This window comes from Modicisalibacter luteus DSM 23508 (genome assembly GCF_000378505.1).
In the GTDB taxonomy this organism is placed as follows: Bacteria; Pseudomonadota; Gammaproteobacteria; order Pseudomonadales; family Halomonadaceae; genus Modicisalibacter; species Modicisalibacter luteus.
Genome location: NZ_KB899997.1, coordinates 115,344 through 173,014, shown reverse-complemented (window position 1 = coordinate 173,014; position 57,671 = coordinate 115,344). Strand labels below are relative to the sequence as shown.

Below are 57,671 nucleotides of genomic sequence, written 5' to 3'. Positions count from 1 at the left end.
TGATGATCCAGTCCACGCCAGTCTCGTTCGGCGCCGTGGGCACACCGATCGTGGTCGGAGTCAGCGGTGGGCTCGGCAAGGCGGATATCACTGAACGCTTGGCCGCGGGTGGTGCCGACTGGGCGGACTACTTCCAGCTAGTCACATCCGAAGTCGCTATCCTGCACGGCATCGTGGGACTGTTCATGCCATTGATCATGGTCACCATCATGGTGCGTTTCTTCGGGGCCAACCGCTCGTGGCGCGAAGGCCTGGAGATCGCCCCGTTTGCCTTGTTCGCCGGGATCTGTTTCGTGGTGCCCTACATGCTGGCCGGCGTTCTACTCGGGCCGGAGTTCCCGTCGATGATCGGCGCCATGATCGGCCTGGCCATCGTCGTGCCGGCGGCGCGCCGTGGCTTCCTGCTGCCCAAGACGACCTGGGACTTCCCCGAGTCGACCTCCTGGCCGGATGAGTGGATCGGCAAGCTCGACATCAAGCTCGACCAAGTGGCCGGGCGTGCACCGATGTCGGTTTTCATGGGCTGGCTGCCATATGTGCTCCTGGCCGTGTTCCTGGTCATCTCCCGCACCGTCACCCCGGTCAAGGAAGCCCTGACCTCACTGAGCCTGGGCTGGAGCAACATCCTCGGCGAAGCTGGGGTTTCCGGCAGTATCGAACCGCTCTACCTGCCCGGTGGCATCCTGCTCTTGGTCGTGCTGATCACCATCTTCATGCACCGCATGCGCGGTGGCCAAGTTCAGGCAGCGTTTTCCGAGTCAACCCGGACCATCTTTGGCGCTGGCTTCGTGCTGCTGTTTACCATCCCCATGGTGCGTATCCTGATCAACTCCGGTGTCAACCAGGCCGACCTGGTCTCCATGCCGGTGGCCATGGCGCAGTTCGTGGCCGATGGCGTGGGTGACGTCTACCCCTTCTTTGCCCCGTGGGTGGGTGCACTGGGGGCCTTCATTGCCGGCTCCAACACAGTGTCCAACCTGATGCTTGCCGACTTCCAGTTCAACGTGGCTGAAGTGCTCGGTGTCTCAACCACACTGATGGTTGCCCTGCAGGCCGTCGGGGCCGCTGCAGGCAACATGATTGCCATTCACAACGTAGTCGCGGCCTCGGCCACGGTCGGCTTGCTCGGTCGAGAAGGAACGACGCTGCGCAAGACCATCCTGCCGACGCTTTACTACGTGACCTTCACGGGCATCCTGGGTCTGATCGGCTTCTATGTCCTTGGCCTTGGCGACCAATTGCTGGGTAACTAGGACAAGAACACCTGCGTCACATGAAGATACGCTCCGGTTTCCCCGGAGCGTATTTTTTCTCCCCTTATGTTCAGCTCACCTACGGTGCATGGCCCTGCAGTTTTATACTCGCTGCGGCGTAGTGCTGGCCACGTCACGAAAATATCGCTGAATATCGGCCAGCACACGACGAATGTCCGCTTCGGATACGTCACGATGGGTGACGAATCGCGTATGTGGCAGCGGCTCCATCAGGATTTCCCGCTCGTGTAGATACTGGGCTAGCGCTTGACGATGCGCTTCAGGAAAACACGCAAAGACCATGTTGGTATGGCATTCGACATCCTCGACGCCCGGCAAGTCCAAAAGGCCATCGGCCAGTAGCCGAGCATGATGGTGGTCGTCGGCCAGTCCGGCGACGTGATGCTCCAGAGCGTAATGGCACCCCGCTGCCAGCAGCCCTGCCTGACGCATGCCCCCGCCAAGCGTCTTGCGCCAACGACGAGCCCGGGCGATGAAAGAAGCGCTGCCGACCAGCACCGAGCCCACTGGGGCACCTAGCCCCTTGGAAAAGCACAGCGAGACCGAATCGAAACCTCGGCACAACACCTCCAGTGACTGACCGGTGGCGACTGCTGCATTGAACAGCCGCGCGCCATCAAGATGGGTCAGCAGACCATGTTCCTTCGCCAGCGCTGTCACCTGCTCAATGTAGTCCTGTGGCAACACCTTACCCTGAAATGTGTTTTCCAGTGCGACCAGGCGTGTGCGAGCGAAATGGATATCGTCACGCTTAATGGCGTCAGCCACTTTCTCCAGCGGCAACGTCCCGTCCGAGGCATTGTCGATCGGTTGTGGCTGCAGACTGGCCAGCACCGCTGCGCCGCCGCCTTCGTATTTGTAGATATGCGACTGCTGCCCTGCGATGAACTCATCGCCGCGCTCGCAGTGCGCCATCAATGCGGTCAAGTTGCTTTGTGTGCCCGATGGGAAGAGCAGGCCGGCGGCAAACCCGGCACGCTCGGCGACAGCCTTTCGAAGGCCGCCGCACTGGGGTCATCCCCCCAGACATCGTCTCCCACCTCGGCAGAGGCAATCGCTTCACGCATTGCCTGGCTCGGGCGGGTCACGGTATCGCTTCTCAGGTCGATCATCGTTCGTTCATCTCATCATGCCCATTCGAACGCAAGAGGAGGCACGCGCTCTGCGGCCCCTCTTGCGCTGCTGCTTTTTATTTGCGACTCAGGCCAGTGCGAGGTCAAGCACGCGCGCGACGTGTAGAGCGTCACGCTGGGCACCGTCACGGATTTGATGCCGACAACTGGTCCCATCGGCTACTACCAGATCCTGTTCTTCAGCCTGGCGTACCGCAGGGAGTAGCGACAGCTCGGCCATCTGCATCGATGCATCAAAGTGCTCACGCTCGTAACCGAAGCTGCCGGCCATGCCACAGCACGACGACTCGATCGTCTTGACCTCCAGGTCGGGAATCCAACCCAATACGGCCTCCACAGGACGCAGCGCGTCGAATGCCTTCTGGTGACAATGGCCATGCAGCCAGGCGCGAGATGCCTCGAGCGGCTTGAGGTCGAGTGCCAAGCGGCCGGCGGCCTTCTCGCGCACCAGGAACTCCTCGAACAGCATCGCCGCCTCCGCTAGCTGCCTGGCTTCCTCGCCGTAGCCGTACTGCAGGAACTCATCACGAAGGGTCAACAGGCATGAAGGCTCGAGGCCCACGACTGCCGCCCCGCGCTGTACGTAAGGCATCAGATGATCCAATGTACGTCGCGCCTCGGCCTTGGCCTTGTCGACTTGGCCCGAGGCCAGGTAGGTCCGTCCGCAGCACAGCGGCCGCTGGTTAGGCGGATTGTTGAGATGGACGCGATAGCCGGCGGCCGTGAGCACACGATGGGCGGCGGCCGCATTGTCGGCTTCCATATAATTGTTGAAGGTGTCAACAAACAGCACCACCTCCCCCACCGCGTCCGTATCGGCCCGGGGACGCTCGGCCCCGCGCAGATAATCGCCAGTGAACTCCGGTAGCGTGCGTGCCTCGGCCAACCCTAATGATTGCTTGACCCAACGTGACAGGACCGGCAGACGCTCCAACCTGCCCAATAACGGTGCCATCCGGCTGGCATAGGGCGCGTAACGCGGCATATCGGCGATCATGCGGTCGCGCCACGATAATGGATGAGTCTCGGCACGCGCCGCTCGCGCCTCGATCTTGAACTTGGCCATGTCGACCCCGGTCGGACAGTCGCGTTTGCAGCCCTTGCAGGACACACACAGGTCTAGTGCCTCCTTAACCTCGTCGCTGGCGAGCCCTTCGTGCCCTACCTGGCCAGATAGCGCTAGACGCAGGGTATTGGCACGACCACGGGTGAGGTGCTGCTCGTTGCGTGTGACACGGTAACTTGGACACATGGTGCCGGCGTCGAACTTGCGGCAATGGCCATTGTTGTTACACATCTCCACGGCCATGGCTAAGCCATGCGTAGGATCGCCGGCGCTGCCCGGCTCACTCTGCTCACCGGTCAGCGGGTCGCGCTTGACGTTCCAAGGCGCCCAGTCGAGCACAGGTGTAACTGGTATCGTCTGGTAATGCTTGGGAAACCGGAAGTAGCGCTCATCGTCCATACGCGGGGTGTCGACGATCTTGTTGGGGTTGAGCAGATTGGTTGGGTCGAAAAGCTGCTTTATTTCCTTGAAGGCGGCGTTGAGCTCCGACCCGAATTGCCAGGCCACCCACTCGCCCCGACAGATACCATCGCCGTGCTCACCCGAGTATGCGCCCTTGTATTCGCGTACCAATGCCGATGCCTCCTCGGCGATTTCACGCATCTTCTGCGCGCCGTCGCGACGCATGTCGAGGATGGGCCGCACATGCAACGTACCTACGCTGGCATGTGCGTACCAAGTGCCTTCAGTTCCGTGTTTATGGAATACCTGGGTCAGCTTGTCGGTGTACTCGGCCAGGTTCTCCAGCGGCACCGCACAATCTTCGATGAAGGAGACCGGCTTGCCGTCGCCCTTCATGCTCATCATGATGTTGAGGCCGGCCTTGCGCACATTCCAAAGCGCTTTCTGCTCGTCAGCTTCGGGCATGTCGACCACGCAGTCAGGAAGACCCAGATCGGCCATCAGTTCATTCAACTGGTGCAGTCTCTCGAGTAGTGACAGGCGCTCCTGGCCCGAAAACTCCACCAGCAGTATCGCTTCAGGTTTGCCGATCAGGGATTTCTCGATCACCGGCCGGAACGAGGGATTCTCCAGCGACAGCTCAATCATTGTGCGATCGACCAGCTCGACTGCGGACGGCTGTAGTTTGACGATGTGCTGCGTCAGATCCATCGCTTGGTAAAAGGTGGGGAAGTTCACCACCCCGAGTACCTTGTGCTCGGGCAGCGGTTCTAGCTTGAGAGTGAGCCGCTGGGTTAGTCCCAGGGTGCCTTCGGAGCCCACCAGCAGATGCGCCAGGTTGGCCCGGCCCAACACATCGTAGGGGCGCGGGTTCTGGCAGTTGAACAGGTCAAGGTTGTAACCAGCGACCCGGCGCAGCACCTTGGGAAAGTGCTCACGGATATTGGCATCCTCACGCTCGGCGATGTGCCGGACACGCTCGATGATATGGCTTAGCCTCCCCGAATCGGCCATCTCGTCGATGGGCCCAAACATCGCCTGGGTACCGTCGGCCAGCAGGGCTTCGATGCCTAGCACGTTGTGGACCATGTTGCCGTACTTGATCGAGCGCGAGCCGCACGAATTGTTACCGGCCATGCCACCCAAGGTACACTGGGCGCTGGTCGAGACATCGACCGGAAACCACAGCCCATGGGGTTTCAGCCAGGCGTTGAGATGGTCGAGCACGATGCCGGGCTCGACCACCACGGTACGCCCCTCTGCGTCGAACTCGACGACGCTGTTCAGCCAGCGGCTGGTGTCGAGCACCAGAGCCTCGCCCACGGTTTGACCGCATTGGCTGGTTCCAGCCCCTCTGGGCAGCACCGGCATACTCGCATCTCGAGCGATATCCAGGGCCACTTGCAGATCCTGCTGATGTCTCGGCACAACCACGCCAAGAGGCATGATCTGGTAGATCGACGCATCAGTGGAATAGCGCCCTCGCGAGGCCTGGTCGAATAGCACTTCGCCGGCTATTTCCCGCTGTAGGCGGGCTGCGACCTCAGATACCGGCTTGATACGGGCATTGTAAGGCTGAGCATTCTTTGCGGATAACGACGTCATCGTGTCTTCCCCATGCGGCTTGCGACGATTACGCCGTTAACGGTCGGCATCGAGCGGATGGCGGGCAAAATAGTCCAGCGCAGCCAGGACGCCACTGTCCTTGAGCGGGACACCGGCGAGCTTCATGCCGGCTTCGCAGCCACCCAAGGTGGCGATCAGCGTCAGATCGTTGCAGTCGCCCAGATGGCCGATGCGGAACATCCGCCCCTTGGCCTTGCCCAGCCCCATCCCCAAGGATAAATCGAAGCGCTCATAGATCAGCTTGCGAATCGCATCGGCATCGACGTCGTCCGGCATGACGACGCCGGTCAGGACCGGGGAATAAACGGCGGGGTCCTGACATTGAATCTCCAGCCCCCAGGCCTTGACCGCGGCGCGAACGCCAGCGGCCCAGCGCTGATGACGCGCCAGCACATGCTCAAGCCCTTCTTCCAGTAGCATATCGAGGGCTTCATTCAGGCCATACAGCAGATTGGTGTTCGGCGTATAGGGCCAGTAGCCGTTCTTGTTAGCCTCGAGAATTTCATCCCAGGCCCAGAAGCTCTTGGGCAATTGCGCCGACTTGCTGGCATTGATGGCCTTGTCGGACAACGCGTTGAAACTGATCCCCGGCGGTAGCATCAGGCCCTTCTGCGAGCCTGAAATCGTCACATCGACGCCCCACTCATCGTGCCGGTAATCGGCACTGGCCAAGCCGGAAATCGTATCCACCATCAACAGCGCCGGGTGACCGGCAGCGTCGATGGCGCGGCGTACTGCAGCGATATCGCTAGTTACCCCGGTAGAAGTTTCGTTGTGGACAACACATACCGCCTTGATCTCGTGGTTGGGATCTTGCATGAGACGCGCTTCGATCATGTCGGCTTGCACGCCATGCCGCCAGCCTTGATCGCCGGGCAGGCTCAGAAACTCGGGTTCAATCCCCAACCGCCGGGCCATCTTCTGCCACAGGGTGGCAAAGTGCCCCGTCTCGAACATCAGCACCTGGTCGCCTGGTGACAAAGTATTGATAAGCGCAGCTTCCCAGGCCCCCGTGCCGGATGCCGGATAGATAATCACCGGGTTCACAGTCTTGAATATCTGCTTGATCTTGGTCAGCAGTTCCAGTCCCAGCGCACCGAATTCGGGCCCCCGATGATCAATCGTCGGCAGACTCATTGCTCTGAGAATGCGATCCGGCACCGGGGAAGGGCCTGGAATCTGCAGAAAATGGCGGCCGGATGGATGGAAGTCGAGCGTCAGCATGAGCATTCTCCGATTTGCTATTATTTTTGGATAATGAATTCAATATGCGAAAGAAAAAAATCTATTTGATACAGCCCTCAGCCCTCAGTGCCTTGAGCTCCTCCCCCTTGATGCCCAGGGTGGCTAGCACTTCATCGGTATGCTGGGCGAACAGCGGTGCCGGCTGACGGATTTGCGACGGAGTTCGCGAGAATTTGCTAGGAAAGCCTATTGTCTTCATCTTGCCGATCTTCGGATGTTCGACTTCCTGCACCATGCCTCTGGCCAAGTAATGCTCGTCCTGCATTGCCTGGGCAAAGTCATTGATCGGACCCGCCGGCACCCCAGCTTTGTCGCAGCGTTCGAGCCAGTCGTCGACGTTACGATCGGCCATGATCGTCTCGAGCAGTGCCTCGAGCTCCTCGACACGCTGGCCGCGATCATGATTGGTCAAGAAGCGCTCATCGGTCAGAAGATCTTCCCTCTCCAGCACGTCACGAGTGAATCTTTCCCAGGTCCGCTGATTGGCACAGCCAAGCATCAGGTAGCCGTCGCGGGCCTTGACCGCTTGGTAAGGGGCCGAAACACGGTGCCTCCAGCCAGTGGGCTCGGGCACCTTGCCTTCGGCAAAGTAGGCTGCCGCTTCCCAGGTGTACCAGGGCAGGCCACATTCAGTGATGGCTATATCGATATGCTGGCCTTCCCCGCTTTGCATCTTGTGAATATATGCAGCCAAAATCGAATAGACGGCTGTAATACCTGCACCGATATCGTAGACGGCAATGCCGGTCTTTAGCGGGCGACGCCCTGGCTCGCCGGTCATCGACATCAGGCCGGTCATGCCCTGAGCCACCAGATCGAAGCCACCTTTATGCCGGTAGGGGCCGGTTTGGCCGTAGCCGGAAATCGAACAATAGATAATGCCTGGGTTAATGGCTTTTATCGTGTCGTAATCGATTTCGAGCGACTGAGTCACCCCTGGACGATAATTCTCGACGATGACATCAGCATCCTCGGCCAGACGATAGAAGATCGCCCGTGCACGCGTGTTCTTGAGATTCAAGGAAATGCTTTTCTTGTTGCGGTTGATTTGCGAGAAGCAAGTCGATTCATCATTGATGTAGGGGCCCATCTGGCGGCTATCGTCGCCCCCGTTGGACTTTTCGACCTTTATGACCTCGGCACCCAGGTCACCCAGAACCATGGTGCAATACGGGCCTGCCATGATTTGCGACACGTCAAGTACTTTCAAACCATTCAAAGCGAACATCGATCCTCTCCTTGGCGGCAGCCAGAACCGGGTTACTTTCCAGTCCAGGCAAAAGGTGTCTTATTGATGAACTTGTTAACCGCAGCTTTGAAGTCATCGCTCATATAACAAGTGGTAACCCAATCGTCACTTGCCTCGGCGGCCGCTCGCCGCTGTGCCTGCACGCGTCCCACTAGCGCCTTGCTGGCCTGCAGCGTGAGCGGCGCACGCTTGGCGAACTCACCGGCAATCGATGCCACTTCATCAGCGATAGCTTCAGGCGCGAAGACGCCATTGACCAACCCTGCCTGCTGCGCCTCGTCGGCGTTGAACAGCTTAGCCATCATCAGCACTTCCTTGGTGCGAGCGATGCCGACCATATCGATCAGACGCGAAACGTTGGTGATTGATAAGGAATTGCCCAGCGTTCTAGCTATAGGTACGCCGAATTTCAGTGATGGAGTGCTGTAGCGAAAGTCGCAGACCATGGCCAACGCCGCCCCACCGCCAACACAGTAGCCTTCGATCATGGCAATGGTGGGCTTGGGCAAAGCCTCCAGCTTACCCACCACTCGGTCGATGCGGCGCTCGTAACCAATCGCATCTTCCGGCGCGGTAAATGTGGCGAACTGTGTGATGTCTGTACCCGCCACGAAAGCCTCACCGCCGACACCATGCAGCACGACCGCATGCACACTGTCCTCGTCCGCGAGCTGATCGCAGGCCGTCTCCAGCGCATCGTACATCTCCCAGGTCATGGCATTGCGGCTATCAGGACGGTTGAAACCGATCCAGGCCACCCCGTCGCGCATTTCGAAAAGAAGGTTGTCACTATTCATTGAGATTCTCCATTGATCTTGCCCTGGCGGACGCTACCGTGTCGGGCTTCGGCAGTATCATTAGCCTCTTCAGCCATAAACGAAATTGACCAGGGATAGGGCGAAGGCCGGGATATAGGTATTGATCATCAGGATCAGGAACAGCACCCCAATAAACCAAAGGTTGGTGCGGGTGGTGGCCCAGATATCCGACTTCGCTATCGAACATGAGGCAATTAATACACTTGCCACCGGAGGTGTCTGCTGGCCAATAGCCAGGTTCAGCGTTACGATCAGACCGAAGTGCAGCGGATCGATGCCCACTGCCGTCACCAAGGGCAGCACGATCGGCACGACCAGGATAATCGCTGCCGCCGAATGCAGAAAAATCCCCAGGATCAGGAAGATAATGTTGAGCAGTGCCAGGATGATGTACTTGTTATCTGTCAGATCGCTGATGGAATTAGCCATCTGCTGAGGAATCTGGGTCTCGGTCAGATAGAGCCCCACCACAGCGGAACTCGCCACCAGCAGCATCACAACCGCTGTCTGAATGCCGGCGTCAACGCAAGACTTGTAGAATATCTTCAGGCTGAACTCGCGATAGATCACTGCACTTATGAAGATGGCCACCACCACAGCAAGGGCCGCCCCTTCGGTGGCAGTGACGATACCGCCAAAAATCCCGCCGAGAATGATGACCGGGATCAGCAGCGCCCAGATCGCCCCCTTAAAGGCCTCCCAAAGCCGCTTGGCCTGGAACTTTCCCTCAGAAGGAAACCCATGCTTGCGGGCCAGGTAGTAGCACATGCCAGCCAGCCCCATGGCACCCAGCAAACCAGGGAAGATACCGGCGATGAACATCTTGACCACCGACTCGCCGGACATGACTGCATAGAGAATCATGGGAATCGACGGCGGCAGGATGATTGCCAAACTGGCGGCTGAGGAGGAAATCGCAGCCGAGAACTCCTTGGAGTACCCTTTCTTGCGCATTGCCGGTATCAGGATACTGCCGATGGCAGACACACCGGCCACTGCCGAGCCTGAAATCTCGGCGAAGAAGATCGACGCACCTATTGTCACCATGGACAGGCCGCCCTTGATGAACCCGACCATGGCCATGGCCAGGTCTATGAGACGCCGCGAGATGCTAGAAGCGTTCATGATCGCCCCGGCCAGGATGAATAGCGGGATCGCAATCAAGGGAAACTTGGTCGCGCCATCAAACATCACCATGCCGATGTTAGGCAGTGCAAAGATTCCGAAGCTCGCCACGGTGGCCAAGGCCCCCACGAGCCCCAACGCCACGGCAACCGGCACATTGATGAGAATCAGAGATATCAGCCCCATGAACATCGATAATATGATCATTATTACTCTCCGCTGGTTCGCTGATGTCCGTCAGGCTCGATTGGGAGCCCGGCTATCGGTTGGCTCATCCGTGCGAATGCCCTTGCCCGCACCAGCATCGTCGGGATTGATACCTGCCTCTTCCAATTCATGGTCAATGAAACCGGCCCCGCGGGCGCTCTCTATCACCTCAGGCAAGCGAAGCAACTGAGCAATGATGAACAGCGCCGAACCAATGGGAATGACAGATTGCGTGAGCTGCAGCGAGACACTGGTCAGGCTCACCAGAGTCGAGCCCTCCAGGATAACCACCACCTGATAACCCGTGTAACCGAGCAGCACGAAGAAGGCGATAGTGATGGCCTCCGCCAGCAGTGCCACTGGAAGACGAATACGCGGCGATGCCATATTGATGATGCTAGGGCAGGTAATGTGGGCGCCTTTGGCCGCGGCCAGGGCAGCCCCATAATAAGTTAGCCAGGCGAGTCCTACCGAGGCCACCTCGTCATACCAGCTAAAGGGTGAGCCGAGCAGGCGTGACATGAAACCGACAATCACTACCCCCGACAACGCCACGACATTCAGGAACACGATGAATTCCAGCAGCTTTTGATAAGCCGCCTTGAACTGTTTTAAGGACACGTTAGCCATCTCCGGGAAGAAGGAGGAAGGGGACACACCCCGCCGCGACGTCGTCGCTGTGCGTGGCATGCCCGTTATCACCGGCTCGAGAAAATCAGCGAAGCGCGTCGACCTTTGTGATCATCTCCTGGCCACCGTCCACTTCATCGCCGAACTTCTCATAGATAGCAGTAGAACCATCAACGAAGGCTTGGGTATCAACCTTGTTGATCTGCATCCCCTCTTCCTCGAACTTGGCAAGCAGACTATCGTCAAGCTTCGCGCCTTGCTCCAAGGCATATCCCTCGACCTCCTCAGCCGTCTCGACCAGCACCTGGCGGACGTCTTCGGGCAGGCGATTCCAGCTGGCGCCGGCCAGCACGTAGGCTGGGGTATAGACGTGGTTGGAGAGAGACAGGTAATCCTGAACCTCCTGGAAGCGCTGAGAATAGATCTGTACCAAGGGATTTTCCTGGCCATCCATGGCTCCGGTCTGGAGGGCAACGAAGGCCTCCGACAGGGCCATCGGAGCAGGATTAGCGCCGTAGCTCTTAAACATCTCTACACGCCACACTCCGTTGGGGGTTCTTAGCTTGATACCCTCGAGATCTGAAGGCACGTTGATCGGTCGGGTGTTGTTGGTAATTTGGCGGAAGCCGTTCTCCCAGATGCCGATAATCTTGTAGTTCTTGGCCTCAGCCGCGGAATAGAGTTCCTCACGCAGGAAGTCGTCACGAACACGGCGCATGTGATCCCGATCCTCGATGAGATAAGGCATCTCGAAGAGCGAGAATTCGGGAGATACGCTGCTCATGATTGAAGACGGCAGAGCGAGGTCCATAGTGCCCAACTTCAGCTTGTTGAGCATCTGGGAGTCACTGCCTAACTGACTCGAGCCGTAAACGACCACTTCAGCTTTTCCCTCGAGCTTTTCATTGGCGATCTTGGCGAACTCGTTGGCTGAAATCTCGAATAGGGAACCGGGGCCGCCCACGTGTCCAAACTTGATCTCACGCTCCTGGGCGCTGGCTGCCTGCACGCCGAAGGCAAGCGCGGTGGCGAGTAGAGCTGTCTTTATGGCTTTCATGTCGATCTCCGAAGTTTCGTTGTTTTTGTAGGTCCTGGACCGCCATCAGTACGGACCTTGTCAGCCATGGCAGTGGCCTACCGAAGCCCGTCTGTGGAGCTTCTTCCTGGCCGGCTCGGTCGCTCCTTGTTGTGCTGGTGTAATGGCGCGCCGAAACTCGACCGCATTTTGAATATGGATACATAATTCAAAATTCGAAATTATACTTTAGTCCTTCGCAAGTGACTCGTGTGGGCAAAAATATTTCTTTAAAATCAATTAATTATATGCAGAGAAATACGGCACTGGGTACGCCTGACAGCTCAGACTCTCAGTGCCGATCGTGTACAGCGAAGTGAAAAGAGACGATCAGCCGCTCAGATCACGCCTGGAAGTGGCTGCACGAGTAACGGGATCAATCCGGTGCCAGGCCAGCCCGGAACCCTGCCTCATGGATACCTGCCAAGGCCGCTTGCTCATCTTCGTCCGAAGATGCGCCACTAATCCCTACCGCTCCGATCACGCAACTCTTTTCGTTAAGGATCACGAGCCCACCGGGCACAGGAACGAACTGGCCATCCGAGGCTGCAGCCACTGAAGCTAGGAAAGCAGGACGTTGCTCATTGCGTTCGCCCACAATACGGCTGGCCACGCCATTACCGAGGGCGGCATAGGCTTTCCCTCTGGCCACGGGAAAGCGCAGCGGCGCGCAACCGTCCTCACGTTCGGCGGCGATGACATTGCCCCCCATATCGAGCACGACAGCAGTCAACGGCTCCATCCCGGCATTACGAGCTTTACTGAATGCCGTGTCGATGATCTGGCGAGCCTGAAGGCGGGAAATCTGGAAGTGAGAACGAAATACCTTGCCGGCCATGAGCGGCTCCTTGGGTATGAATTGTTGTTGTCTTGATTTTGAATTCATAATACCGTTTCAGGAATCAAGTCAAGGCGACGCAGCGAAACGCTGTGCGTATCGTCACCTGAATTTCTCCGATGCGAGAATCTATAAATGGAAAAGATCCAGCACAGGAACCTTTATCGTGAGGTCGCCGACCGCGTCCGAGAGCTGATCGAACAGGGGGTTTTAACACCGGGAGAGCGCATCTCGGAAAAGAAGCTCTGCGAACAGTTCGGGGTATCGCGTACCCCGCTACGCGAGGCGCTCAAGGTAATGGCCTCGGAAGGCCTCGTAGAGCTACTCCCCAATCGAGGCGCACGGGTCACTCGCCTGACGGTGAAGAAAGTGCGCAATACCTACGATGTAATGGCCGCTTTGGAAGGGCTGTCAGGCGAACTGGCCTGTCGGAATATCAGCGACGAAAAGGTTGCAACTATTCAACGGCTTCACGAGACGATGCTCGACCACTACCGCAAGCGCGACTTACAGCCCTATTTCCGAGTCAACCAACAAATCCACGAGCACATTATCGCAGCGGCCGATAATGATGTGCTCGAAGAGATGTACAACAACCTCAGCCAACGCGTGAAGCGCGTACGCTACTCGAAAAAGATGACAGAGGATTACTGGAAACGTGCCGTCGAGGATCACGAGGCCATGATCGAAGCGCTGCAGAAACGCGACGGCCCAATGCTGGGACGAATTCTTCGCGAACACTTGTGCAACAAGCTCGAAGTCGCCTCTCTGGAAGGCATGATCGAAGAGGAAGAAGACGAACTTCCTTCTCGAGCCGTTTCTTCCTGAGTTTACGCCGTCACCCCCACCCTTCCAGACGCATGGACGAGCGCACCAGGCGCTCGTTTTCTGCTTCGATCTCGCGCAGCCCCCGCTCGATGCTATCCAGATGCTGCAGCGCCACCTGTCGGGCACGCTCGGCATCCTGACTCACTACCGCCTCGAATAGTTGGGCATGCTGCTCGTTGATCCATGTACGCGGCCCAGGCCGGTGATACAGGTTCTTGAGTGAGGCAAAGACCGAGCTGAGCAATAGATCGGTCAGCCCTTGCAAGGTGTGCACAAGTACTGGGTTGTGCGACGCCTCGCAGATCGCCAGGTGAAAGGCGTGGTCCAGCCGGGCCAGCCGCTCGGCATCGATCGGATCGGCCGCTTCGACATAAGCAACCAACTCCTCATAGCGTCGCGTGACCAGCACCCGATCCGCCGGCGTCCCGCGCAGCGCCGCGAGCCGTGCCGACTCGCCCTCCAGCAATGCACGAACCTCGAGCAGGTCATAGAGAGTCCGCGGATGGTCCCTGAACAGGTGCATCAGAGGGCTGTCGTCGCGCTCGGGCAACAGCCTGGCAACGGTCGAGCCCCGCCCTTGGTGGGTCTCGATGATGCCCTTGCTGCGCAGAGCCCTGAGTCCCTCGCGCAGCGAGGCTCGCGAGACGCCCAGCTTGTCGCAAAGGCGTCGCTCGGAAGGCAGTAACTGCCCCGGCTTTAGCACGCCATCGAGGATCAGTTGCTCCAGCCGGGCCACCACGGTATCCGCCGTTCGTGCCATGGGCCGGCTGTCGGGGGCATCGCGCATCGCATTCCTCTGGTCAGACCAGTTGTTTATCGTCAACAGGCCAACATGGGCTTGGCCTTGGCAGACCATTGAAACCCTGGAAAGCGTTTTCAGGAATTAGACTAATGGCTGGTCTGACCAGTGTACCAATGTATAGACACGACCTGCTGGAAGCAGCAAATTGGGTGGCTACCGTGACGTTGATCGGGGATGACCATGAACATTCTCTACGACGAACGCCTCGATGGCGCGTTGTCGAAACAGGACAAGACGAGCGTGTTCGAGCAGCTGCAGAAAGCGCTGCCGGACATGACGCTGCTGCACCGCGAGGAAGACCTTCGCCCCTTCGAATGCGATGGCCTGGCGGCCTATCGCATCCTGCCCATGCTGGTGGCCATGCCGAACACCCTGGAACAGGTCGAGACATTACTGCGCACCTGTTACGAGCTGGGAGTCCCCGTGGTCACCCGCGGTGCCGGCACCGGCCTGTCGGGCGGTGCCCTGCCGTTGGAACAGGGCGTGCTGCTGGTCATGTCGCGCTTCGCCAAGATTCTCGAAGTCGATCCTGACGCGCGTATCGCTCGTGTTCAGCCCGGCGTGCGCAACCTGGCGATTTCCGAGGCCGCCGCGCCCTACGGGCTCTACTACGCGCCAGACCCCTCTTCTCAGATCGCCTGTTCCATCGGCGGTAACGTGGCCGAAAATGCCGGCGGGGTACATTGCCTGAAATACGGCCTGACGGTACACAACGTCATGCGTGTCGAGGTAGTCACCATCGAGGGCGAACGAATGACGCTGGGCTCGGAGGCCTTCGACGCCCCCGGCTTCGACCTGATGGCACTGTTCACCGGTTCCGAAGGCATGCTCGGTGTGGTGACCGAGATCACCGTCAAGCTGCTGCCCAAGCCGGAGAGCGCCAAGGTGCTGATGGCCAGCTTCGACGATGTCGAGAAGGCCGGCAAGGCGGTCGGCGATATCATCGCCGCGGGTATCATCCCGGGCGGCCTGGAAATGATGGACAACCTGGCGATCCGCGCCGCCGAGGACTTTATTCACGCCAACTACCCGGTGGAGGCAGAAGCCATACTGCTCTGCGAGCTGGACGGCGTGGAAGCCGACGTCGACGACGACTGCCAGACCGTGCGTCGGGTGCTCGAAGCAGCGGGCGCTACCGACATCGCCCAGGCTCGCGATGATGCCGAGCGCGCCAAGTTCTGGGCCGGCCGCAAGAACGCCTTCCCGGCAGTGGGCCGCATGTCGCCTGACTATTACTGCATGGACGGCACCATTCCGCGTCGCGAGCTGCCGCGTGTCCTCAAGGGCATCGCCGACCTGTCCGAGCAGTACGGGCTGCGTGTTGCCAACGTATTTCATGCCGGCGACGGCAACATGCACCCATTGATCCTGTTCGATGCCAACCGCGAAGGCGAGCTGGAACTGGCCGAGACGGTGGGTGGCAAGATTCTCGAACTATGCGTCGAGGCCGGCGGCAGCATCACCGGCGAGCACGGCGTAGGCCGCGAAAAAATCAACCAGATGTGCGCCCAGTTCCAGCCCGACGAGCTGACCACGTTCCATGCCGTGAAGGCGGCCTTCGACACCCGACGTTTGCTCAATCCAGGCAAGAACATTCCGACGCTACAGCGCTGCGCCGAATTTGGCGCGATGCATGTGCATAACAATGAGTTGCCGCATCCGGAACTGCCGCGCTTTTGAGGTCTGAAGATGGAACACCACGAACAGGACAACTACTCCGCACACGCCGAGCGCGACTTCGGCGCCCCCACAGGGCGGGACGTGAGCGAGGCGCTATGCGAGCAGGTACGTCAGGCCAATGAGGCCAGGACACCTCTCAGAATCGTGGGTGGTGATACCAAGGCATTCTACGGCCGTTCGGTCGAGGGCGAGGCGCTATCGCTGACCGAGCATCGCGGCATCACTCACTACGACCCGGTTGAGCTGGTGGTCTCGGTGCGCACCGGCACGCCGCTGGCCGAACTCAAAGCCGCGCTGGATGCCGAGGGGCAGCAGCTCGGCTGCGAACCGCCGCACTTTGGCCAGGCAGCCACAGTGGGTGGCATGATCGCCACGGGGCTATCCGGGCCACGTCGGCCTTGGGCCGGCAGCGTGCGTGACTTCGTGCTTGGCTCACGCGTCATCAACCACGAGGGCAAGCACCTGCGCTTTGGCGGTGAGGTAATGAAGAACGTGGCCGGCTACGATCTGTCCCGCCTGATGGCCGGCGCCCAAGGCACGCTCGGCGTAATCACCGAGGTGTCGCTCAAGGTGCTGCCCAAGGCCACCGAGACGCGGAGCCTGCGCCTGGAAATGACGTTGGACGACGCACTTGAACGCCTCGCCCAGTGGGGACGCCAGCCGTTGCCGCTGACCGCGGCTGCCTACCATGACGGCGCGCTCCATCTTCGCCTTGAGGGCGGGCGCAGCTCGGTGGCCGCCACGGCGGAGCGTCTCGGCGGTGAAACCCTGGAGGGCACGTTCTGGACCGAGCTCCGCGAACACCGCCTTGCGTTTTTCGTCAGCAGCGATTCCCGCCCGCTGTGGCGCCTGTCGTTGCCCAATAACACCCCGCCTCTGGCCATAGACGGCGATACCCTTTACGACTGGGCCGGCGCCCAGCGCTGGGTGCGTAGCGACGCTTCGGCCGAGACGCTGCGCGATGCCGCCGCCCGTGCCGGGGGACATGCCACCTGCTTTACGCCAGGCGTTACTGAGCCGTTCGCCCCGCTGGCCCCGGTCGTTGCCAAGTATCATCGCCAGCTCAAGGCCCAGCTCGACCCTAACGGCATCTTCAATCCCGGCCGGCTCTATCCGGAGTTCTGATATGCAGACGCAATTTACCGACGCTGACCTGCAAAAACCGCACATCCGCGAAGCCGACCGTGTACTGCGTACATGCGTGCATTGTGGTTTTTGCAACGCGACCTGTCCCACCTATCAATTGCTCGGTGACGAACGCGACGGGCCACGCGGACGCATTTACCTGATGAAGGAGTTGCTGGAAAGCCGCGACGATGACGACCAGGTCACCCACGAGACACAGTTGCACCTCGACCGCTGCCTGACCTGCCGCAACTGCGAAACCACCTGCCCGTCGGGGGTCGAATATCACAAGTTGCTCGACATCGGCCGCGCCGAGGTCGAACGGCGTGTGGGGCGTAGTCCCAAGGATCGCGCCTTGCGCTATGGCCTGCGCAAGGCGCTGGTCGATCCCAAGCGCTTTGCAGCACTGATGAAGATGGGCCAGACCTTTCGGCCTTTGGTTCCCGGCATGCTGCGTGACAAATTGCCCGCACAACCGGTGGATGCCGGCAAACGCCCCGAAGGGCGTCAGCATGCTCGCCAGATGCTGATTCTCGAGGGCTGTGTGCAACCCGGGCTGTCGCCTAACACCAATGCCGCTACCGCGCGTGTACTCGACCGCCTGGGCATTGGCCTGACACCGGCGCCCCAAGCTGGCTGCTGCGGCGCCATCGACTACCATCTGAATGCACAGAAGGATGGTCGAGCACGCATGCGCGCCAATATCGATGCCTGGTGGCCGGCCATCGAGAACGGCGCCGAGGCCATCGTGCAAACCGCGAGCGGATGCGGCGCCTTCGTCAAGGAATACGGAGAGATGCTTGCTGACGACCCGGCCTACGCCGAGAAGGCCAAACGCATCAGCGAGATGGCCAAGGATCTGGTCGAGATCTTGCGTGACGAAGATCTTGATGCGTTAAACGTCAAGACCTCGCGCCGACTCGCCTTCCATTGTCCGTGCACACTGCAGCATGCGCAGAGGCTCGGCGGTGCCGTCGAGGGCGTACTCACGCGACTCGGCTTCGAGTTGACGCCAGTGCGCGATGCCCACCTCTGTTGCGGTTCAGCGGGTACCTACTCGGTGACCCAACCGGAACTCTCGAGGCAGTTGCGTGACAACAAGGTCGAGACCCTGGAGGCCGGCAATCCTGAGCTGATCGTGACCGCCAATATCGGTTGTCAGACTCACCTCGCCGGGGCGAGCAAGACGCCGGTCAGGCACTGGATCGAGATAGTAGATGAATCTTTGACATCCGCCTCGAACCACACGCACCGTGAGGCGAGCCCCGCCTAACACGTCCCAGATAACCCTACCAAGGAGATCATCATGCAGACCAAATCCGTTCTCACCCTGAACGATGTCAATGCCATTCTCGACGCGGCGCAAAAAGAAGCCGAAGCCAACAGTTGGGCGGTAACCATCGCAGTGGCGGACGATGGCGGCCATCTGCTAGGCCTGCGTCGTATGGACGGCGCTGCGCCTTTCAGTGCCGGTGTTGCTACCGAAAAGGCGCGTAACGCCGCCATCGGTCGCAAGGAAACTCAGGTCTTCGAGGAAATGATCAACAACGGCCGCACGGCTTTCGTCACCGCCCCGATGCAGGCGCTGCTGTCCGGTGGCGTACCGGTCATCGTCGACGGCCAGGTGGCTGGCAGCGTCGGCATTTCCGGTGTCAAACCCGAGCAGGACGTGCAGGTCGCCAAGGCCGGCGTCAAGGCCATCGCTGGCTGACAGAGCCTGAGCCATCCCCGGTCCAGCCGGGGATGGCGACACAAGACCATAACGCAACGCTCTACCCTACAAGCAAGTTACTGCCCATTCCAGGCAAGCCCTTACCCCACCTGCGGTACCCGTCACCCACCTATACCAATAAATATCTGTTTTACAGGATATTTTTAGATCATGGCACGGAATGCGCCCTAGTTGAGCGTCCAAATGCGGACCCATCTCAACTATCGTCAAGGAAGCAAACCATGCCGACACCGTGTTATATCAGCATCGAAGGCCAGACCCAGGGCAACATTACCGCTGGCGCCTTCACCCCGGACTCCGTGGGCAACATCTACGTTGAAGGTCATGAAGACCAGATGCTGGTGCAGGAATTCAAGCACGTCGTCACCGTTCCCACCGACCCGCAGTCCGGCCAGCCGGCCGGCCAGCGCGCCCATAAGCCGTTCATCTTTACCGTCGCCCTGAACAAGGCCGTGCCGTTGATGTACAACGCACTGGCTTCCGGCGAGATGCTGCCCAAGGTCGAGCTCAAGTGGTACCGCACCTCCATCGAGGGTAAGCAGGAGCATTTCTTCACTACCGCGCTGACCGACGCCACCATCGTCGACATCAATTTGCGCATGCCCCACGCCCAGGATTCCACCAAGTCCGAATTCACCCAGCTGATGGACGTTTCCCTGGCCTACCGCAAGATCGACTGGGAACACACCGTCGCCGGCACCTCCGGTTCCGACGACTGGCGCGCCCCCATCGAGGCATGACGCTGGCGTCCTGAGGACGCGCTTCCATGCTCGCGCAGCGGGTGCCCTGGCACCCGTTGTTTGATTGACCTCCCGAGTGCTTGCTTTCATGGATACTTCGATTGGACTACGGTTTTCCCTGCAGCTTGGCGCCAAGCCCGGGCCGAGTATCGACGACAGCATGCCTGAGCCCTTGCCGAGCGCGTCGAGTGGCTTCTCCGTCATCGGCTTTCGTGCCGAAGAAGTGTTCTCGGCACCGTTCCACCTATCTATCGACTTCGCCAGTCACCATCACGATCTGTCACCCATCGACTGGCTCGACCGTGAGGTGAGGCTGAGCGTCTGGCAGGACGGCCAGGTGTTGCGCAGTTTTCACGGCATCGTCAGCGAGTTCGCCCAGAGCGATACGGGCCACCGCCGTACCCGCTACTCGCTCGTGGTGCGTCCGGCGCTGTGGCGGTTGTCGCTACGCCACAACGCGCGCATCTTCCAGCACGTCTCGCCGCTGACCATCATCAACACCCTGCTCGCCGAGCGCGGCATCACCGACGTCGCCTTCGCAGTGACCCGCGAGCCCGCCGAACGCGAATACTGCGTGCAGTACCGCGAGACCGACCTGGCCTTCATCGAGCGCCTGGCCGCCGAGGAAGGGCTGTTCTACTTCCATGAATTCGAGGACACCTCCGGCGGGGCCCACCGCCTGGTGTTCGCCGATGCCCCGCAGGGCCTGACCACGCTGGGCCCACGCACCTATCACAGCCGCGCCGGCGGCACGGCCCCGACCCGGCATGTCCGCCGCCTGCGCCAGACCGCCCGGGTACGCCCGGCCAGCGCGCAGCTCAAGGACTACTCGTTCAAGCAGCCGGCGTATGCGCAGCTGCACGATCACCCGGCGGGCGGCCTGGACACCCATGCCCAGCGCACCGACTACGAACATTACGACTATCCCGGTCGCTACAAGGCCGATGCCAGCGGCCAGGCCTTCACCCGGGTGCGGCTCGAACACCTGCGCCACGATGCACTGACCGCCGAGGCCGAAAGCGACCTGCCCGAACTGCGTCCGGGTACGACCTTCACCCTGACCGATCACGGCAGCGCTGCGCTCAACCGCGACTGGCAGGTGGTCGGCGTGGTCCATGAGGGCCGGCAGCCCAGGCGCTGGAAGAGGATGCCGCGGGGAGCGACGGCCTGACCCGCTACGCCAACGCCCTGACCCTGCTGCCCGGCGACCGCACCTGGCGGCCCACCCCGAACCCCAAGCCGCGTGTCGATGGCCCGCAGATCGCCTTCGTGGTCGGCCCCGCTGGCGAGGAAATCCACTGCGACCCGCACGGCCGGGTCAAGGTGCAGTTCCCCTGGGATCGTTATGCGAGCGGCGACGACAGCAGCAGCGCCTGGCTGCGGGTCAGCCAGGGCTGGGCCGGCGGCGGCTACGGCGCCATGGCGATTCCGCGCATCGGCCATGAGGTGATCGTCTCGTTTCTCGAGGGCGACCCCGACCAGCCGCTGATTACCGGGCGCACCTACCATGCGGTGAATACCCCGCCCTACCCGCTGCCCGAGCACAAGACGCGCACGGTCATCCGCACCCAGACCCACAAGGGCGAAGGCTTCAACGAGCTGCGCTTCGAGGACGAAGCCGAGCAGGAACAGATCTGGGTGCACGCCCAGAAGGACCTGGAACTGCTTACCGAGCACGACCGCACCGAGGAAATCCGCAACGACAGCTTCCTCAGCGTCAAGCGCGACCGCATCGAGGAGATCGACCGCGATACGCACCTCACCGTGCACGGCGAACGTCGCGAGAAAGGCGAGACCTCTCAGAGCCTGACCATCAACGGCAGCCTACATCTCAAGGCCGGCCAGGCCTGGCTCACCGAATCCGGGCGCGAGTTGCACATCAAGGCGGGTCAACAGGTCGTACTCGAAGCCGGCGATGAGCTAACGCTCCACGCCGGAGGGAGCTTTCTCAAGCTCGACAGCGGCGGTATCACCCTGGTTGGGCCCAGCGTGAAGATCAACGCAGGGGGCAACCCAGGCAAAGGTAGCGGTCAACGTGCCCAGCGACCGACGCTGCCCAGTCAGGCGACACTCGAACAACACGAAGCCATCACACCAGTCAGCCATGACCAGCTTCTGCAAGCCGCCTTGCAGGCCGCCTCGGTCGTGGAAGTCTGCCAGATTCGCGACACCGCTCAGGCAGGCAGCCCCGAGAACTGCAACCTAGGAGCGCAATGCCGATGCCAGACATGAACGGCATGGTCCAGACATACTATCTGCTCGATCTCGCCTGGTACCGGGATGGCCTGCGTCATTTGTTCGAGATCGAGCCAGATCCTCGCTACACCTTGCTCTACCTGCAGACCGAGCAGGCCAGCGCCGCGGAGCAAGGCCCCCTACTGATCGCCCCGCAGGCTGCCGAAGCTCAAGAGTTGCTGCGACAACGTGTCGATGCAGGTATCGTCATCGAACTCCAATCGGCAACGGCACAAGAGACTGTCGTGAGGCATTTGCGCTCTCTGACCCAGGCCCAGCGCGACAATGGCGCCTCAGTCCTCTTAAGGTATGCCGACCCGCGCCTGTACGCCGGGATTCATGCGTCACTGAGCGATAGTGACCGGCAACGACTGCTGGGCCCTATTCAATCGATGTCTGGCCAGGCCTTGGGGCAGCCATGGACATTGGCCCAGTCCGCAGAAGCAGCAACCCGTTATACGCCCCCTGACAGCCCCTTTCGACTGACACGCCACCACGTGCGCTGTCTCGAAGCATGGCGTGGGCAGGCACTCCTGCAACCGATCGCCGAGCGTCATGGATTACCTCTGGCGCGCCTTGCCGAATGGTATCAACAGATGCCGGAGATGGGTTTCACTACCGAATTCGCCCGAGTCCAGGGCTGCGAGCACCTGGCCCGTTGTCAGCTCAATCGCGCCATCTGCCCGAGCCTCGTTCAGGAAATTCAGTCAATATCAGGCGACTGGAAAAACAAGCTATCGCACCTCAAGGCTCGCTTTACCGAGCGGAGCCTCTCGGAGCAGGTCCCTCCTGGCCAGGACTCGGCCCACAGCAGCCGGTTCGGCAGGAGCCGTGCCCATGGATGAACTCGCGCCAGCACTACAACCTAGCTTGCAGACCGGAGAAGGTGCCGTATCTCGCGCAGATTGCGCCAGCCTAACCCTGGTGATGCTGGAGCATCGCGATACGCTCGGCCGCCCCTTGCCTGAAGGCACTCCGGTAGAGCTTGTCGACTGTCGTGGCAAACATCATCACGCCTTGATCGATACTGAGGGATTCAGCCAGCATCCCCGTGTAGCTGCCGGACCGGTGGCCTGGCAGCTACACGGGCTGTTCGGGAGCCACATCGTGGCTATAGACGATACGCCTTGCCATCCGGTGGCGTGTGGCATCGTCGCTCCTCTGACCTCTGTGGCCATGCCCGAGACGGCGATCCAAGCGACCTATCTACCACCGCCTATCTTGGTCAATCTGCGCACTCCTGCCCCAGATGGTGTCGACCGACTGAGCGACAGTACAATTGATCAGCTTCGCCTGAACGGCAATAACGCCACGATCTTCGTGCACGGTTACAACGTACCGCATGGCGACTGGGCGCGTTTCACCCGCGATGCCGATCTGTCCGGCCTGGCCACAACGCAGTCAGGCACACTGCGGCTTGTCCCCAGCGGTAGCGCCGCCATGGCGACACTGTGTCAGAGCGAGGCTATCGATGCCGACGAGCGCGGGCTGAATGGCAGTGGCGCGTGCAACTGGCTGATGAATATGGAATATCAGCTGAACCGCGCTGCTGGACTGCCTGACGACGATTGGCGCCAGTACACACGAATCGTCGGTGTGTTCTGGCCTGGCGATACCGGCACTACCGAATTCATCGAAGCCGAGTTCGCGGCGATGAAGAGCGGCAGGCGCCTGGTCAACATTCTGGTGCAACTGATCGAGGCCGGGATCACCATCAACCTGATCAGTCACTCGTTGGGTGCCAGGGTCGTGCTGACCGCCCTGAACATCCTTGGTGCTCACGGCATGCGGCAACGCATCGACAATCTGTTTCTCTGGGAGCCGGCCGTCGCTGACAATGCGCTGTCCCCGGATACACCGTTTACAGACGTACCCCCACGAGGCACTGGCTTTGATGTAGGTAACGTTACCGACAGCCCCGCCCGGGAGGTGCATCCGCTAGGCATGGGCACCTTCCCCACAGCCCATCTCGCCACCAAGAATGTCGTGGTGCTGCATTCTCACGAAGACGGTATTCTCGGCCCCTCGGCCAAGGACACATTGATAGAAGAGGACGGTGGAATACTCGGCGTCTTTCGGGGAATACGCACGTTTATCGACGACACCACCGACGACCAGACAGGCAAAGTGGGTGGCGCCTACACGAAAAAGTGGTGGACCTTTCCACCTGTTGCCGGAGACGGCCTGCGTTATTTCCAGACCTATTACTTCGAACGTAGCCGGGCCTTGGGCAAAGAGTGTTTGCCCGCTTTTCAAACCTATACGCAGCAAAAAGCCCGTAACGGCGACGGTTACGCGCAATGGCAAATCGAACGCGCCTGGGACGTACTGGAGCAGGCCATCGTCGACGAGGCCCATCGCGTGGCAGACACGATTCCCCGAGGCCCGCTGCGTGCCGATACGCCCTTGCCGACCTACGACCTGCTCCAGCCCCTGTCGCATCACTACCGGATCGGCGAACCTATGGCCCGCCTGTTTGCGCAGAAGCTGCGGCAACTTGCACAGCGGGATGGCTGGCAGCCGAGGGATACCGAGGTAAGGCCGGCGCTGGGGTTGATTGGGTTTGCTGAAGTGGAAGCTATTTCATTTTTTGAACCTAAGATATTTGCCGAAATATTTTATCCTGTTGACCAGTCAGCTTGGTTTTTCTCTCACTCGGCCATGAAATACCCTTCAGAGGAAATTTTTATAAAAAGCTATAAATTTTCAATTCTCGACAAGATAAAAAACAATTCTAAGTTCGGACACTACTAACCCAGGAAAGACACTTAACATGCTTAATTCACTAGTTACTATTTTTACTATTTTTTTACTCTTAGCAGGCTGTGCCACGAGCAAATCTAACCAGAAAAGTGAGATTGGCCCTGCCATGGTTATTAGTGTTTCCAGTGATGGCCATTATGCTATTAGCTCACATTTATCTAAACACTTAGTGCTGTGGAACCTCGACCAGAAAACCCGCCAAACTGTATCAAGCAACGCAAATATATACAGCGCCTATTTCATCCACAATTCGGATGCATTTCTGTGGCAGGATTTGAATGACCAAGTTTATGTGCAAAAGATTGATGGAAAAGTCCTTGACCAGTTCAGCCATTTCCCTACCTATGGCCACGTAATGGACGAAAGCATGACGCACTACATCGCTTCAGATGATGAGTGGAATCTATTCCATGGTCATGGCGAAGACATGCAGCCCATTCTCAGCGATGGCGATGTGCCAGGGGTGCTAAGCACAGGCAAGCTCATGCACATAAGCTTGTCGGAAGCAGGCAATACATTTGTGACGGCAGGTTTCGATAATCGTGAGCGATTCGACCTTCAAGAGCGCCCTCCAATTGTAAAAGATCAATCTTTTGGAAACTACGGAGGGGTTTTTCTATGGAGCCTGGATAGCTTGAAGCCTATTGCTCAGCTGCCAGGCAATGCCAGCAAGGTCGATGCCGTCATCAGCCCGGATGGTCAGTGGGTGGTCAGTGGCGACGAGTCCGGCATTGGGCGTTTCACCCATACGGACAAGCCCGAGAAGATGCACCGCATGGCAAGCTATACGGGCGGTATTTTCCTGGATGACTCGTCATATGATCTCGATGATCCTAGAAAATTTGATAAAAGTGGCCTGATCCCAGTTCCTATGGCCGAAAAACCCAATCGTTGGGGTGGCCGTCATCTAACAACTAATACTACCGTCGCAGTCGCCTTCATCAACGACAGCAAGGAATTCCTGCGCTTTGGCACCTACAAGCATTGGGTTGCGCTCTTCGAGGCCGGCAATCCCTGGCCGCAGAAGTACTTCGACCTTGGCACCGATCCTCACCCGTCGACATTTTCCTATCTGCGCAGCCTGAGTATCGCCACATCACCCCAGGCCCATGTGCTGGTCACGGGGCATGTCAATGACGGCGGCATCACCGTGTATCGCTATGACCCCCACGAACGCACGCTGACCAAAGAGTGGGTAGCAGAATGATACCCGGTCGGCGCTCACGGTCTGGTGGGAGTCGTTTCTTGCTGGGACTGGTTACCCTGATAGGCTTCTCTCAGCTGGGTGGCTGCGCATTGCATGGAAACGCTGAAAACACACTTGGCCCAGCCATGGTCATCGGTGTCTCCAGCGATGGGCATTATGCAATCAGCACGCATAGGTCCAAGCATCTGGTGCTGTGGGATTTAGAAAAGCATCAGAAAGAAATTATTTCTCGTGATGCCAACATATACAGTGCTTACTTTATTCACGGGCGTGATGCATTTCTTTGGCAAGACCACCGTCGCCGTCGCCTTCATCAACGACAGTAAGGAATTCCTGCGCTTTGGCACCTACAAGCATTGGGTTGCGCTCTTCGAGGCCGGCAATCCCTGGCCGCAGAAGTACTTCGACCTTGGCACCGATCCTCACCCGTCGACATTTTCCTATCTGCGCAGCCTGAGTATCGCCACATCACCCCAGGCCCACGTGCTGGTTACTGGACATGTCAATGACGGCGGCATCACCGTGTATCGTTATGATCCTGATGCACGCACGTTGACCAAGGAGTGGGTGAGCGAATGAAGCGGGCATATCGGCAGGCCGCCCTGCCCCTCTTTCTGATGGGCATGGTTCTGCTCGACGGTTGCGCCACATACCCGCCATCCGAAAATGCGCTTGGTCCTGCCATGGTCGTTAGTGTTTCGAGCGATGGTAGACATGCGATCAGCTCCCATTCATCGAAGCACTTGGTGCTTTGGGATCTTGAAAAACATCAGAAAGAAATCATTTTTCGTGATGCCAACATATACAGTGCTTACTTCATTCACGGGCGTGATGCATTTCTTTGGCAAGACTTGGCAGATCAAGTTTATGTACAAACCGTAGAGGGAGAAGTAGTCAAGCAATTCGAACATTTCCCCACCTACGGGCATGTCATGGATTCCAGCATGGCGCATTACATTGCATCGGATGATGACTGGAATCTTTTCCATGGCTATGGAAAGGACCTGCAACCCCTCAAAAAGGACGGAAGCTCGCCCAGCTTTCTGGGTACTGGCAAGCTCATGCATCTATCGCTTGCCGAAGAAAGCAACCTCTTGGTCTCTGCCGGCTTCTCAACCGACAAGGATGTTGATCCTTCCACACAACCGGCCATCCAGGACGATCAGTTATTCAGTTACTATGGAGGCATCGTACTATGGGACCTTGAGTCAAAGGCTCCAATTGATAACTTGGAGGGCAATACCAGCAAGGTCGATGCCGTCATTAGCCCGGATGGCCAATGGGTCGTCAGTGGTGACGAGTCGGGCATCGGACGGTTCACCCATACGGACCAGCCCGAGAAGATGTATCGCATGGCACGCTATACGGGCGGTATTTTCTTGGAAGACTCCCCTTACGCCCTTGAGGACCCGAGAAAATATGACAAGAGCGGGTTGATACCAGTCCCCATGGCCGAGAAACCCAACCGCTGGGGTGGCCGTCATTTAACAACTAATACCACTGTCGCCGTCGCCTTCATCAACGACAGCAAGGAATTCCTGCGCTTCGGCACCTACAAGCATTGGGTTGCGCTCTTCGAGGCCGGCAATCCCTGGCCGCAGAAGTACTTCGACCTCGGCACCGATCCTCACCCGTCGACATTTTCCTATCTGCGCAGTCAGAGTATCGCCACGTCACCCCAGGCCCACGTGCTGGTCACGGGGCATGTCAACGACGGTGGCATCACCGTGTATCGCTATGACCCTGACGAACGCACGCTGACCAAGGAGTGGGTAAGTGAATAACCGAATTGCCCGGTCTCGCTGCGTCGCATAGGCCGCGTCTTTACAGTAACCTGATCAGCCCCGAAGCAGATGCACCTGCCTCGGGGTTTTCTTTGCCAGCCCGAGGCCACCATGTCATTACTGTATTTTCTTCCTCCGCTGGGTGCCGTTCTGATCTGGTCGGGAAACATGACCATCAATCAGCTTACCGTCGGTTCGATCGCCCCGAGTGCCATCGCCTTCGACCGATGGGTGCTTGCCTTGGCCGTGCTATCGCCTTTCGTGCTGCCCACGGTATGGCGCCTGCGCCGCCAGCTCCGTCCCGAACTGCCCAAGCTGGCTCTGCTGGGTCTGCTGGGCATGGCCATGTGGCAGGGGCTTGCCTATGTCGCTGCTGCAACGACCTCAGCCACCAACATGGGTATCCTGGCAGCCACCGTCCCCCTGCTGACCGTCTTGCTGAGCGCCGTGATACTGCGTGAAAGACCAACACTGGGTGGCATTACCGGCGGGCTGTTGGCACTGCTGGGTGTCTTCGTTCTGCTTGGCCGTGGGGATCCGCTATCGCTGCTGGCGCTCGACATCGCACCCGGCGATCTCCTGATGGTCTTGGCCGCCCTGTGCTATGCCTCCTACGGTGTCATGCTCAAGCGCTGGCCCATGGCGCTGCCGCCTTGGGTGATGCTCTATGTGCAGGCCTGTTTCGCCACCTTGTTTTTACTGCCGGGCTATCTGCTGGGCCCCATGACGCCTGTCGATGAACATAACGCATGGCTGATCCTATACGCGGGGATCCCCGCCTCGATCGTGACCACCTATCTTTGGATGCGTGCCGTGCGTGAGATCGGTGCCAGCAAGGCAAGCATCTTTCTCAATCTGATGCCGTTATTCAGCGCGCTGATCGCCATGGCTTTCCTTGGTGAACGCCTGGAAACCTGGCATCTGCTGGGCGGCAGCCTGACACTAGCCGGTGTCATCATGGCCCAGACCTTGACGCAGCCCCTGGCAGGAAGCTCGGCTCGCCGCCTAGACTGAGGCACGAACCGGCAGGTAGAGCCACGGCGCATACGCGTGTGCAACAAGGAGATTTTTCATGACCACACAATGGATCGACATCACTGCCAAGGATGGCGGCAAATTCAAGGGCTATCTGGCACTGCCCCCGGCGGGCAAGGGTCCCGGAATCGTGCTGCTGCAGGAAATCTTCGGGGTCAACGCGCATATTCGCAGCGTCGCGGAGCAGTATGCGCTGGATGGCTATGTGGTGCTGGCCCCGGATATCTTCTGGCGGCAGGAGCCCGGCGTAGAGCTAGGCTATGAAGGCGAGGATATGGAGAAGGCGTTCTCGCTCATGAAAGCCATGAACTCGGACCAAGCCATCGCAGATATCGCCAGCACCGTCGATACCCTGCGCGGGCGTCCGGAGTGCCAAGGCAAGATAGCTTCGCTTGGCTACTGCATGGGCGGCATTCTCTCCTTCCGCAGTGCGCTGGATGCCGGCGTCGATTCTGCCGTCTGCTTTTATCCGGGCGGTATCGCCAACCATCTCGACAAGGCCGACCGGCTTCAGGTACCCGTTCAGTTTCATTTTGCCGGTCAGGACAAGCACATCACCGGCGAGCATATCGAACAGACGCGTCGTGCCTTTGCGGGTCGCGACGACGTGAAGATGTTCGTCTATGACAGCGCCGACCATGGCTTCAATTGCTGGGCACGCAGTGCCTACGACCGGCATGCCTCGGCACTTTCGCATGGACGCACTCTGGCCTTTCTGGAAACGCTGGGTCGCTGAGCGCAGCTTCCTTCTCCACCGCGATACCCCGTGCTAATCGCATGGATAGTGAACGTCTGGCAGCGTTTGCTGTCCATGCTCGTCCTGGTGAAAACACCTCGCGTGTTACCATACTGCGATCTTTTGAGGACTCGAAACGCCCATGGCCCTAGACGAACTCCATCTCAATCTACGCAACCTGACGGTGGACGACTATCCGCAGCTGAAGGACCTGATGGATTCCGTCTACAACGATATCGGGGGCGCCTGGCCCAAGCTGACCATCGACAAGCTGATCGCGGAATTCCCCGATGGCCAGATCGTGATCGAGGATGACAGCCGTATCGTCGGCGTGGCCCTGACCGCGCTCGTGGAGTACGACCGCTTCTCCAACCCGCACAAGTACGACGACCTGATCGGCCATCGCGAAATCATCCTCAACAATCCGGATGGTGATGCCCTGTATGGTCTGGACGTACTTATCCACCCGGACTATCGCGGCTATCGACTGGGTCGGCGCCTTTATGAAGCGCGCAAGGACCTGTGTCGCTCGATGAACTTGCGCTCCATTCTTGCCGGTGGGCGGATTCCCCATTACCACCAGTACGCCGACGAGATGTCGCCGACTGATTATCTGGAGAAAGTCGCCCGTAAGGAGATTCACGACCCCATCCTGTCGTTCCAGCTCGCCAACGGCTTTCTGGTCAAGCGCCTGCTGCGCAAGTACCTGCCCGAGGATGAAAAGTCGCAGGGTTACGCAACCCTGCTTGAGTGGAACAACATTCTGTTCCAGCCTGCCGAACGTATTCTCGAGTCGCGCCGTACCCAGGTCCGCGTCGGTGCCGTGCAGTGGCAGATGCGTGAGTTCGCCTCGGTGGAATCGGTGCTGCAGCAGGTCGAGTATTTCGTCGATGCGGTATCCGATTATCAGAGCGACTTCGTGGTCTTTCCGGAGTTGTTCAACACGCCCCTGATGGGCCTGACCGACCAGTCGGACCAGATCCAGGCGATTCGTTTCCTAGCCGGCTTTACCGAGCAATTCAAGGCCGAGATCTCGCGCATGGCAGTCTCCTACAACATTAATATCATCGCGGGATCGATGGTCGAGGAAGGTGAGGACGGCAAGCTCTACAACGTTTCCTATCTATGCCACCGCGACGGTTCCACTGAGCGCCAGTCCAAGCTGCACATTACTCCCCAGGAGCGTAGAGACTGGGTAGTGGAAGGCGGTGATGAGCTGCGGGTGTTCGAGACAGATGCCGGTCGCGTCGGTATCTTGATCTGTTATGACGTGGAGTTCCCCGAGTTACCGCGCCTGCTCGCCGAACAGGACATGGATATTCTGTTCGTACCGTTCTGGACCGACACCAAGAACAGCTACCTGCGCGTGCGTCACTGTGCCCAGGCCCGCGCCATCGAGAACGAGTGTTATGTGGTGCTGTGCGGCAGCGTGGGCAACGTGCCCTCTATCGAGAATCTGGATATCCAGTACGGCCAATCAGCGGTGTTCTCGCCGTCGGACTTCGCCTTTCCGCACGATGCCGTGCTCTCCGAGACCACACCGAATACCGAAATGGTGATTTTCTCGGACCTCGACCTGCTGCGCTTGAAGGTCGTGCGCTCGGAGGGCTCGGTGACCAACCTCAAGGATCGCCGCAAGGATCTGTTCGATCTGCGTTGGCGTGACTGGTCGTGGAAGAGCGGGGGCCGTCAGGAAGACTGATGCTGAGCAAGTGGCGCCAGTGGCGGGCCGAGCGGTTCGATGCCCGCCATCCCTTCCCGCAGGAAGAGTGGTTACGGGCCTGCGAGCGGCTCCCGCTGCTGGCCGCCCTTGACCATGACGAGCGCCAACGCTTGGGGCAGCGAACATGGCGCCTGCTGCATCGCAAACGATTAACTCTACCGGAGGGGCTGGATTTCGACCTCCCCGACCGATTTAGCCTGTTGGCCCAGGCCGGGCTGCTCACGCTGGGCTGGAGCGAAGCGGATGCCGAAGGCGCCTTTGCCGGCGTTCATGAAATTATCGTCCTGCCCGAGGCTTTCCGCCGTCAGGTGGAAGAGATGGACGAGGCCGGCGTCATGCATGAGTACGTGGATGAAAGAGTCGGCGAGACCTGGCATCAGGGGCCGGTCGTGCTGTCGCTGGCCGACGTTCGGGACAGTGGGGACTGGACTGGCTTCAACGTGATCATTCACGAACTCGCTCACAAGCTCGACATGGAAAATTCACTGGATGCCGACGGGTTTCCGTCAATCTCGTCGGATATCGACAGCCGCGAGTGGTACCAGACCTTCATGGCTGTCTGGAACGACCTGCAGGCTCACCTCGAGCGTGGCGAACCGACGCCCATCGATGACTACGCCGCCACCCACCCTGGCGAATGCTTTGCCGTCTGCTGCGAGCATTTTTTTACTGCGCCTGACGTACTGAACGAGGCTTATCCCGCCCTCTACGCCCTGTTGCGTCGCTATTTTCGCCAAAACCCGCTGGCCCGGTTCAAGGCCTGCCAAACGGCCTGAGCAAGCCAGCAATTTTTGTGCTCTTGGCCATGTTAACTGCCCTGGCTTGGCCGGCTAGTTTCCCGTGGTCGACCATACATTGGAACGCTCGGCCGGTTGCGATTCGGGACAAGGCAGGTTTCGAGTGGACCAGGTCATGCTATGTGCCTGACGACATATGCTCGGCCCACCATCTTCGCCGCCCGCCGCTTCACGCTGTGCCGGCTCACGGGTTGATAGGCCATCGACAATAATCTCGACACGAGGCTCGGGCCGGGCTGTATGGCTACGCGTCTTGCGATTATCACGATCATGAAGATGCTCATCACGGTCATAACGCCCATTGCTACCGTACCTATCGGGGCGTTCGCGAGCCGACCCTTCCTCCCAGATTTCGTGATGACGGCCTCCTTCGCCTATCACTTGAACCTCCTCGCCACTGGCCGGCACAGTCAACACAAATACCGAAGCGGCTAGCATAAACGCCGTGCCCCGACACCGATATCGGCGTCCAGTCGGTAACGCATCTCTCATTGCCTCTGCCCTCCATAGTGGGATGCTGATTACAGCATAGGCGTCAGTCGGCGAAACGCATCAGCCAGTCCCAAAGCAGCCCAGCTTCCTGGCGCCACCTGAGGCGCACTGGACGTACCAGCCAAAAACGCTCATCACTGGGCACCGACAGCGAGAAAGGTGCGACCAGATCATCACGCTCAGCCAGCAGGCTGTCATGCGTCAGGGCCACTCCCCCACCCCGCGCCGCAAGGGATAACGTCGTGACCTGGTTATCACAGGTGATAGACGGGCACTGTGTGTCGAGGCCCGGCACGCCCGCCTTGTCCAGCCAAGCCTGCCACCCCACAGCGAAGCCCAGTGCATGCAACAGGGTTTCTCCCGCCAGGTCGGCTGGTTTTTGCAGGCGTGCAGCCACCTCGGGGGAACACACCGGCAGCATGGATTCGGTGCCCAGAGAATAGGCCTCGAAACCCTCCCAGTCGCCACGACCATAGCGGATCTCCAAGTCGGCCCCTTCAGGCCCGAAGTCCTCAGTCCAGATCGCACTGACAAGGTGCACTGCGACCTGTGGATGACTGCGATGGAACTCGAGCAGACGCGGTGCCAGCCAGGTCTGCTGCATCACCGGCGTGGCCCGCAACGTAACAGGCGCCTCGGGGCGAGGACCGAATACCTCGGCAGTACCCTCGGCCAGCCGCGTGAATGCTTCTTCAACACTGGGCAACCAGGCCTGGCCGGCTGGCGTCAGGGTCAGGCTGCGAGGATGGCGCACGAACAACTTCTGGCCCAGACGATCCTCGAGCAGGCGTATGCGCTGGCTGACGGCGGACTGGGTCACGCCCAGCTCGTTGCCGGCTTCGGTGAAACTCAAGGTCCGGGCAGCGGCCTCGAAGGCCTGCAGCCAGAGAACAGGGGGCAATGGCTTCATGGGCAAGTTGGACATTAGTTTATCTTGGGCATAGACCTCAGATTAATCGTTTGTCGTACGTGTGCCCAGTCTTCATCCTTGTTCACCAAGCGCACCATTGTTCAACCGTGTCCCAGGAGGATCGCGATGCATACCGCTACACCGCATCATGCCGAGCATAATGCTGCTCGTCCCCGCATCGACATGGGGGAACTTTCGTCCCATGCCGAAGGGCCTGCCCTGGTTGACGCCGTTGCCACTGGAGCTCGCGTCACGCTGCACTGGGAAGACGGAAGCCAAGCCCACTTTCCATGGATGTGGCTGCGAGATCATTGTGCCTGCCCTGAGTGCCGCCACCCCCTAACGCGAGAACGTTTGTTCTTTCCCCTGAACGACATCGAGACAGCACCCAGCGCTCACGTGACCGAAGGCAGCCTGGAACTGATCTGGGCAGATGGCCATATGAGCCGCTTTGATCCCGTCTGGTTGTACCAGCGGCGTCTCGAAGACACGACCTTCACCCCGGCACAGGTCATCCCGCACCGCCAGCCCTGGTGCCTGGATTTCACCCCCGAGCGGGTCTCGCATGGCGACTTCATCAATGGCGATGGCGAGCGCCAATGGCTGGAAGCGTTGCTGCGTGATGGCCTTGTCCTGCTCGAAGACGGTCCGCTGGCCGAAGAGGAAGTCAGCCGCTTGGCCGGGCGCATCGGACCCATGCGTGCGACCAACTTTGGGGCCCGCTTCGACGTCCGCTCCAAGCCCAACCCCAACAACGCTGCCTATACCGCCATCGGGCTGGCCTTGCATGTCGATCTGCCCAACTGGCGCCAACCGCCCGATATTCAACTGCTCTATTGCCTGCAGAACGAGGCCAAAGGCGGCGAGTCGACCTTTGCCGACGGCTTCACGGTTGCGGAGATACTGCGTGAGGAATCACCGGAGCATTTCCGTATTCTCAGTGAGACCCCGATCGATTTCCGCTTTCAGGACGAAGATCACGACATTGCCGTACGCGCCCCGATCATTGAACTGAACGAGGACGGCAAGCCGCTGGAGATTCGCTTCAACAACTGGATTCGCGATACCCTGCGCCTGCCCCTGCACGAAGTCGATGCGTGGTACGCAGCCTACCGCCACTTCTGGCAGTTGTTGCACGATCCGCGCCATCAGATCGAGTTCGCCCTCGAGCCGGGGCAGATGATCGCCTTCGACAACCGCCGCGTGCTGCATGGTCGCCGTGCCTTCGATCCCAATACCGGCAAGCGTCACCTGCAGGGCACCTATCTCGATCTCGATTTGCTCGAGTCACGACTGCGCGTACTTTTGCGCCAGCGCTGATTTTCGGCGCCTCGACGCCGGCGCATGACGCCGAACCGCAATAACAAGAAACCGCGGCTCGGCCCTTCCAGTAACCCGAAAGAGAATTGTCCATGACACATACCCTGACCAAGACCCTCATTGCCCTGCCCCTGGCCAGTGCCATCGCTCTGCCCGCCATCGCCGATGATGCCACTCTCGACTTCGGCGTCCCGGCCTGGCCCGGTATTACCGTCAAGAGCGAGATCGCCTCGCAACTGCTCCAGCCGCTGGGTTATGAAACCCGTAACCAGGAGCTTGGCCTGCAAGTGATCTATCAGGCGCTTGAAACCGGCGATCTCGATGTTTTCCTCGGCGGCTGGATGCCGGCACAGCAGGATATGCTCAAGCCGCGCGAGGAAAGCGGCGACATCATTCGTCTGGCTAATAACGTGGATGGCGCCCAGATGACCCTGGCAGTGCCTGAGTATGTCTATGAGAGCGGGATTCAGAGCTTCGCCGACCTGGACGCCAACCGTGAGCGTTTCAACGGCGAGATTTACGGCTTTGGCGCGGGTTCTGCGGCCAGCGAGATCCTCAACAAGGCCATCGACAACGATACGTGGGGCCTGGGCGACTGGAGCATCGTTGATACCAGCACGGTAGGCATGCTGAGCGCCGCCGAGGATGCCATCTCGCGCCAGGAACCGATCGTCTGGGTGGGCTGGACGCCGCATTGGATGAACCTGGAACTGCCGATGCGCTATCTCGACGATCCCAAGAACTTATTCGGCGAAAACAACGGTCAGAGCGAAGTGCTGACCCTGATGCGCAGCGACTATGCCGAGTCCCACCCCAACCTCAAGGCCTTCTTCGAGCAGTTCACCTTCAAGGCCGAAGAGCAGAGCTGGATGATTCAAGGTTTCGGACTGGAAGAGCGTTCGGCCGACGAAGTCGCCAACGAGTGGATTCGTAGCAACCCCGAGCGCGTTCAGACCATGCTTGAAGGTGTCACCACTCAGGAAGGCGAACCGGCATGGCCGGCCGTACGCGACGCGCTGTCGCTATAACCTTCCCTTCGCGGCGGCCAGTATTGGCCGCCGTGCCTCTTCATGCTTATCCTAACCGCCACCCAAGCGAATGGATGCGCAGCTCTCATGTCCCGCCCACTGATCATCGTCATCGGCTCGCTGGTTGCGCTGGCCGGCCTGGGCCTGCTGTGGCAATGGCTGGCCATGCACGACGCCCTGACACCGGAACGCCTGATGAGCCTCGTCAAGTATTCCATCGCTTGGCGGGATTCGCCCTGGGCTATTTTCGTGGTCGTGGCCGTCTATGCCGGTGCATCGCTGCTGGTGTTTCCGCTTAGCATCCTGGTGGCCGTGACCGGCTTGATGTTCGGACCATGGTGGGGATTCGGCTATGCCCTGGCCGGCACGCTGGCCGCCTCGGCCACTACCTACTGGGCGGGCCGCAAGCTGGGACGCGATGCCTTGTTGCGCCACGGGGGCCAACGCCTCAACGGGCTCGCCAAGCTCCTGGCCGGGCGCGGCATTCGCACCATGACGGTAGTCAACCTGCTTCCCCTGGCCCCCTTCACACTGACCAACATGATGGCTGGTGCCTTTCACCTGCGCTTTCGCGATTACATGTTGGGCTCATTGATCGGCATCGTCCCAGGCCTTGTCGGCATGACCCTGCTGGGCAGCCAACTGGGCTCGCTGGTAACCGCCGAGAATCGCAGCGACCTGTACTATGCCTTGGGCGGGCTGGTGTTGGCGGTGCTGGTATTGCTGGGGCTTAAGCGTTACGCCACCTACAGGCAGCAGCGCAACCGACGCTAGGCCTGGCTGCAATGGGCATGTATATAACTCGTTATTTTTGCGAGGTTTCCGGCGTTTCGGGCTTGGCCATCAGGCCGTATACCGGCTCTTCCTGTAGTAACGAGCGCAGCACTCGTCCCCGGTGGCGGAGTAGCTGCCACTCCGCCTCCAGGCGACCGCGCATGCGCTCCCAGGCATCCTCATCGGCGTGGCTTACGGGGCCGCCAGCAGCGATCGCTTGTCGGTAGACGTCCAGGCAACGCGCGGCACAGCGAGATTCATCGAATGCTTGAGCGGTCGTCAATGCACCGCTACGCAGCCCTGCTCGAAGTTCCTGATCGTCCAGGTTGGCCAAGGCTGCAGCCAGCGCCCGGGCGTGATCGCCGGGCAGCAAGTAGCCATTGTGTCCGCTTTTCACCACTTCACGAACGCCCGGGGCCTCCACCGCCACCACGGGCAAGCCGGCTGCCATGGCCTCGACCAAAACCATGCCCTGGGTTTCGCTGTGCGAGGCAAAGGCGAATACGTCCATGGCATGGTAGGCGTCGATCAGGGTCTGGTCATGCAGCTTGCCGGTGAAATGGATACGGTCGATTACGCCGGAGTAGAAGGCGGTTTCATGCATGGCCATGCGCGCATCCCCGTCACCGACGACAAGGAAATGCGCGCGGGGCCGCTCGCTCAGAAACTGAGTCACCGCTTCCGTCAGAAATGGCAGGTTCTTCTCACGTGCCAAACGACCGACATGGCCAATGACATAGGCATCGTCGGGAATACCCATGCGTTGACGAATGACAGCGCCATCGCCCTGGGCAAAGCGCCGGGTATCGACACCGCTGGGGACTACGTGCACGGCCTCATTGGCGCCACGCAGGCACAACAGGTCCCGAATGCTGTCGCTGGGCGCTATCACCGCGTCGCACAGGCGAGTGTATTCCGTGGATAGCGCTACCGCGAAGCGCTGCATGCGCGGTGAATCGCCCGGCACATAATGCGTGTAATGCTCATAAAGGGTGTGATGAGTGAAGACCAAGGGCAGACCGTAGGTTTCCGCCGCCCGGGCCGCGGTATCGCCAAGCAGGAACGGATGGTGCGAGTGAACGATATCGGGATCGAAGGCTTCGATAGCCTCGTAGAGTTGTCCCGGGATCGGTACCGGCAAGGAAAAGTCGCTGCCGTTGAAGTGCTGTACCGCCGCCACACGGACTACATCAGGCTCATGCTTCGGCTGGCCCCGTAGCTTGGGCGCCACAACCAATACCTTGTGTCCTTCCGCCTGCAAGCGGGTCTTGAGTCGTTGGACCGACTCGCTGACCCCGCCGACGATGGGACAATACGTATTGGTAAACATGAGTATGTTCAAGCCAATATCTCCTTGGCAGTGGCAGATGACCGTAGCAACCGCTTGGCTTCACGCCCTCGCGATATCTTTAGGGCCGTTGGCGGCACGCTGCGGCGGCGATGGCACGCGACCGGGCAGGGCTTCCTCAAGATAAGCGACGAAAGCACGTAAGCGGGCCGGCAGGTGACGACGCTGGTCATAGACGGCATAGAAGTCAGCCTCCACACCCTGCCAGTCTGGCAGCAATTCGACGAGTTGCCCGCTCTTTAGATAGGGGTACACGTCCCACCACGACCGCAGCATGACGCCATGCCCTTCCAGCGCCAGTAGCGTAATCGCTTCACCATCGTTGCTGGCGAGCCGACCTGATACCTTGACTCCGGCTTCATGAGTTCCGTTCACGAAGCGCCAGAGCGCATAGTCACTGTCATTTTCACGAATCAACAGGCACTGGTGCGCCGAGAGATCCTGAGGCGAGGCCAATGTCGGCATGCGCGCGACATAGTCCGGGGCGGCACACAGGATGCGGCGATTATACAGAATGCGCCGGGCAATCAACCGAGAATCCGGTGGCTGGCCGACACGGATACCGACATCGAAACCATGATCCGCCAGGTTGAGAGGAAAATTGGTCAACTCAAGGAGCACCTCAAGCTGCGGATGGCGTTGGGTGAACGAGGAAATCAACGGCGCGATATGCCGGCGTCCGAACCCGAAGGTCGCGTTGACACGCAGGCGTCCAGAAAGCACGGTCTGCTGGGCACTCAGCGCACCTTCCAACTCGCCGATCTCGTCAAGGATCGCAGCGCCACGTTCACGGTAGAGTTCCCCCTCGGGGGTCAACGTGAGGCGACGTGTAGTACGGCTGGCCAATTCGACGCCCAGCCGCGCCTCGATCTGCTTGAGGCGCTTGCTGACAGCCGACAGCGAGATACCGAGCTCGCGGGCTGTCGCCGTCAGGCTGCCGCAGTGAGCCAGGCGCTGAAAGAATGCCAGGTCATCGATATTGGCCATGGAATTATTATCAACTACAACGCAACAATAACTTGCATTCTACCCTGATTATTCCAAGCACGACAGCGACTAGACTCTGGATATCCCTGCAGCCCAACAAGAAGGAGTACGCCATGGCCCATCGCATCGCCGCCATCGCCGGAGACGGTATCGGAACTGAAGTCATGCCGGAAGGCTTGCGCGTTCTGGAAGCCGCCGCCAAGCGCTTCGGTATCGAACTGGAAGTCGAGCACTTCGACTTTGCCAGTTGCGACTATTACCTCGAACACGGCCAGATGCTGCCGGATGACTGGTTCGATACGCTGTCGTCTTTCGATGCCATCTTCTTCGGTGCCGTAGGCTGGCCTGAAAAGGTCCCGGATCATATTTCCTTGTGGGGCTCCCTGCTGCAGTTCCGCCGCGCCTTCGACCAGTACATCAACCTGCGACCATGTCGCCTGATGCCCGGGATAAAAAGCCCACTGGCCGACCGCCAGCCCGGTGACATCGACTTCTACGTCGTGCGCGAGAATACCGAAGGGGAATACTCCAGTGTCGGCGGCAAGATGTTCGAAGGCACCGAGCGCGAGGTGGTCATCCAGGACACGGTCATGACCCGTGTCGGCATCGACCGAGTCCTCAAGTACGCGTTCGAGTTGGCCTCCAAGCGACCGCGCCATTCGCTGACCTCAGCGACCAAGTCCAACGGCATTTCGATCACCATGCCTTACTGGGATGAGCGGGTTAAGGCCATGGCCAAACATTACCCCGATATCACCGTCGACCAGTTTCACATCGACATCCTCACCGCCAACTTCGTACTGCATCCCGACTGGTTCGATGTGGTGGTGGCCAGCAATCTGTTCGGCGACATCCTTTCCGACCTTGGCCCGGCCTGTACCGGTACCATTGGCGTGGCGCCCTCGGCCAATATCAACCCGGAAGGCAAGTATCCCAGCCTGTTCGAACCGGTCCACGGCAGTGCGCCGGACATCGCAGGCAAAGGGATCGCCAATCCCATCGGGCAAATCTGGTGCGGTGCCATGATGCTCGAGCATCTTGGTCACGAGGAGGCCAGTAAGGCCATCGTCAACGCCATCGAGCATGTGCTTGCCGCTGGCCCGGAGCAGGCGCCTCTCACTCCCGACCTGAAAGGTCAGGGAACCACCCAGACATTGGGCAAGGCGATCGCCGAAGCACTCGAGTCGTAACGAAACGTACCGGCGGGCCGCTGGCCCGCCGGTACGGTTACAGTACGCTGTTCATTAATAGCTAGATCAATTTTCTGCTATTTTCGTCTTGCAACTCGCTGTCGATCCCCCTATCACTGAGTAATCTAACAATGATAAGGATATCGGCCATGGCCATTGCCACTCAGTTGCCTACGTTTCCCCGCTTGACCTGGTTGGCGCCGTTCTCGTTTCTGGCCGGTTGTACCGGCATTCCCGACGGTACCCAGGCTGTGGCTGATTTCAGGCTCGAGAATTATCTGGGGCGCTGGTACGAAATCGCCCGTTTGCCGCATAGCTTCGAGAAAGGCCTGTCCTGCGTCACGGCGACCTATAGTCGTCGTGAGGATGGCGGCATCAACATCGTTAATCGTGGCTATAACCTGGAAGAGGGCAAGTGGGAGGTTGCCGAGGGCAAGGCGTACTTTACCGAAAACCCCAACGTGGGCCGGCTCAAGGTCAGCTTCTTTGGGCCTTTCTATGCCGGCTACAACATTCTGAAGCTCGACGGGGATTATCGTCATGCACTGGTAGCCGGCCCCGACCGTGACTACTTATGGATCCTGGCACGCGAGCCCAGCCTGGACGAACGTACCTACCGTTCTCTGGTCAGCTTGGCCCGGGAATTAGCGTTTCCCGTGGACGCGCTGATCCGTGTCGAACAACGCCCTGCGATCTGCCCTGGCCAGCGCCAGGCCGGATAAAGATTCCCCACGGGCGCCGTTATTCGACTAAAGGTGCCCTGCCTATGTTTAACATTTAACGTTAAAGCTTCTACATTTTTCTGGGTAGGCTCACCACCGTCTACGCCCTGTTCACAACATCACTTACAAACAGGTAGAAGAAAAATGAAGCTTGGACGCCGACAGTTCCTGTCAGCAACGGCCGCTCTGGCCGCTGCCGGCACCGCCCCTGCCCTGTTCGCCCATACCCCGATGAGCGCCTCGCCACCGGACCGCTACCCGTCCGAGGCTTGGAAGATCATCGACGAGCGCTTTCGTGATTACTATCTTTTTAATGCCCCGCTTCAGCGCCAATGGACTGGGGGATTATGGCTCGAAGGGCCGGCCTGGAACGCCGTGGGCCGCTATGCCGTGTTCAGTGACATCCCTCGAGCCCTTCAGATGCGCTGGGACGAGGCTACAGGACACGTTAGCGTGCTGCGCCACAAGGTAGGCCATTCCAACGGCAACACCTTCGACGATCATGGACGCCTGGTCTCCTGCGAGCATTACCCGGCACGGGTGATTCGCTACGAATGGGACGGGACCACTACGGTGCTGGCCAGCCAATATCAGGGCAAGCCGCTCAACGCGCCTAACGACCTGGTGGCACTGCCCACGGGCGGGATTATCTTTACCGATCCGGGCTACGGGGCGCATTTCGATTACGAAGGCCACAAGCGCGAGCTGGAACTCAAGCCAGCGATCTACTATATCGACGACAGCCTCGATGACCCCATCCTGCTGACTGACGAAATACATAAGCCCAACGGCATCGCGTTGACTCCGGATGGCAAGGCCTTCTACGCCAGTGACACCGCCCCTTCGCACTTCCCCGATCAGCCAGCCGCCATCATCAAGTGGTCCCTGGCCGAGGATGGCAAGAGCGTCAGTAACCGACAGGAGATCGTCACCAGCAATAGCACGACCTTTGACGGCCTGACGTGCGATGTCCACGGCAACATCTGGTCGAGTGCGTCAGGCGGAGAAGGCGTTGACGGCGTGGCCGTGTTCTCCCCGGACGGCACCCTGCTGGGCCGCATCCTGCTTCCGGAGGTCTGCTCGAATGTCTGCTTCGTTGGCGAGGATCGCAACCAGCTACTGATGACCGCCAGCCAATCGATCTACACACTGTATACCAACACCCAGGGCGCCTGACTCCCGCCATGAGGTAACGCCGCTGCCACGAGACCAGCTCACTCGGTTTCGTGGCAGCGGCGTTTTCATTATCGCACCTGCCATTTTCATTACATCGACGCTTCCCCTTGCCGCTCCCTGCCCGAGTCCGGATGGTAGAAAGTTATCGAGGCAGCTAATCGCCTATTACCGCCATCGATTATGCTGCCAGCGGACCTTTCCAAGAAAACAACAGGACAATAGGCAGGTGCCAATGACTCTCGATCAGTTCTTCGACAATCTGTGGAACGACTATACGGCGATGACACCTCAGGCCCAGCGCATTCATGATGCGTTCGTCGACGCAGGCGAGAACATCATCAACGATCATGTCGCCTTCCGTACATTCGATCGCGGGCCGATTACTCTCGCTGATCTCGAACCGCACCTGCTGGCGCTAGGCTACACCCGCTACGAGCCTTACGACTTCGCTGCCAAGAAATTGCGCGCCTACGGCTACCTGCCTCCGTCCCCAGACCAGCCGCGCGTTTTCCTTTCCGAACTCAAGTGTGACGAGCTCTCGGCAAGCGCTCAGCGCATCATAGACGGGCTCGTAGGCCAGATCGATGCCGAACGAGTCCAGGCGCCCGAGGTGCTATGGGCCGGCCGGCTATGGGCCCCCCCCAGCTTCGAGGACTACCAGGCCCTAATGGAGGAGAGTGAATACGCCGCTTGGCTAGCGATCATCGGCCTGCGTGCCAACCACTTCACCATCAGTGTCAATCACTTTCATTCCTACGACAGCGTCGAGAAGGTGCTCGACAAGATCGAGTCGCTGGGCCTGGGCATCAATGCCTCAGGCGGGCGGATCAAGGGATCGCCGGACGTACTGCTTGAACAGGGCTCGACATTGGCCGACCGCGCCGAGTTCAGCTTTGCCGGTGGCCAGATCGAGGAGATTCCGACGTGTTACTACGAGTTTGCCAAGCGCTACCGCGATGTCGACGGCAAACTCTATCAGGGCTTCGTAGCCGCTAGCGCCGACAAGATCTTCGAGTCCACCAATGTCCGAGGCGAACGCCATGCTGGCTGATTGGCTCGGCCTGACCCTGGACGGTGAATCGCCCGCAACCACGCAGGGGCGATTGCCCTTCGGCCGCTATCGTATCCACGGACCAGGCATACTCGAGCTGACGCCCAACGATCTTCATCCCCGGGCGCACGCCGTCATCGTTTCCGCCGGCATTCACGGCAACGAGACGGGCCCCATCGAGCTGGTCGGAGAGTTGTTGGCACGATTGGAAGCCGGCCTGCTACGTCTCGGCGCCCCAACATTGATCATTCTCGGCAATCTGCCCTCGATCCGTGCCGGACAGCGTTTCTGCGAGACCAACCTCAATCGCCTGTTCCGACGCGACCTGAAAGCATCGGGTAACGAACCACAGCGTGCCCGCGAGCTGATGGCGGCGGTCGATGCTTTCTATGCGCGCCATCCCCAGCCGCGCCTGCATTACGACCTGCACACCGCCATTCGCGACAGCCGCTACCCACGCTTCGCCGTTGACCCTTACGCGGATACCGTCACTCGGGCAGAGCAATGGCGCTGGTTCTCGGCCGCCGGCATCCAGGCGGTGCTGCATCAGCATCAGCACAGCTGGACATTTTCGCACTACTCGAAGCATTACCATCAGGCCCAGGCGTTCACCATGGAGCTGGGCAAGGTGCATCCGTTCGGGGCGAATGACCTCGCTGCCTTGCGTCCCATGCGGCAATTGCTCGAAGCATTGATAGAAGGACGTGAACCGCCCGGTGACGATCCCGATGTACTGAAATACTTCAAGGTTGAGCATGAGCTGATGCGCGAAAGCGAGGACTTTCGGCTGTGCTTTCCTGACGAGACGCCGAATTTCAGCGAATTTTCCGTCGGAACCCGGCTGTCTTACGATGCCAAGGCCGGTGAGTTCATCGTCACCGAGCAGCCATTGGCGGTTGTGTTCCCTAACGCCAACGTGGAACTCGGCGCCCGTGCCGCCCTGTTGGTACGCACCACGTCGACACCGCAGAATTAGCGTTAGCCGCATGCGCTCTCACTGGCGCACCATATGGAACAAAAAACTTTAGCATTATAATAAATTAGAGGAATCATACTATGTTTCCCCAAACGTTATCAGACCAAAGTCGTACCCCTGTGTGGGCAACCCTTTCTGAATCGGCACCGAACGCCTGCTAGAATCGCTGCCTTTTCTGCGGCAACCCGCTGCGTTAGTACGCATCGAAACACTGCACAGGTGGCTTACGAGACGGTTCATCACTGCCATGTCGGCCCATACCGATTCATGGCCTGAGAACGCTATTTCGTAGTGACCTGACAAGCCAGTCACCGGAGCCCGACTCATGGCCGAAACGCCCTTACCCCTCGAAGTGCGAAATCTGCGAAAGCGCTTCGGAGATAACGAGGTCCTCAAGGGCCTGTCCTTGCAAGCCCATCAGGGCGATGTAATCACGCTCATCGGCGCCTCGGGCTCCGGCAAGAGCACGTTCCTGCGCTGCATGAACCTGCTCGAACAGCCCAACGAGGGTGAGCTGATCGTCCATGGCGAGCCAATCCGCTTCAAGGAAACCCGTCACGGACGCGAACCCGCCGACTGGAAGCAGGTCGAGCGCATCCGCGCCAAGCTGTCTATGGTCTTCCAAGGCTTCAACCTCTGGGCCCACATGACCCTGCTCGAGAATGTCATCGAGGCGCCAATTCATGTCCTCAAGAAGCCCCGCAAGGAAGCGATCGAACAGGGCCGAGCCCTGCTCGACCGCGTCGGTCTGCTGGAGCGCGCCGACTACTACCCGGTACAAATGTCAGGCGGTCAGCAGCAGCGTGGCGCCATCGCTCGCGCTCTAGCCATGGATCCGGAAGTCATGCTGTTCGATGAGCCAACCTCGGCGCTCGACCCGGAGCTGGTCGGCGATGTACTCAAGGTCATGCGCGATCTGGCCAAGGAAGGACGCACCATGATCGTGGTCACCCACGAGATGGCGTTCGCCCGGGATGTGTCCAGTCAAGTGATCTACCTGCACCAAGGGCTAGTGGAAGAGGCAGGCCCACCCGGGGAGGTACTGAATAACCCACGTTCCGAGCGCCTCAGGCAATTCCTGGCACCCAAGCATTGAAGGGCCCGTCAAAGGACAGGAGAGAATCATGATCGACCTGCAGGGCTACGGCCCGCGCATTCTCGAAGGCGCCCTGGTTACCATCGAGTTGGCAGTGTTGTCGTTGTTGCTGGCCATCGTCCTTGGCCTGCTCACCGCTAGTGCCAAGATGTCACGAAACTGGATTCTTCATCGTATCGGTACGCTCTACACCACGGTGATCCGCGGCGTGCCGGACCTGGTATTGATGCTGCTGCTGTTCTTTGGCGGGCAGATGGGCATCAACATGGTAACCGATTGGCTCTACGATCAGTTCGGTATCGATATATTCATCAACATCAACGAATTCGTGGCGGGCGTGGTGACCATCGCGCTAATCTTCGGCGCCTACATGGGTGAAACGTTCCGCGGCGCCTTTCTCGCCGTGGATAGCGGCCAGATCGAGGCAGGCCGCGCCTACGGCATGTCCGAAGGGCTGATGTTCCGGCGCATCCGCTTCCCGCAGATGATGCGTCATGCCCTCCCCGGACTCTCCAACAACTGGATGGTGCTGCTCAAGACCACGGCGCTGGTGTCGATCATCGGACTCACCGACATGGTGCGCGTAGCCGCCGAGGCTTCCAAGGCCACCCACGAGCCGTTCACCTTCCTGATTCCAGTGGCGCTGATATATCTGGCAATCGCCAGCGTCTCGGAGTGGATCTTCGCGCGCCTGCAGAAGCACTACAACGTCGGATTCGGGGAGGCTGACGAATGGAACAATTAAGTGCCTGGTTCACCAACCTACTGGCCGACAACACCATCTTCAACGCCCAGACACTGGAGTACTACGCTGAGGGCTTGGCGACCACCGTTCAACTGGTGTTCCTGTCGCTGGTCATCGGCCTGGTCATGGCTGTCCCGCTGGCCATCGCTCGTGGCTCACGGCGCAAGTGGATCAAGATGCCGATCTTTTTCTACACCTATGTGTTCCGTGGCACACCGCTACTGATCCAGCTCTATATCATCTACTACGGCGTGGTTTTCATCGACGGCATTCAGGACACCTGGCTGTGGCTGATCCTCGAGGAGCCGTTCTATCCGGCCCTGATTGCTTTCACGCTTAATACTGCTGCCTACACAACGGAAATCTTCCATGGCGCGATCAAGGCGACGTCAAAGGGCGAGATCGAAGCAGCACGCGCCTACGGCATGTCTCGCGGACTCATGATGCGGCGCATTATTCTGCCCAGCGCCTTTCGTCGCGCTTTGCCGGCCTACGGCAATGAAGTAATCTTCATGCTGCATGCCAGTGCCATCGCCAGTGTAGTAACGATCATGGATCTAACCGGCGCCGCCCGCCTGGTCTATGCACGGTACTATGCCCCGTTCGATGCGTTCCTGTTCGTGGCTCTGCTCTACCTGTGCTTGACGTTCGCAATCCTCTATCTGTTCCGCTACCTCGAAAAGCGCATGCTGGCGCATCTCAAGCCACAGAGCTGAGGCGTAACGTCAAAAACGAGCGTTGGAAAAATGTCATCAATCGGTATTTTTTCTTCTTCCGACATGACCTTGGGTACGCTACCTTGGTCGGGTCATTGGCCATGAGCCGATTCGTAAAACAAAAGGGATAGTTTCACTATGAATAAATTGTTGACCGTTACCCTGCTCAGCGCCGCTCTCATTGCCGGCACCGCCCAGGCACGTGATTACGACACCGTACGTTTCGGCGTCGACGTCCCCTACGAGCCAATGGAGTACCGGACTCCAGAGGGTGAGCTGACCGGTTTCGACATTGAGCTCGGCAACGCCCTGTGCGCAGAAATGGGTATCGAGTGCGAATGGATCGTTCAGGGATGGGATGGCATCATCCCGGGCCTGATGTCGCGCAAGTACGACGCCATCATGTCCTCGATGACTATCAATGAAGAGCGCCGTGAACAGGTGTTGTTCTCCGATCCGTACTTCACTCCGCCTTCCGCCTGGTTCGTGCCTTCCGACAGCAATATCGACATGCCTGCCAAGGAAACGCTGGAAGGCAAGAACATCGGTGTGCAGCGCGGCACCCTGCAGGATAATTACGTGAGCGACATGTACGGTGACGTGGCTGACATCAATCGCTACGCCACGGCTGACGACATGGTACTGGATATGGAAGCGGGCCGTCTCGACGCCGTTTTCCTCGACTTCCCGGTGGGCAAGTCCACCCTGCTCGACAGCGAAGACGGCAACTACAAGGTCGTCGGCAGCATGATCACCGAGCCCAAGTCCTACTTCGGCGACGGTTTCGGTATCGCCTTCCGCAAGCGTGACGAAGACTTGGCCAGCAAGTTCAACGAAGCCCTCGCTACGCTGAAAGAGAACGGCACCTACGACCAGATTTTCAACAAGTACTTCAGCAACAGGAAGTAACCCCCCTCCGCGCCCTGGGTTTCCGGGGCGCTTCTTTTTAACTGCGCCCGCCCCCTTCCTGACCAGCCTGGTTTTTCCTGTATTTTCTAGCGGTTGGCGTATGCGCCGTCAGGGCTTAACCTTGTCCCCACGATACATAGGAACAGGGACGCCCATGATTCGCACCTTCACGCTGGAAAGGCACACCATCAAGGAAGATAACCGGGAAACGCTGTCGCTTCCGCAACGGCTCTCCATGGCGACCTGGATCGACGCCCATGAGCCGGACGAGGAAGAGCGCGAGCAGCTCAATGCCTTTCTCGCTGACGAACTGCCCGCTGGCGAGGATGTAGAAGAAATCGAATCTTCGGCACGCTATTTCGTGGATGCCGACGGTATCCACGTGCACTCGCTTTTCCTGTCACACAGCGAAGGGCGTCATGGCAACACTACGGTCGCCTTTATTCTCCAGTCGGATCGCCTGATCACCTTCCGCGACTGCGAGCTAGCAGACTTCCGTCTGCTGCGCATGCGTGCCCGTTACGGCCAGGTCGAGGCCGACTCCCCCCAGGCGCTGGCACTGACCATCTTCGACCAGAAGGTGGAGAACCTGGCCGATACCCTGGAAGACATTCATCGCAGACTGGAGGATGTCAGCCATCTGGTACTCGAAGAAGAAGGCTCAGACCTAGAGGAAGCGATCGATCAACTGGCCAAGCTGGAAGATAGTAACGGCAAGATCCGTCTGTGCCTGATGGATACCCAGCGTTCGGTGGCCTTCCTGATGCGTCAGCTACGTGGGCATAGCGAACTGCAGGAGCTCGCCCGCGAAATAATGCGCGACGTAGAGACCCTGATGACACATACCACCTTTCTGTTCGACAAGATCAACTTCTTGATGGATTCAACCCAGGGCTTTATCAACATCCAGCAAAACCAGATCATCAAAATCTTCTCTATCGCTGCCGTGGTTTTCCTGCCGCCGACCCTGGTAGCCAGCATTTACGGCATGAACTTCGAGCACATGCCGGAACTGTCGTGGCCCTACGGCTATCCCTTCGCCCTGCTGTTAATGGTTGCTGCGGGGGTCTCGCCGTATCTATATTTCAAACACAAGAACTGGCTATAAAGGCGCCCAGACGTTATTAGCAGGACTACCCTGCGCTGTAGGTCGCCGAAGAACGCTCACCTGCTCAGCTATCTTGTTATTTATTAATGGGAGTGGGAGCCGCCAATATGCTGAACCGGCGGCGGCAACTCCCCGCTGTCCTGCTCTTCGGCAGGCAGCGCCAGTTCGCGAAGGATGCCGCAGGCACCGGTTTCTGCCTCGCCCCGGCAACGCGCCCGCAAATCGAGAAGCGCATCGCGCAGGCTGGCCAGTTGAACAAGGCGGGCTTCGACGTGACCAATATGTTCGTCGATCAGCTCATTTACCGCAGCACAATCGCGCTCGGGATGGTCGCGCAGGGCCAGCAGTTCACGGATCTCACCGAGCGCCATGTCCAACGCACGGCAATGGCGAATGAAGGTCAGGCGCTCAACATGCGCTGCGCCATAGACGCGATAGTTACTGCTGCTGCGTGCCGGCTCGGGCAGCAGCCCCTCGCGTTCGTAGTAACGGATCGTCTCCACTTGGCAGCCAGTCTGGCGTGCCAGTTCACCGATCTTCATGATGCGTCTCCTGCCGATGTGCCACGAGAGTGCATCTCCCGTACCTTACCGGCTTATGGAAGGCTTCCAAAGTGTAATTCAGGAGCCAATTCACTGGTTATCCATCTGCCGACCGAGCCTGGACGGACCGCAATGCGCGCCATCACTGGGAACTAGATGCCCAGGCGCGATGGGCAGGGAAAGGAAGGACAGACAGGCAACTGGCATAGTCATTGCCTTAAATCTACTCGCATCGCCTGAACGGCGGAACCGGCATGCTCGCCGGTTCCGCCGTCCTTTTTATGACGCTGCCGGCCGACTCAACTCCTGCCTAAAGAAGTTAAGCATCCAGCGCACCATTACCTGATCATCCACTGGTGCATCGAGCGAAATCAGCCCTTCGCGCAAGCGATTGCTGGGCAAGGCGTCGCGCTTGTGCTCCATCAGGTCGGCCGAATACGCCTTGGTGAACTCGGGATGACCTTGTATGCCCAGGAACGTCTCGCCGACCTGCATCAGATAGATCGGGCAAAAGTCGCTCACGGCGAGGATTTTCGCCTGATCCGGCAACTGCCTGACCTGATCCTGATGACTGACCACCAGGTCGAGTCCTTCCTGCCAGGGCTCCATCCAGGCGGTACGCTCCGTCACGCGATTGAACGACATGCCCACGCCCCAGCCACGCTCGTTCTTGACCACCTCACCGCCTAACGCCCTGGCAATCAGTTGATGCCCAAAGCAAACCCCCACCAGTGGCCGGCCGGCTTGCCAAAGCTCACGTACGAAACTGCAGAGTGCCTCGATCCAGTCACTTCCGTCGTTGACCCCGAATTTGGATCCGGTGATCAGCCAGGCATCCACCGCTCCGGTATCGGTGGGGATCTCGCCGTCATGGCAACGCCAGGTTTGAAAGGTCAACGAGGAGTCGACCGAACTCAGCAGCCGCTCGAACATATCGGGATAGTTACCGTGCCGGGGCTGAAGCTCTTCGGCAACATCATCGCACTGCAGCAGACCGATGCGCATGCATCTCTCCTTCATGAATCATTGAATCTCTCTTCCCCGCAATACCGAGGAACGTTTTGAAATGCCGCACAGCTCCCAATAGCCACCGAATCGATAGCACACGGCGGTCATGGACGCTATCGTAGCGTCGAAACGGGCTCCACGGCCTTATCACTACATGTCGGAGCGATCCATGCCCCTGGCTTCACCGAGTGTCACCTTTCAAGAAGTCCAGCGTCCCTCGTCGGCCTGGACAGGTTGGGGCCAGTGGCTGGCCCTGGTTACCATGACGGTGGACCACGTCACACGCTACCTGCTTCCCGATCACTGGGACATCGGCTGGGCGAGCTCGTCCATCGGTCGCATCGCCTTCCCTCTGTTCGCTGCGATGGTGGCCTGGCATGCATTGTTCAACACGCGCAATCCATTGCGCTATGCACGTCGCATCCTGGTCATCGGCCTGGTGGCCCAATTGCCCTACCTGGCCATGCCACGCGATCACTTTCAGCTGAATATCTGTTTCACTCTGGCGCTCGGTATGTTCTGGGGAAGCTGGCTATACGACCTTACCCGACAGTCAGCGGCGGGTACGCTACGTAGTCCCTACATCACGGCCCTGCTTATTGCCCTGTCAGGATTGGCCTGGCTGACCATCGGTCCTTGGGTGGAGTATGGCCATCAGGGCTTGCTGATGATTCCGTTTTACATGCTCGCCTTCCAGGCATTGACCCAGCCTGCCGAAACGCTGACGTCACGCTTATGGGCCGCCAGCTCCGCCCTGCCGCTACTGCTCAATGCGGGCCTGCTCAACAGCTCGGACATGGCCAAGTCGTTTACCGTAGCGACCTGCCTGGCGATGCTGTTGCTTGCCGCTGGCGCGGCCAACCGTATTCCACAGGTCGGTTATGCCATGCCGCGCCGGGTGTGGCTGGCCTGGTATCCAGCACATTTTGCAGTCATCGCCCTGCTGTTGCTCTTGATGGAGTGAACGCAGGCGCAACGGCAGGAGCCATGACTAGCAATGCGGCGCGAGCAATACCTCGCCTAGCGCAGATAATGACATCGGTCGATGGAAGTAGTATCCCTGGAATCGCGAACAGCCACTGGCGATCAATAAGGTCAGTTGCTGATCCGTTTCCACCCCCTCGGCCACCACGTCCAGCGCGAGATGCTGGGAGATGGCGATAATCGTCTGGACGATGGCCGCATCGTTGGTATCGTCCAGATCCTGAACGAAACTGCGGTCGATCTTGAGTTCATCGAGTGGCAGGCGTCTGAGATACGACAGAGATGAATAGCCGACTCCGAAATCATCGATGGCCAGGCCAACGCCGATTCGCTTGAGTTCCTGCATCTTGTTCACGGCATCCTGCAAATGATCGATGAGAACCCCTTCGGTCAGTTCGAGCATCAATCGCTCAGGCGCGATCCGCGCGCCGGACACCGCCCGCTCGATACAGGCCACGAAATCGGGCTCGCTGAAATGGCGTGGACTGACATTGATGGATAACCGGGGCAGACGATCGGCGTCCAAGCGTTGCAGGCATTGGCAGGCCTCTCGCAGGACCCACTCGCCCAGTTCGATGATCAGCCCACTTTCCTCCGCCAAGGGGATGAATTCCGCTGGCGATACTCCGCCTCGGGTCTCGTGATTCCAACGCAACAATGCCTCGACACCGACAATCCCGCCCTCGGCATCCACTTGAGGCTGGTAGTGAAGACTCAGCCGATTCTGTTCAATGGCTCGGCGCAAGTCGCTCTCCAGCGCCAGGCGACGCTCCACCTCGAGCTGCATGCTTGGTTGATAACAGCAAACGCGGGAGCGTCCTTGGGTCTTGGCCTGATACATTGCGGTATCCGCATGCTTGAGCAGGTCATCGGCATCCTTCGATCCTTCGGGAAACAACGCCATACCGATACTCGGCGTCACGCGCAGCGTTCGGCCAGCCAACTCGTAAGGAGTCGAAAGCGCATTCAAGAATCGTCGCGCCAGCGCCATGGCCGCCTGGTTCGCACGATCGACACAGGCAGGCAGACCGGTAACCAGCACCACGAACTCATCACCACTGAGACGCGCCGCCACATCGCCCTGACGGAGCAGGCCTGTCAGGCGCTGCGCCACCTCGCGTAGCAACCGATCCCCCATGGCATGGCCCAGCGTGTCATTGACCGCCTTGAAGCGATCCAGATCGAGAAACAGCACGACACCGCGCTCACCGCTCTGCTGGTAAGCGCGATAGGCGGTACCGAGTCGATCGAGCAGGAAGCGGCGGTTAGGCAGGTTGGTCAGCGGATCGTAGTAGGCCTGGTGATGGATGGTCTCCTCAGCCCGCTTACGCTCTGTAAAGTCCTCGATGACCGCCACGCCACTGGTAATCTCACCGTTGCCGTCACGAATCCCGTTGAAGAAGCCACGTAACGGAATCATCCGTCCCGAATGGAGGCTGACGTAATCGCCCTCGTAGTAGCCACTGCCCTCGCGCAGAGCGCTGGTCACAGCGTTCATCACGTTGTCGTCGGCCAGATCGCGACATAAATCCAGCCCTATCACTCCTCCCCGGCGCCCACCGATGATGTCGAGGAACTTGTCGTTGCAGTCGAGTACTCTGCCATCGCCATTGAAATGCAGGATTCCCAGCGGGGCAGAGTGAAAGATGCTGCGGTAGCGGCTTCGGCTCTCACGCAAGATGCTTTCCCGTTCGCTCCCTTCGACGCGTAATCGGACATTGTCCGTAATCAATAAGCTCAAACGGCGGCTGACGACCAGAGTCAGTGCGAGAAACAGCGTCATCATGATCGAGAGGAAGAGTGATACCGGTGTACCCATGAACAGGTACTGCAGCAACAATGGCAAGATGGCTGGTATCAAGAACAGGGCAGCAACACCCCACACCGACGATAGTGTGGCCACCGCTCCAGCTCCAATACCCGCCATAACGACAGATAGTGCTGCCTGGTACTCGTAGTGGTCCGCAAAGAACAAGAATGTGCCAGCCGCCCCCCAGGTCACGCCGGCGGCAAAGGCGCCCACGGCGAACCAGCCTAACCAGTAATGCTTCGACTGAACGCTGGCAACACGGCGATGAAACTTCATTACCAGCACAAGACGCAGCAGCATGACCCCTAACATCGCCGACAGCCAGCCGATCAGGACGCCATGCGGAATGACCGGCCACATCAAGAAAACCAGCAGCAACGCACATGCGATGCTGGCGAACATCGGTTGCCAGAAGCTCTCATAGAGCATCTTTACTTGTTCGCGACGAACGATAGGCAACTGCTCCTGACTTTTGGCAAAAAGCGTTGCTGGGTTGAAACGCCCAAAAAACCCCGACATCCATCCCCCTGTCTTCAACCCGTACTGAGCAAGCCCAGCTGGCGCTCAAACACTTACGATATCTCATCGTAATGAACCAACATGCCCCGACGAATGGATGAGTTCAACGCATGTTTTATTTGAGCGTTTGCCGATTTTTTGCATCTTGACCTTGAGCAGGGCCAAGCCTTGCTATGCTTGGCAAAGGTGAGGTAAGCGTACCTGTGAGCGCTAGCCGCACCGGGGCGGCCATCGCAGAGCCCCGCCAGTGGCAACTCCGACATACAACAAGAGGAGACCACGGTGGCCGCAGCTTCCATCCGACCCTGGGGAACACGCCATGAAACGTCCCGTCCGGATCGCCATTACCGGAGCCGCCGGTAGCATCAGCAACTCACTGCTCTTTCGCATCGCCGCCGGCGACATGTTCGGCCCCGATCAGCCAGTCATCCTGCAACTCATCGAACGCCCGGAAGCCATGCCCGCCCTGCATGGCATGGCCATGGAGCTCGAGGACTGCGCATTTCCCCTGCTGCATACCGTGCGCTTGCACGACAACGCCGAAGCCGGCTTCAAGAATGTGCATTACGCGATCCTGCTCGGCGCCCGGCCACGGGGTCCGGGTATGGAGCGCAAGGACCTGCTGTCAGCCAATGCAGAAATCTTCAGCCGCCAGGGTCGGGCCTTGAACGACCATGCCAACCATGACGTCAAGATCGTAGTGGTCGGCAATCCAGCCAATACCAACGCCCTGATCGCCAGTCGCAATGCGCCTGAGCTGTCGCCGTCGCAATTCACCGCGATGAGCCGCCTCGACCACAACCGCACCAAGGGCATACTGGCCAACCATACCGGCTACAACCCGGCCGATATCCGCCGAGTCGCGGTTTGGGGCAATCATAGTGCCACCCAGTATCCCGACCTGCGTCATGCGGAAGCGTTCGGCCTGCCGATCTTTCCCGGCCTCGATCTGGACTGGGTCGAGAACTCGTTCATCCCACGGGTTCAGAAGCGCGGAGCAGAAGTCATTGCCGCGCGCGGCCAGTCAAGTGCCGCCTCCGCAGCCCAGGCGGTCATCGACCATATGCGTGATTGGGCCCTGGGCACCCCGCCAGGGGATTTCACCAGCATGTGCATCGTCTCGGACGGCAGTTACGGAGTCGCCAAGGGTATCGTGTTTTCCTTCCCGGTCTGTTGCCGCTACGGCCGCTACCAGATCGTCCAGAATCTGGCGATGGACGAATCGAGCCTACAGCGCCTGAAAGCCACCGAAGCCGAACTGCTGGAAGAGAAAGCCGCCGTAGAGCATCTGCTACTGCCGGAGACCGAGGAGGCCCATAACAATCTGAGTATTCGCCTGCGCTCCGGGGCAATCCGCTATGCTGAAGAGGATAACGACGACGACAGCTCGGCCAGCGTTCTGCGGACCGATCGCGTCATGTGAACGGAGCCAGCTCGGCTTCGGCAGGCTAGCGATGCCGTTCGACGGGCACATTCGTCGGCGGCATCGTGAACGTGCGCACCACCCACCACAGGCCAGCGAGCAGGCCCAGGGGCAACATTACGGTCTCGAGCAGATAGACCACCAGCAGCTGGACAAAGCGATCCACCATGTCGTCGGAAAAGCCGCGGACGTCCAGTGCCATTGCCGTCGTCTCGTCGCGCAGCTCGCGCATCCAGTCGAACAGACCACCATCCCCTGCCTTCAGCCCTTCTATATCCGCCTCCTGCAGCTCTGCGGTGGCGATGTCCAGCTGTTGCTGCGCCTCGACACGCCGCGGTTCGAGCACGGCATCCGAGATGCCAGCGACACCGGTCACCGCCAGCGGCACCATGAGCCGGGCAACAATCAGCAGGACCAGTGCCCCACGCGCCAGCCGAACCAGGCGCCAGGCCACCAGAGGCAACAGCAACGAGATCAGCAGGAACAGGGCCACCGTACTGCCCAACACCGCCACTGACGCACTGTGGCCGAGCTCAATCAGCACACGCTGGATGCCGACAGAGGCCATCGCCACGACCATGACATCGGAGTAGCGTTCGGCCATGTCCTGCAAGGGCTTGAAGAATTGTCCCGGCTTGACCGCCACGCCCCCGATTACCGGCAGGGTCAACTCGGCTTCGGATACCAGCGCAATGCCGCGATCAATGAGCCGGGCTGAAGCGTAGGAAGCGGCCGCCAAGGCCAGCGATCGATTAAGCGTGTCTACCGCCGTGATCTCGACGGGCGCCATCGCCGGCCCCAACACGCGACGTTCGGCCAGACCACTTGCCGACGCCAGCAGTACGAGCCCTAGCAGAAACGCCATGGCCGTCCGTTGCCCCACGCCATGACGGGGACCGGAGAGCCCGGCCGGTGCCGCTTGACGCGACATTACCCAGGAAACACACGGCAGTACCAGACTGAGCGCCAGCAACACCGCCTGCCAGCGCGTCGGGATAAACCTCACCCACCATCGTCTTGCCGCCACACCACCGACAATCCACCCCAATAACAGGCCGTAGCTCAGCCATGGAAGCTCCGGCACGAACCAGTAACTCGCCAGGTAAGCCGCGTCGAGCAAAACGGCCAATCCCACCCGCCAACCGATGTTCATGGATACGCTCCTTCAATGGCCCTGTACGTACAGGTCCCGACCGGCACGGTCGATTCATCGCACATTTGCAGCTTGCCGGGTTAATTACCATCCTAGTTATCAAAGATGAGGAGAGGCCTTATGAACGACCGAGTTTTCCTGATCACCGGCGCCTCCAGCGGGATCGGCGCCGCCACTGCCAGAGCGGCCCATCGCGAAGGCTACCAGTTGGTATTGGCCGCACGTTCCGCGGACAAGCTGGATGCCTTGGTCAAGGAGTTCGGCCCCGAGAAGGCCTTGGCGGTTTCCTGTGACGTGACGTCTATGGAAGACCAGCGCGCCATGGTCGAGCAGGCGTTAGAGCAGTTCGGGCGCGTCGATGCCGTTTTCGCGAATGCCGGGCGCGGTGGTGCTCCGGGGGGCTTCAGTGAAGCTGATCATGAGTCGTGGCGCGAACTGTTGCTCACCAATGTCTACGGTGTCGGCCTGACGATCCAGGCCACGCTACCTGCCTTGCGCCGCAGTCGGGGGCACATCCTGCTCACCGGGTCCGCCGCCGGCCGCGCCACCATTCCCGGCTCGATGTACAGCGCCAGCAAGTGGGCGGTGACCGGGATCGGCTACAACCTGCGGGAAGAGCTGCGCGGCAGCGGCATTCGCGTCACGCTGATCGAACCCGGCATGGTCGATACCGCCTTTTTTGATCAGTCGCCGGAGCATGCCCTGCAGGACAGGGACATTGCCAATGCCGTGCTGTATGCCGTCAGCCAACCGCCCCATGTCGATGTCAACGAAATCCTCGTGCGTCCAACACCACCCATGGGCTAGTCTGGAAAGGCAACTACAAAAAACTTGATCAATGGCATGTTTGGGGACTAGCGCAAGACAAAAAAATTGCGCATCCTGACACCGTCATAGGTAAGGCACTGGAGCCTCATGGACGCTGTACGACAGATGAACGGCTGTGCTTCTTCCGCACAGCCGTCGAAGTGGAAAAGCGATTTCGATGTTCGCGACATGGAAAAACGCAGCCGCCTGATGCGCGTCGTCACTCGCCGCATCGCCCTCTCGGAACTAGGCAACCGGGAAATCGCCCGTCGCGCTGGCATCCCCCCCCAACGCATCAGTGATCTACTCGCAGGACGTATTGAGCAGTTCTCGGTCGACGAACTGCAGGCTCTGCGCGAAACGGTGGAAGAGGACGACGCTACGCCGACCCTCTGACTCTACCGGCCGCCCTGCAGCCACTCGAGCGCCAACTCGTGCTGGCCCTGCTCGTCGGTGACGAACAATGTGTCCTCGCTGATCATTACTGCCCACTTGATGCTCCGCGGCAGGTCTTCGGCCAGCGCGCCCAAGCTTTCTTGAGATAGTGCCGCGATACTGAGATTGCCCAGCGAAGCCACGCTGGGCAACACATGTGTTTCCCAGCTCCGACGGTTGCCGTACACCAACAGCGATACCCGCTCGGTGCGCCGTGAACACCAGGTCAGGCGCTCGGCATCGGGCTGGCCGACTTCGATCCAATGCAGAACGCGACCATCCAGGCTCTTTTCCCATAGTGCCGGCTCATCGACGTCGGACAGTCCGCGCCCAAAGGCGAGACTCTCGGCATGCCACAGCGCATAGGCCAACAGACGGGAGGCCAGGCGCCCCTCGGTTTCCGATGGATGGCGAGCCACAGTAAAGCGCAGCGTCGCGTAGACGCCACGATCCAGATCGGACAGGCTGATATCGGCCTTGTAAGGCGTTGCAGTCAGGGCCATGGGAGCACTTCCTGAAAAATGGGGGCCTAGCATAACCTGCAGGTGACACGCCGCCCACCCAGGC

At 59.4% G+C, this 57,671-nt stretch carries 51 protein-coding genes and 2 pseudogenes (1 of these 53 only partly in view); 34 read left to right on the top strand and 19 right to left on the bottom strand.

Annotation, left to right across the window (positions count from 1 at the left end):
* Positions 1-1,253, top strand: the 3' portion of a protein-coding gene (locus F568_RS0114465; protein ID WP_019019463.1) for an L-lactate permease. It extends 445 nt beyond the left edge of the window; the window shows 1,253 of its 1,698 coding nt (coding positions 446-1,698); its start codon lies off the left edge, out of view; it ends in the stop codon at positions 1,251-1,253.
* Between the two features lie 102 nt (positions 1,254-1,355).
* On the opposite strand, the pseudogene ltaE reads toward F568_RS0114465, so the two are convergent.
* The 9 genes and pseudogenes from ltaE to F568_RS0114420 all read right to left on the bottom strand — a co-directional run bounded on the left by ltaE (position 1,356) and on the right by F568_RS0114420 (position 12,688).
* Positions 1,356-2,386 (bottom strand): annotated as a pseudogene (gene ltaE, locus F568_RS22960) (low-specificity L-threonine aldolase).
* Positions 2,387-2,474: 88 nt separating this feature from the next.
* Positions 2,475-5,480 (bottom strand): FAD-binding and (Fe-S)-binding domain-containing protein, encoded by a 3,006-nt coding sequence (locus F568_RS0114455; protein WP_019019461.1) that lies wholly within the window; start codon positions 5,478-5,480, stop codon positions 2,475-2,477.
* Between the two features lie 36 nt (positions 5,481-5,516).
* A complete protein-coding gene (locus F568_RS0114450) occupies positions 5,517-6,725 on the bottom strand; it encodes a pyridoxal-phosphate-dependent aminotransferase family protein (RefSeq protein ID WP_019019460.1) in 1,209 nt (402 codons plus the stop codon).
* 61 nt (positions 6,726-6,786) lie between these two features.
* On the bottom strand, positions 6,787-7,974 hold the full coding sequence (locus F568_RS0114445) for a CaiB/BaiF CoA transferase family protein (RefSeq protein ID WP_019019459.1): 1,188 nt from the start codon (positions 7,972-7,974) through the stop codon (positions 6,787-6,789).
* A 32-nt stretch (positions 7,975-8,006) separates the two neighbouring features.
* Positions 8,007-8,792: an enoyl-CoA hydratase/isomerase family protein gene (locus F568_RS0114440; protein WP_019019458.1), complete on the bottom strand. Its 786-nt coding sequence runs from the start codon at positions 8,790-8,792 to the stop codon at positions 8,007-8,009.
* 69 nt (positions 8,793-8,861) lie between these two features.
* Positions 8,862-10,145 (bottom strand): TRAP transporter large permease, encoded by a 1,284-nt coding sequence (locus F568_RS0114435; protein WP_019019457.1) that lies wholly within the window; start codon positions 10,143-10,145, stop codon positions 8,862-8,864.
* A gap of 30 nt (positions 10,146-10,175) precedes the next feature.
* Positions 10,176-10,775 carry a TRAP transporter small permease gene (locus F568_RS0114430; protein ID WP_019019456.1) on the bottom strand — a complete coding sequence of 200 codons (600 nt, stop codon included), beginning with the start codon at positions 10,773-10,775 and terminating at the stop codon, positions 10,176-10,178.
* A gap of 85 nt (positions 10,776-10,860) precedes the next feature.
* Entirely contained in the window at positions 10,861-11,832 is a 972-nt protein-coding gene (locus F568_RS0114425) for a TRAP transporter substrate-binding protein (RefSeq protein ID WP_019019455.1), read from the bottom strand.
* 394 nt (positions 11,833-12,226) lie between these two features.
* The gene (locus F568_RS0114420) at positions 12,227-12,688 is read right to left on the bottom strand and encodes a GlcG/HbpS family heme-binding protein (protein WP_019019454.1); all 462 of its coding nucleotides are present in this window, start codon (positions 12,686-12,688) and stop codon (positions 12,227-12,229) included.
* Between the two features lie 135 nt (positions 12,689-12,823).
* On the opposite strand from F568_RS0114420, the gene F568_RS0114415 reads away from it, so the two are divergent.
* Positions 12,824-13,516: a GntR family transcriptional regulator gene (locus F568_RS0114415; protein ID WP_019019453.1), complete on the top strand. Its 693-nt coding sequence runs from the start codon at positions 12,824-12,826 to the stop codon at positions 13,514-13,516.
* 10 nt (positions 13,517-13,526) lie between these two features.
* Here the strand turns inward: F568_RS0114415 and glcC are convergent, their stop codons facing one another.
* The gene (gene glcC / locus F568_RS0114410) at positions 13,527-14,303 is read right to left on the bottom strand and encodes a transcriptional regulator GlcC (protein WP_019019452.1); all 777 of its coding nucleotides are present in this window, start codon (positions 14,301-14,303) and stop codon (positions 13,527-13,529) included.
* A 195-nt stretch (positions 14,304-14,498) separates the two neighbouring features.
* On the opposite strand from glcC, the gene glcD reads away from it, so the two are divergent.
* The 15 genes and pseudogenes from glcD to F568_RS0114335 all read left to right on the top strand — a co-directional run bounded on the left by glcD (position 14,499) and on the right by F568_RS0114335 (position 31,854).
* Positions 14,499-15,998 (top strand): glycolate oxidase subunit GlcD, encoded by a 1,500-nt coding sequence (gene glcD / locus F568_RS0114405; RefSeq protein WP_026300559.1) that lies wholly within the window; start codon positions 14,499-14,501, stop codon positions 15,996-15,998.
* Positions 15,999-16,007: 9 nt separating this feature from the next.
* The gene (gene glcE, locus F568_RS0114400) at positions 16,008-17,123 is read left to right on the top strand and encodes a glycolate oxidase subunit GlcE (protein ID WP_019019450.1); all 1,116 of its coding nucleotides are present in this window, start codon (positions 16,008-16,010) and stop codon (positions 17,121-17,123) included.
* Position 17,124: 1 nt separating this feature from the next.
* The gene (gene glcF, locus F568_RS0114395) at positions 17,125-18,396 is read left to right on the top strand and encodes a glycolate oxidase subunit GlcF (RefSeq protein WP_019019449.1); all 1,272 of its coding nucleotides are present in this window, start codon (positions 17,125-17,127) and stop codon (positions 18,394-18,396) included.
* A 33-nt stretch (positions 18,397-18,429) separates the two neighbouring features.
* Positions 18,430-18,834 carry a heme-binding protein gene (locus F568_RS0114390; protein WP_019019448.1) on the top strand — a complete coding sequence of 135 codons (405 nt, stop codon included), beginning with the start codon at positions 18,430-18,432 and terminating at the stop codon, positions 18,832-18,834.
* Positions 18,835-19,076: 242 nt separating this feature from the next.
* Positions 19,077-19,595 carry an Hcp family type VI secretion system effector gene (locus F568_RS0114385; RefSeq protein WP_019019447.1) on the top strand — a complete coding sequence of 173 codons (519 nt, stop codon included), beginning with the start codon at positions 19,077-19,079 and terminating at the stop codon, positions 19,593-19,595.
* A gap of 160 nt (positions 19,596-19,755) precedes the next feature.
* Positions 19,756-21,827: pseudogene (locus F568_RS22955) on the top strand (type VI secretion system Vgr family protein).
* The gene (locus F568_RS0114375) at positions 21,815-22,675 is read left to right on the top strand and encodes a DUF4123 domain-containing protein (protein WP_169338677.1); all 861 of its coding nucleotides are present in this window, start codon (positions 21,815-21,817) and stop codon (positions 22,673-22,675) included. The pseudogene F568_RS22955 and the gene F568_RS0114375 overlap by 13 nt, the downstream one beginning before the upstream one ends.
* Positions 22,668-24,584: an alpha/beta hydrolase gene (locus F568_RS0114370; protein WP_019019445.1), complete on the top strand. Its 1,917-nt coding sequence runs from the start codon at positions 22,668-22,670 to the stop codon at positions 24,582-24,584. Before F568_RS0114375 ends, F568_RS0114370 begins: the two co-directional genes overlap by 8 nt.
* 19 nt (positions 24,585-24,603) lie before the next feature.
* Positions 24,604-25,800: a WD40 repeat domain-containing protein gene (locus F568_RS0114365; RefSeq protein WP_040476367.1), complete on the top strand. Its 1,197-nt coding sequence runs from the start codon at positions 24,604-24,606 to the stop codon at positions 25,798-25,800.
* Between the two features lie 231 nt (positions 25,801-26,031).
* Entirely contained in the window at positions 26,032-26,379 is a 348-nt protein-coding gene (locus F568_RS0114360) for a hypothetical protein (protein ID WP_156817447.1), read from the top strand.
* A complete protein-coding gene (locus F568_RS0114355; RefSeq protein WP_019019441.1) occupies positions 26,376-27,584 on the top strand; it encodes a WD40 repeat domain-containing protein in 1,209 nt (402 codons plus the stop codon). The genes F568_RS0114360 and F568_RS0114355 overlap by 4 nt, the downstream gene beginning before the upstream one ends.
* Positions 27,585-27,695: 111 nt before the next feature.
* Positions 27,696-28,598: a DMT family transporter gene (locus F568_RS0114350; RefSeq protein ID WP_019019440.1), complete on the top strand. Its 903-nt coding sequence runs from the start codon at positions 27,696-27,698 to the stop codon at positions 28,596-28,598.
* A gap of 58 nt (positions 28,599-28,656) precedes the next feature.
* Positions 28,657-29,355, top strand: a complete 699-nt coding sequence (locus F568_RS0114345; protein ID WP_019019439.1) for a dienelactone hydrolase family protein — start codon at positions 28,657-28,659, stop codon at positions 29,353-29,355.
* A gap of 142 nt (positions 29,356-29,497) precedes the next feature.
* Entirely contained in the window at positions 29,498-31,057 is a 1,560-nt protein-coding gene (locus F568_RS0114340) for a bifunctional GNAT family N-acetyltransferase/carbon-nitrogen hydrolase family protein (RefSeq protein WP_019019438.1), read from the top strand.
* Entirely contained in the window at positions 31,057-31,854 is a 798-nt protein-coding gene (locus tag F568_RS0114335) for a M90 family metallopeptidase (RefSeq protein ID WP_019019437.1), read from the top strand. Before F568_RS0114340 ends, F568_RS0114335 begins: the two co-directional genes overlap by 1 nt.
* Positions 31,855-31,908: 54 nt before the next feature.
* Here F568_RS0114335 and F568_RS0114330 read toward each other — a convergent pair whose 3' ends face one another.
* The gene (locus tag F568_RS0114330) at positions 31,909-32,256 is read right to left on the bottom strand and encodes a hypothetical protein (protein ID WP_156817446.1); all 348 of its coding nucleotides are present in this window, start codon (positions 32,254-32,256) and stop codon (positions 31,909-31,911) included.
* A 154-nt stretch (positions 32,257-32,410) separates the two neighbouring features.
* Entirely contained in the window at positions 32,411-33,292 is an 882-nt protein-coding gene (locus F568_RS0114325) for a LysR substrate-binding domain-containing protein (protein WP_019019435.1), read from the bottom strand.
* Between the two features lie 111 nt (positions 33,293-33,403).
* Between F568_RS0114325 and F568_RS0114320 the strand changes: the two genes are divergently transcribed.
* The 3 genes from F568_RS0114320 to F568_RS0114310 all read left to right on the top strand — a co-directional run bounded on the left by F568_RS0114320 (position 33,404) and on the right by F568_RS0114310 (position 36,399).
* Positions 33,404-34,597 (top strand): TauD/TfdA family dioxygenase, encoded by a 1,194-nt coding sequence (locus F568_RS0114320; protein ID WP_019019434.1) that lies wholly within the window; start codon positions 33,404-33,406, stop codon positions 34,595-34,597.
* A 92-nt stretch (positions 34,598-34,689) separates the two neighbouring features.
* Positions 34,690-35,625 (top strand): ABC transporter substrate-binding protein, encoded by a 936-nt coding sequence (locus F568_RS0114315; RefSeq protein WP_019019433.1) that lies wholly within the window; start codon positions 34,690-34,692, stop codon positions 35,623-35,625.
* Between the two features lie 87 nt (positions 35,626-35,712).
* Positions 35,713-36,399 carry a TVP38/TMEM64 family protein gene (locus F568_RS0114310; RefSeq protein WP_019019432.1) on the top strand — a complete coding sequence of 229 codons (687 nt, stop codon included), beginning with the start codon at positions 35,713-35,715 and terminating at the stop codon, positions 36,397-36,399.
* A 31-nt stretch (positions 36,400-36,430) separates the two neighbouring features.
* On the opposite strand, the gene F568_RS22950 is transcribed toward F568_RS0114310, so the two are convergent.
* The gene (locus F568_RS22950) at positions 36,431-37,741 is read right to left on the bottom strand and encodes a glycosyltransferase (RefSeq protein WP_156817445.1); all 1,311 of its coding nucleotides are present in this window, start codon (positions 37,739-37,741) and stop codon (positions 36,431-36,433) included.
* Between the two features lie 48 nt (positions 37,742-37,789).
* Positions 37,790-38,734 (bottom strand): LysR family transcriptional regulator, encoded by a 945-nt coding sequence (locus F568_RS22945; protein WP_019019430.1) that lies wholly within the window; start codon positions 38,732-38,734, stop codon positions 37,790-37,792.
* Between the two features lie 113 nt (positions 38,735-38,847).
* Here F568_RS22945 and F568_RS0114295 point away from each other — a divergent pair, with 113 nt between their 5' ends.
* From F568_RS0114295 to corA, 10 genes are all read left to right on the top strand, one after another.
* Positions 38,848-39,924, top strand: a complete 1,077-nt coding sequence (locus tag F568_RS0114295) for a tartrate dehydrogenase (RefSeq protein WP_019019429.1) — start codon at positions 38,848-38,850, stop codon at positions 39,922-39,924.
* Positions 39,925-40,073: 149 nt separating this feature from the next.
* A complete protein-coding gene (locus F568_RS0114285; RefSeq protein WP_019019427.1) occupies positions 40,074-40,646 on the top strand; it encodes a lipocalin family protein in 573 nt (190 codons plus the stop codon).
* Positions 40,647-40,790: 144 nt separating this feature from the next.
* The gene (locus tag F568_RS0114280) at positions 40,791-41,822 is read left to right on the top strand and encodes an SMP-30/gluconolactonase/LRE family protein (protein ID WP_019019426.1); all 1,032 of its coding nucleotides are present in this window, start codon (positions 40,791-40,793) and stop codon (positions 41,820-41,822) included.
* 232 nt (positions 41,823-42,054) lie between these two features.
* A complete protein-coding gene (locus F568_RS0114275; RefSeq protein WP_019019425.1) occupies positions 42,055-42,873 on the top strand; it encodes a DUF1338 domain-containing protein in 819 nt (272 codons plus the stop codon).
* The gene (gene astE, locus F568_RS0114270) at positions 42,863-43,849 is read left to right on the top strand and encodes a succinylglutamate desuccinylase (protein ID WP_040476397.1); all 987 of its coding nucleotides are present in this window, start codon (positions 42,863-42,865) and stop codon (positions 43,847-43,849) included. The genes F568_RS0114275 and astE overlap by 11 nt, the downstream gene beginning before the upstream one ends.
* A gap of 325 nt (positions 43,850-44,174) precedes the next feature.
* Complete coding sequence (locus F568_RS0114265; RefSeq protein ID WP_019019423.1) at positions 44,175-44,945, top strand: ABC transporter ATP-binding protein; 771 nt, start codon at positions 44,175-44,177, stop codon at positions 44,943-44,945.
* A gap of 28 nt (positions 44,946-44,973) precedes the next feature.
* Entirely contained in the window at positions 44,974-45,690 is a 717-nt protein-coding gene (locus F568_RS0114260) for an ABC transporter permease (protein WP_019019422.1), read from the top strand.
* Positions 45,678-46,406, top strand: a complete 729-nt coding sequence (locus tag F568_RS0114255; RefSeq protein WP_019019421.1) for an ABC transporter permease — start codon at positions 45,678-45,680, stop codon at positions 46,404-46,406. Before F568_RS0114260 ends, F568_RS0114255 begins: the two co-directional genes overlap by 13 nt.
* 138 nt (positions 46,407-46,544) lie before the next feature.
* Positions 46,545-47,315, top strand: a complete 771-nt coding sequence (locus F568_RS0114250) for an ABC transporter substrate-binding protein (protein ID WP_019019420.1) — start codon at positions 46,545-46,547, stop codon at positions 47,313-47,315.
* Between the two features lie 154 nt (positions 47,316-47,469).
* Complete coding sequence (gene corA / locus F568_RS0114245; protein ID WP_019019419.1) at positions 47,470-48,423, top strand: magnesium/cobalt transporter CorA; 954 nt, start codon at positions 47,470-47,472, stop codon at positions 48,421-48,423.
* Positions 48,424-48,506: 83 nt separating this feature from the next.
* Here corA and cadR read toward each other — a convergent pair whose 3' ends face one another.
* Together cadR and F568_RS0114235 are read right to left on the bottom strand one after the other, a co-directional pair.
* A complete protein-coding gene (gene cadR / locus F568_RS0114240) occupies positions 48,507-48,965 on the bottom strand; it encodes a Cd(II)/Pb(II)-responsive transcriptional regulator (RefSeq protein ID WP_019019418.1) in 459 nt (152 codons plus the stop codon).
* A 279-nt stretch (positions 48,966-49,244) separates the two neighbouring features.
* Positions 49,245-49,970, bottom strand: coding sequence for a type 1 glutamine amidotransferase (locus F568_RS0114235; protein WP_019019417.1), 726 nt, complete (start codon positions 49,968-49,970; stop codon positions 49,245-49,247).
* Between the two features lie 172 nt (positions 49,971-50,142).
* On the opposite strand from F568_RS0114235, the gene F568_RS0114230 reads away from it, so the two are divergent.
* Positions 50,143-50,937, top strand: a complete 795-nt coding sequence (locus F568_RS0114230; protein WP_019019416.1) for a TraX family protein — start codon at positions 50,143-50,145, stop codon at positions 50,935-50,937.
* 27 nt (positions 50,938-50,964) lie between these two features.
* Here the strand turns inward: F568_RS0114230 and F568_RS0114225 are convergent, their stop codons facing one another.
* Positions 50,965-53,286, bottom strand: a complete 2,322-nt coding sequence (locus tag F568_RS0114225) for a putative bifunctional diguanylate cyclase/phosphodiesterase (protein WP_156817443.1) — start codon at positions 53,284-53,286, stop codon at positions 50,965-50,967.
* A 319-nt stretch (positions 53,287-53,605) separates the two neighbouring features.
* On the opposite strand from F568_RS0114225, the gene F568_RS0114220 reads away from it, so the two are divergent.
* Entirely contained in the window at positions 53,606-54,709 is a 1,104-nt protein-coding gene (locus F568_RS0114220) for a malate dehydrogenase (RefSeq protein ID WP_019019414.1), read from the top strand.
* A 25-nt stretch (positions 54,710-54,734) separates the two neighbouring features.
* Here the strand turns inward: F568_RS0114220 and F568_RS22940 are convergent, their stop codons facing one another.
* Complete coding sequence (locus F568_RS22940; RefSeq protein ID WP_019019413.1) at positions 54,735-55,862, bottom strand: hypothetical protein; 1,128 nt, start codon at positions 55,860-55,862, stop codon at positions 54,735-54,737.
* Between the two features lie 120 nt (positions 55,863-55,982).
* On the opposite strand from F568_RS22940, the gene F568_RS0114210 reads away from it, so the two are divergent.
* Together F568_RS0114210 and F568_RS22935 are read left to right on the top strand one after the other, a co-directional pair.
* Positions 55,983-56,669 carry an SDR family oxidoreductase gene (locus F568_RS0114210; RefSeq protein ID WP_019019412.1) on the top strand — a complete coding sequence of 229 codons (687 nt, stop codon included), beginning with the start codon at positions 55,983-55,985 and terminating at the stop codon, positions 56,667-56,669.
* 108 nt (positions 56,670-56,777) lie between these two features.
* Entirely contained in the window at positions 56,778-57,065 is a 288-nt protein-coding gene (locus F568_RS22935) for an XRE family transcriptional regulator (RefSeq protein ID WP_019019411.1), read from the top strand.
* A gap of 2 nt (positions 57,066-57,067) precedes the next feature.
* On the opposite strand, the gene F568_RS0114200 is transcribed toward F568_RS22935, so the two are convergent.
* Positions 57,068-57,607, bottom strand: a complete 540-nt coding sequence (locus F568_RS0114200) for a YaeQ family protein (protein WP_019019410.1) — start codon at positions 57,605-57,607, stop codon at positions 57,068-57,070.
* Positions 57,608-57,671: the final 64 nt, after the last annotated feature.

Bases quoted from the DNA above. Each gene is read 5' to 3' on its own strand.
- F568_RS0114455 (WP_019019461.1), bottom strand. From the start codon at position 5,480: ATGACGTCGTTATCCGCAAAGAATGCTCAGCCTTACAATGCCCGTATC.
- F568_RS0114450 (WP_019019460.1), bottom strand. From the start codon at position 6,725: ATGCTGACGCTCGACTTCCATCCATCCGGCCGCCATTTTCTGCAGATT.
- F568_RS0114445 (WP_019019459.1), bottom strand. From the start codon at position 7,974: ATGTTCGCTTTGAATGGTTTGAAAGTACTTGACGTGTCGCAAATCATG.
- F568_RS0114440 (WP_019019458.1), bottom strand. From the start codon at position 8,792: ATGAATAGTGACAACCTTCTTTTCGAAATGCGCGACGGGGTGGCCTGG.
- F568_RS0114435 (WP_019019457.1), bottom strand. From the start codon at position 10,145: ATGATCATATTATCGATGTTCATGGGGCTGATATCTCTGATTCTCATC.
- F568_RS0114430 (WP_019019456.1), bottom strand. From the start codon at position 10,775: ATGGCTAACGTGTCCTTAAAACAGTTCAAGGCGGCTTATCAAAAGCTG.
- F568_RS0114425 (WP_019019455.1), bottom strand. From the start codon at position 11,832: ATGAAAGCCATAAAGACAGCTCTACTCGCCACCGCGCTTGCCTTCGGC.
- F568_RS0114420 (WP_019019454.1), bottom strand. From the start codon at position 12,688: ATGGCCGGCAAGGTATTTCGTTCTCACTTCCAGATTTCCCGCCTTCAG.
- F568_RS0114415 (WP_019019453.1), top strand. From the start codon at position 12,824: ATGGAAAAGATCCAGCACAGGAACCTTTATCGTGAGGTCGCCGACCGC.
- glcC (WP_019019452.1), bottom strand. From the start codon at position 14,303: ATGCGCGATGCCCCCGACAGCCGGCCCATGGCACGAACGGCGGATACC.
- glcD (WP_026300559.1), top strand. From the start codon at position 14,499: ATGAACATTCTCTACGACGAACGCCTCGATGGCGCGTTGTCGAAACAG.
- glcE (WP_019019450.1), top strand. From the start codon at position 16,008: ATGGAACACCACGAACAGGACAACTACTCCGCACACGCCGAGCGCGAC.
- glcF (WP_019019449.1), top strand. From the start codon at position 17,125: ATGCAGACGCAATTTACCGACGCTGACCTGCAAAAACCGCACATCCGC.
- F568_RS0114390 (WP_019019448.1), top strand. From the start codon at position 18,430: ATGCAGACCAAATCCGTTCTCACCCTGAACGATGTCAATGCCATTCTC.
- F568_RS0114385 (WP_019019447.1), top strand. From the start codon at position 19,077: ATGCCGACACCGTGTTATATCAGCATCGAAGGCCAGACCCAGGGCAAC.
- F568_RS0114375 (WP_169338677.1), top strand. From the start codon at position 21,815: ATGCCAGACATGAACGGCATGGTCCAGACATACTATCTGCTCGATCTC.
- F568_RS0114370 (WP_019019445.1), top strand. From the start codon at position 22,668: ATGGATGAACTCGCGCCAGCACTACAACCTAGCTTGCAGACCGGAGAA.
- F568_RS0114365 (WP_040476367.1), top strand. From the start codon at position 24,604: ATGCTTAATTCACTAGTTACTATTTTTACTATTTTTTTACTCTTAGCA.
- F568_RS0114355 (WP_019019441.1), top strand. From the start codon at position 26,376: ATGAAGCGGGCATATCGGCAGGCCGCCCTGCCCCTCTTTCTGATGGGC.
- F568_RS0114350 (WP_019019440.1), top strand. From the start codon at position 27,696: ATGTCATTACTGTATTTTCTTCCTCCGCTGGGTGCCGTTCTGATCTGG.
- F568_RS0114345 (WP_019019439.1), top strand. From the start codon at position 28,657: ATGACCACACAATGGATCGACATCACTGCCAAGGATGGCGGCAAATTC.
- F568_RS0114340 (WP_019019438.1), top strand. From the start codon at position 29,498: ATGGCCCTAGACGAACTCCATCTCAATCTACGCAACCTGACGGTGGAC.
- F568_RS0114335 (WP_019019437.1), top strand. From the start codon at position 31,057: ATGCTGAGCAAGTGGCGCCAGTGGCGGGCCGAGCGGTTCGATGCCCGC.
- F568_RS0114325 (WP_019019435.1), bottom strand. From the start codon at position 33,292: ATGTCCAACTTGCCCATGAAGCCATTGCCCCCTGTTCTCTGGCTGCAG.
- F568_RS0114320 (WP_019019434.1), top strand. From the start codon at position 33,404: ATGCATACCGCTACACCGCATCATGCCGAGCATAATGCTGCTCGTCCC.
- F568_RS0114315 (WP_019019433.1), top strand. From the start codon at position 34,690: ATGACACATACCCTGACCAAGACCCTCATTGCCCTGCCCCTGGCCAGT.
- F568_RS0114310 (WP_019019432.1), top strand. From the start codon at position 35,713: ATGTCCCGCCCACTGATCATCGTCATCGGCTCGCTGGTTGCGCTGGCC.
- F568_RS22945 (WP_019019430.1), bottom strand. From the start codon at position 38,734: ATGGCCAATATCGATGACCTGGCATTCTTTCAGCGCCTGGCTCACTGC.
- F568_RS0114295 (WP_019019429.1), top strand. From the start codon at position 38,848: ATGGCCCATCGCATCGCCGCCATCGCCGGAGACGGTATCGGAACTGAA.
- F568_RS0114285 (WP_019019427.1), top strand. From the start codon at position 40,074: ATGGCCATTGCCACTCAGTTGCCTACGTTTCCCCGCTTGACCTGGTTG.
- F568_RS0114280 (WP_019019426.1), top strand. From the start codon at position 40,791: ATGAAGCTTGGACGCCGACAGTTCCTGTCAGCAACGGCCGCTCTGGCC.
- F568_RS0114275 (WP_019019425.1), top strand. From the start codon at position 42,055: ATGACTCTCGATCAGTTCTTCGACAATCTGTGGAACGACTATACGGCG.
- astE (WP_040476397.1), top strand. From the start codon at position 42,863: ATGCTGGCTGATTGGCTCGGCCTGACCCTGGACGGTGAATCGCCCGCA.
- F568_RS0114265 (WP_019019423.1), top strand. From the start codon at position 44,175: ATGGCCGAAACGCCCTTACCCCTCGAAGTGCGAAATCTGCGAAAGCGC.
- F568_RS0114260 (WP_019019422.1), top strand. From the start codon at position 44,974: ATGATCGACCTGCAGGGCTACGGCCCGCGCATTCTCGAAGGCGCCCTG.
- F568_RS0114255 (WP_019019421.1), top strand. From the start codon at position 45,678: ATGGAACAATTAAGTGCCTGGTTCACCAACCTACTGGCCGACAACACC.
- F568_RS0114250 (WP_019019420.1), top strand. From the start codon at position 46,545: ATGAATAAATTGTTGACCGTTACCCTGCTCAGCGCCGCTCTCATTGCC.
- corA (WP_019019419.1), top strand. From the start codon at position 47,470: ATGATTCGCACCTTCACGCTGGAAAGGCACACCATCAAGGAAGATAAC.
- cadR (WP_019019418.1), bottom strand. From the start codon at position 48,965: ATGAAGATCGGTGAACTGGCACGCCAGACTGGCTGCCAAGTGGAGACG.
- F568_RS0114235 (WP_019019417.1), bottom strand. From the start codon at position 49,970: ATGCGCATCGGTCTGCTGCAGTGCGATGATGTTGCCGAAGAGCTTCAG.
- F568_RS0114230 (WP_019019416.1), top strand. From the start codon at position 50,143: ATGCCCCTGGCTTCACCGAGTGTCACCTTTCAAGAAGTCCAGCGTCCC.
- F568_RS0114225 (WP_156817443.1), bottom strand. From the start codon at position 53,286: ATGTCGGGGTTTTTTGGGCGTTTCAACCCAGCAACGCTTTTTGCCAAA.
- F568_RS0114220 (WP_019019414.1), top strand. From the start codon at position 53,606: ATGAAACGTCCCGTCCGGATCGCCATTACCGGAGCCGCCGGTAGCATC.
- F568_RS22940 (WP_019019413.1), bottom strand. From the start codon at position 55,862: ATGAACATCGGTTGGCGGGTGGGATTGGCCGTTTTGCTCGACGCGGCT.
- F568_RS0114210 (WP_019019412.1), top strand. From the start codon at position 55,983: ATGAACGACCGAGTTTTCCTGATCACCGGCGCCTCCAGCGGGATCGGC.
- F568_RS22935 (WP_019019411.1), top strand. From the start codon at position 56,778: ATGGACGCTGTACGACAGATGAACGGCTGTGCTTCTTCCGCACAGCCG.
- F568_RS0114200 (WP_019019410.1), bottom strand. From the start codon at position 57,607: ATGGCCCTGACTGCAACGCCTTACAAGGCCGATATCAGCCTGTCCGAT.